The sequence below is a fragment of the Nonomuraea sp. AD125B genome (assembly GCF_041402765.1).
In the GTDB taxonomy this organism is placed as follows: Bacteria; Actinomycetota; Actinomycetes; order Streptosporangiales; family Streptosporangiaceae; genus Nonomuraea; species Nonomuraea bangladeshensis.
Genome location: NZ_JBGLOU010000009.1, coordinates 340,386 through 395,318, shown reverse-complemented (window position 1 = coordinate 395,318; position 54,933 = coordinate 340,386). Strand labels below are relative to the sequence as shown.

Sequence of the window (54,933 nt, the reverse complement as noted above, 5' to 3'; positions counted from 1 at the left end):
GGGCATCCGGTGCTCATCGGCTCCCGCAGCGCCAGGCGCGCCCAGGAGGCGGCCGAGACCATCGGCGAGGGCGCGCGCGGCGCGGCCAACGCCGACGTCGCCAAGGAGGCCGACCTGGTGATCGTGGCCGTCCCGTACGAGGGCCACAAGGCGCTGCTGGAGTCGCTGCGCGCCGAGCTGGCCGGCAAGATCGTGGTGGACTGCGTGAACCCGCTCGGCTTCGACAAGCAGGGCGCCTACGCGCTGCCCGTAGAGGAGGGCAGCGCCGCGCAGCAGGCCGCGGCGGTGCTGCCGGACAGCCGGGTGGTGGCGGCCTTCCACCACGTCTCGGCGGTCGTGCTGCTGGACCCGGCGGTCGACAAGGTGGACCTGGACGTGCTGGTGCTGGGCGACGACCGTGAGGCGACCGAGACGGTGCAGGCGCTGGCCGCGGTGATCCCGGGGGTGCGCGGGGTGTACGGCGGGCGGCTGCGCAACGCCCACCAGGTCGAGGCGTTCACCGCCAACCTCATCTCGATCAACCGGCGTTACAAGGCACACGCGGGTCTGCGGATCACCGACATCTGATTCTCAGAGCCAGCCGGCGTCCTCGGCGACGCGGATCGCGTCGATCTTGTTGCGGGCGCCGGTCTTGGTGATCGCGGCCGTCAGGTAGTTGCGCACGGTGCCGGACGACAGGTGCAGGCGGGCGGCGATGTCCTCGGCGGACGCGCCCCGCGCCGCCTCCCTGAGCACGGTGGCCTCGCGCGGGGTGAGCGGGCTCTCGCCGTACTCCATCGCGGCCGAGACCAGCTCGGCGTCCAGCACCCGCAGGCCCGCGGCGGTCCGGCGGACGGCGTCGGCCAGCCGATCGCCGGGGGCGTCCTTGACGAGGAACGCCTCGATCCCGGCGGCCAGCGCGCGCCGCATCTGGCCGGGCCGGCCGAGCGCGGTGAGGATGAGGATCCGGCAGGACGGCAGGCGCTCGCGCAGCTCGGCGGCGGCGGTGATGCCGTCGAGCACGGGCAGGTCGATGTCCACGACGGCGACGTCGGGGCGGACCCGCAGCGCGGTGGGCACGATCTCGTCGCCGCGCGTCACCTCGGCCGCGACCTCGATGTCGGACTCCAGGCTCAGCAGGGCGGTGAGGGCGGACCTGATCATGTGCATGTCCTCGGCCAGCAGGATCCTGATCACGCGGGCACCTCCATGGCCAGCAGGAAGCCGCCGTCGCCGGTCGGGGCGGCGGCGCAGGAGCCGCCCGCCTGGGCGGCGCGCTCGGCCAGGCCGGTGAGGCCGCCGCCGGCCGGTCCGGGTTCGGCCGGTCCAGGTTCGGGCGGTACGCCGTCGTTGGCGATCTCCAGCCGGGCCCTGCCGTCGCCGGTCGAGGTGGTGATCGTGCAGACGGTGGCCCTGCTGTGCCGCAGGACGTTGGTGACCGCCTCGCGTACGCCCCAGGCCAGGGCCTCCTCGGAGGGGCGCGGCAGCGTCACGGCGGCCAGGTGCGCCTGACAGCTCACGCCGGACGACTCCAGCAGCGCCGCCGCCCGGTCCACCTCGCCGGCGAGCGACATGGCCCGGTAGCCGCGGGCGACTCGGCGTACGTCCTGGGCGGCCTCCCTGGCGACCCGTACGAGGTCGCCCATCTCGGTGCGGGCCGAGCCGGGGTCGCGCTCCAGCAGGCGGGTGGCGAGGTCGCCCTTGAGCGCGATCGCGGTGAGGCTGCGCCCGAGGCCGTCGTGCAGGTCGCGGGAGATGCGCAGCCGCTCCTTGAGCACGGCGGCGTCGGCCAGCTCCTCCCGCGCCCGCGCCAGCTCCTCCGCGGTCCGGGCGAGGCGGACCAGCGCGTACGTCATCGCCCCCGTCGTCGGCACGCTCACCACGTAGAAGGCGGTGACGACGGCGAAGTCGAGGCCGCCCCACAGGATGAACCCCTCGTACGCCATCGCCGCCCCCACCAGCGCGCACCCCCACCCCAGCGGCAGGAACACCAGCAGCGTCCCCGCCAGCATCGGCGTGGCGACGGCCGAGGCGCCGCCCGGCAGCAGGAAGTCCGGCAGGTACGTGGCCACCGCCTGCAGCACGACCAGCAGCGGGAAGCGGGCGGAGCGCTCGCCGCGCAGCGCCGCCCGCATGTTGAGGTGGTGGGTGCCGACGACGGCGAGCATGATGAGGGCGGACACCACGCCGAAGCCCGCTCCCCACCGGAAGTACATCAGCGCGATGACGGTGTAGGCGACGGACACGGCCGTGATGAGCACGATCGCGAGCCGCCTGGCGGGGACGGAGGGCGCCGGGGTGGAGAGCACAGCCGATTATGTCCTTTTTGTGGTGGTGTCAGGACCGTCGGGGTTCCCAGCGGAACCACAGCCGCAGCGCCACGAGCCCTGCCGCCGCCCATCCCGCCAGCACCAGCACCGCCCGGAGCGGCTCGCCGGTGCGCACGGCGTCCACGACGACCGAGGTCGGCAGCAGGTCCAGCGCGGGCCGCAGCCACGACGGCAGCGGGATCGGCCCCATCGCGCCCGCCGACACGCCGGCGACGAGGAAGACCGGCATCGTGTACGCCGCCGCGAGCTCCGTCCGCGGCACCGCCGCCGTGTACGCCGCCCCGAGCAGCGCCATCACGGCCGAGCCCGCCGCCACGACCAGCGCGACCACCAGGGCGTTCGGCGGCGGCGCGACCCCGGCGGCCAGGAACACGGCCACCGCGCACCCCACGATCACCAGGAACGTCTGGGCGGCGTTGGAGCTGATCTGCCCGGCCAGGATCTGCCCGTCGGTCAGCTCGGTCGCCCGCAGCCGCTTGAGCACGAGCTGGTCGCGGCGGCCGGTCAGCGCGACCGTGATGTTCATGAACGCGGTGATCGACAGCACGATGGCCAGCGTGGCGGGGAACATCTCGGCCGCGGCGGCCGGGCCGTCGGGCCGTACGTGCCGCATGAGCAGCGGCATCCCGATCGACAGCCCCACGGGCGTCACCACGGAGGCGAACAGCATGGCCTTGTCCCGCCAGAACAGGCGGGCGCCGAGCCGGTAGGTGGCGGCGAAGCTCATCGGGCGCCTCCCGCGAGCGCGGCGTCGCCGCCGAGGTCGAGGAAGAGGTCCTCCAGCGTGGCCTGGCGCACCTCCAGGCCCGCCAGCCGCAGCCCCCGCCCGGCGGCCCAGGTCAGCAGCGTCTGCGCGGCCAGGTCGGGATCGTCGGCGCGGCACACCGCCCGCCCGTCCTCGACCACGGCGGGCAGCGGCAGCTCGCCGGGGTCCACGTGCGCGGGCATCGCGAACGACACCCGCCCGGCCCGCCCGGCCAGCGTCTCGGCCATGCCGCCCGCGGCCACGACGCGGCCCGCGTCCATGATCGCCATGCTGCCCGCGAGGCGCTGCGCCTCCTCCAGGTAGTGGGTGGTCAGCAGGATCGTGACGCCCTCCGCGGCCAGGCCGCGGACGACGTCCCAGGTGGCCGCCCGCGCCTCCGGGTCCATGCCGGTGGTCGGCTCGTCGAGGAACAGCACCCGGGGCCGGCCCAGCAGGGCCAGCGCCAGGTCCAGCCGGCGCCGCTCGCCGCCGGAGAGCTGCCGCACCCGTACGTCCGCGCGCCCGGACAGCCCGGCCGGCTCCAGGACCTCGGCGCGCGGGCGGGGCGCGGCCACGAAGCCCCGCCAGATGTCCACGGTCGCGGCCACGGTCAGGTCGGGGAAGAACCCGGCCTCCTGGAGCATGATCCCCGTGCTGCGGCGCAGGGCCGCGCGATCGGTGTGCGGGTCGAGGCCGAGCACCCGCACCTCGCCCGCGTCGGCCCGCTGGAACCCGGCCAGCACCTCGACCGTCGTCGTCTTGCCCGCGCCGTTCCTGCCGAGCAGCGCGAAGATCTCCCCCTCCGCCACCTCGAACGAGATTCCGCGCACCGCCTCGAACCCCTGATGGCTCTTCCTGAGCCCGCTCACCTGGATCGTCGTCATGGCTCCGACTATCGCCCGGCGGGCACTCAGGACGGCAGTGAAGAATTCACGACTTGCGCGACAACTTCAGCAGCGCGTCCGTGACGGCCTCGGGCTCGACGAGCTGGTGCAGGTGCAGGCCGGGCAGCCGGGTCACCGGCCAGCCGCGCCGGCCGGCCTCCTCGGCCACCCCGTCGTACGGCGGCCCGAACCACAGGCAGGAGCACCTGACCGCGTCCCACCCGGCGGGCACCGGCACGGACTGCGTGTAGTAGTCGAGCGGCAGCCGCGGCTGCTCGGCCGTCACCCGCACCCGCACGGCGGGATCGGGCAGCATGGCCACCACGTCCTCCTCGTCCCACCAGTCGGTCCAGCGCGGCAGCACGCCGTCGGGGCCGGCCAGGCCGCGCAGGAACGGCAGGAACTCCTCCTCCGCGATCCGTACGAGGCCGGCGGGCGGCGGGATGTGGGCGTCGGCGAACACGCAGGCCACCACGCGCTCGCCCAGCCCTTCCTTGATCGCCGGCAGGAAGAAGCCGGCGTTGCTGTGCACCACGAGCACGAGCGGCCCGCCGGGCCCGGCGTCCCTGACCACGGCGTCCCTCACGGCGGCCACGACGCGCGGCCAGTAGGGCGGGCCGCCCGCCGAGATGCCGGTCAGGTCGGGAACCACGACGGCGTGGCCGCGCCGCTCCAGCGACTCCGCCACCGGCGCCCAGGTCGAGGGGCCGACCGAGGGGCTGTGCACAAGTACGAAGGTCGTCTCCACGCCCCCCACACTCTCAGACGATCAGGGTGTGCCGTGCCGCCGCGCGGCCCGTGCCGTCGAAGGCCGCCCAGGCCAGAGCCAGGTTGTTCACCGCTCGCGAAAGCTCGTCCGGGGGCAGCAGGAAGTGCAGCCGCATGCGGTCGGCGTGCCCCCCGAGCGGGTCGAACGAGCGGCCGGGCGGCACCGCCACCCCGTGCCTGAGCGCCACCTGGGCGAAGGCGTCCACCTCGCCGCGCGGGACGCGGACCCAGATCGTCTGGCCGCCCCCGGCCGGCTCGAACGTCCACGACGGCAGCCGCGCGCGCAGCTCGGCGCACAGGTGGTCGTGGCGGGCGGCCAGGGCGCGCACCCGCGGGGCGCGTACCTCGTCCAGGCGGCGCAGCAGCGCGGCGGCGGCGAGCTGGCTGACCACCTCGCCCCCGAGGTCGTGCACCGCCCGCAGCCGCGACAGCCGCGACACCAGCGGGGCGGCGGCCCGGATCCAGCCGACCCGCAGCCCGCCCCAGACCAGCTTGCTCATCGAGCCGACGCTGATCACCTGCTCGCCCCGCCCGAACGCGGCGAGCGGCGGCGGCGCCGGTCCCGAGAAGCACAGCTCGGCGCAGACCTCGTCGTCCACGAGCGGCACGTCGTGCTCGGCGGCCAGCGCGGCGAGCCGCCGCCGCTCGGACACCGGCATGATCGCGCCGTCCGGGTTGCGGGCGGTCGGGACGAAGTAGGCGAGGGCGGGCCGCTCCCGCAGCGCCGCGCCCAGCCCCTCCGGCGTCACCGGCCGGACCACGGCCGCCGCGTGCCGGAACGCCTCCAGCGCCCCCGGGTACGTCGGCGACTCGGTCAGCACGGTGTCGCCGGGCGCCACGAGGAGACCGGCGAGCAGCGTGAGCGCCTGCTGGGCCCCCGTCGTCACCATGATCTCCGCGGGCTCGGTCGGCAGCCCGCGCCCGGTGTAGTACGCCGCCAGCGCGGCCCGGAGCGCCGGGTGGCCCGCCGGCTGGTAGCCCAGGTCGCGCAGGCCGGACAGGGAGCGGGCGGCCTCCTCGTACGCCTCGCGCAGCGCCTCCGGCGGGTCGTCGGGCGCGGCGCAGGTGAGCAGCGCGACCCCGTCCGGCGGATGCAGCAGGTGCAGCAGCAGCGGGTTGGCGGGCACGCCGTCGACGGTCCTGCTGGCCGGCAGGTCGAGCGCGGCCACCCGGGTGCCGCTGCCCCGGCGGCGCGTCACCCGGCCCTCCTGCTGGAGCAGGTCGTACGCGGCGACCACGGTGCCCCGGCCCACCGCCAGCCGCCGGGCCAGCACCCGGTCGGGCGGCAACGGATCTCCGGGCGGCAGCACGCCGTCGTCGATCAGCGCCCGGAGGCGGGCGGCCAGCAGCAGGTAGAGCGGGCCGCGCCCGGACGCCCAGCGGCCCAGCAGATCGACGAGGTCGTCCAGATTGGCCCCCTTCATGAGCCAATTCTGCCGGATTGGCTCTCAACCGAGGCCGCCGCGCGGGAGATGCTGGTCGCATGACCGATTACCGCCCAGAGACCAGAACCGTGCACATCCCCCAGGCGCCGGTGGACGGCAGCCGCCCGATGACCGTGCCGATCTACCAGACCTCCGGGTTCTCCTTCTCCGACCCGGCCGTCATGGCCGAGGCGATGGGGAACCCGTCCGGGCCGTTCGTCTACTCGCGTTACACCAACCCCACCGTCCGCTCGCTGGAACTGGCCGTCTCCGGTCTTGAGGGTGGCGCGGGCGCGATCGCCACCGGCTCCGGCATGGGCGCGATCAACACCGTCCTGCTCGGCCTGCTCAGGCCGGGTGACCATCTCATCGCCCAGCAGGCGCTGTACGGCGGCACCTCGGCGATGCTGGCCGAGCTCGCGGGCAGGTTCGGGATCGAGGTCACGTACGTGCCGGAGAACGACCCCGCCGCCCTGCGCGCCGCCCGGCGGCCCGAGACGAAGGTCGTCTACCTGGAGACGATCAGCAACCCGACGGCGCTGATCGCCGACCTGCCCGGCATGTGCGCGGCGGCCCGCGAGCTCGGGCTGCTGTCCGTGGTCGACAACACCTTCGCCACGCCGATGCTGTGCCGGCCGATCGAGCACGGGGCCGACGTCGTCGTGCACTCCACCACGAAGTACCTGTCCGGGCACACGGACGTGATCGGCGGCCTGGCGGTCTTCGCCGAGGCGGAGCTGTACGAGCGGGTCTGGCGCTTCGCGATCGAGCTGGGGGCGGCGGCCGACCCGTTCGCGGCCTGGCTGGTGGTGCGCGGGCTGCAGACGCTCGCCCTGCGGATGGAGCGGCACTGCGCCAACGCCGAGTACCTGGCCACGCGGCTCGCCGCGCATCCGGCGGTGTCGGCGGTGCACTGGCCGGGGTTGGCCTCGCATCCGTCGTACGAGCTGGGGCGCAAGCTGCTGCCCGGGTTCGGCGGGGTGTTCTCGTTCGAGCTGGCGGGCGGGCGCGCGGCGGGGGAGAGGTTCATGAAGGCGGTGCGGCTGGCGATGCTCGCCCCCTCGCTCGGCGGGGTCGAGACGCTGGTCATGCACCCCGCGACCACCTCGCACCGCTCGCTGACCGCCGAGGAGCTGGCGGCGAACGGCATCGGCGAGGGCACCGTGCGGATCGCGGTCGGCATCGAGCATCCCGAGGACCTCTGGGCCGACGTGTCGCAGGCGCTCGCGTAGCCTGCGAGACGTACAGTCCGCGCTGACACCGGGGAGAATGTCATGATCACCGATGGGACCGCCGTCACCCGTGAGGACGTCGCCGCCGCCGCCCGGCGGATCGCCGGGTTCGTGCTGCGCACGCCCGTGCTGGAGGTCTCGCCGGGGTTGTTCGTGAAGCTGGAGCTGCTGCAGCACTCCGGGTCGTTCAAGGTGCGCGGGGCGTTCAACCGGATCCTGTCGGCGGGCCCGCTGCCGGACAGCGGCGTGATCGCGGCCAGCGGCGGCAACCACGGGCTCGCCGTGGCGTACGCGGCGCGGACGCTCGGCGTGCGGGCCGAGATCTTCGTGCCCGAGGTGACCAGCCCCGTCAAGGTGGCGGGGCTGGCGGCGCTGGGCGCGCACGTCACCCAGACCGGGGCGATCTACGCCGAGGCGGCGGAGGCGGCGGCCAAGCGCGCCGCCGAGACGGGCGCGCTCTCCGTCCACGCCTACGACCAGCCCGAGGTGATCGCCGGGCAGGGCACGACCGGGCTGGAGATCATGGAGCAGACCGGCGGCGTGGACAGCGTGCTGGTGGCCGTCGGCGGGGGCGGCTTCGCGGCCGGCATCACCCTCGGCACCGGCGACGCCGGCGGTGCGGGGCCGCGGATCGTGGCCGTCGAGCCCGAGCTGATCCCCACGCTGAACGCGGCGCTGGCGGCGGGCGAGCCGGTGCCGGTCGGGGTGAGCGGGGTGGGCGCGGACGCCCTCGGCGCCAGCAGGATCGGCGGGCTGGCCTTCGGCGTCCTGTCCGGGCCGCGCGTGCGGAGCGTGCTGGTGCCGGACGAGGCGATCGTGGCGGCGCGGCGCACCCTGTGGGAGCGGCACCGGGTGGTGGCCGAGCACGCGGGGGCGGCGGCGTACGCGGCGCTGCTGTCGGGGGCGTACCGGCCGGAGGAGGGGGAGCGGGTGGCGGTCGTCGTGTGCGGCTCCAACACCGACCCGGCCGGCCTCTGACCTGCTTCGGGGTGCGCCGCCCCCGGCGGCGCACCCGGGAGGTCAGCTGCCCGGGAGGTCAGCTGTAGGTGTGCTCCGGGGCGGGGAACGCGCCGGAGGTGACGTCGGCGGCGAAGGCGCGGGCCGCGCGGTCCAGGTCGCCGGCGAGGTCGGCGTAGCGCTTGACGAACTTCGCCGGCCGCGGCGTCAGCCCCATCAGGTCCTGCCACACCAGCACCTGCGCGTCCGTGTGCGCCCCCGCCCCGATCCCGATCGTCGGGATCGCGAGCGACGTCGTCACCCGGTGCGCCAGCTCGGCCGGCACGCACTCCAGCACGACGGAGAACGCCCCGGCCCGCTCCAGGTCCTTGGCGTCGGCCATGAGCTCGTCGCCCGACTGGCCCCGCCCCTGCACGCGGTAGCCGCCGAGCACGTTGACCGACTGCGGGGTCAGCCCGAGGTGCGCCATCACCGGCACTCCGGCCGAGACCAGCGCCTCGACCTGCGGCAGGATGCGCCGGCCGCCCTCCAGCTTGACCGCGTGCGCGCCCGCCTCCTTCATGAAGCGGGCGGCCGACTCCAGGGCCTGCGCCGGCGAGGCCTGGTAGGACCCGAACGGCAGGTCGGCGACGACCAGCGCCCGCGACGAGCCGCGTACGACGGCCGCGGTGAGCGGCAGCAGGTCGTCGACCGTGACCGGCAGCGTGGAGTCGTAGCCGTAGACGACCATGGCGGCCGAGTCGCCCACGAGCAGCACGGGGATGCCGGCCGCGTCGAACACCCGCGCCGTCATGGCGTCGTAGGCGGTGACCATGGGCCACCGCTCTCCGCGCTCCTTGGCGGCGGCGAGGTCGCGGACGGTGACGCGGCGGCCGGCGGCGCCGCCGTACAGCGTCGTCGTGGGGGTGGGGGTGGTGGAAGAGGACATGGATCAACCCTCCTGAGCCGTCTCGAGGCGCCCCAGTGGCGTCCCCGGACCTCTTCCGATGATGGCACGCGAGGTCAAGGGGACAAAAAGGCCGCGAGGGCAGAGCCGCGCGGAAAACCCAGTGGCGAAAGTGTCGGTGCCTGTTGCCACAATCTATGCGGAGGTAACGAACACCATGGCTCTCGACCCTTACCGACGGCTGCTCAAAATCCCGGGCGTCCCCACCCTGCTGCTGGTGGGGCTGCTCGCCCGGGTGCCGGCCACGGCCACGGGCATGGCGCTGACCCTGCACGTGGCCGAGGTGCTGCACCTCGGCTACGCCAAGGCCGGGCTGGTCACGATGGCGAGCACGATCGGCATGGCCATCGGCTCGCCGCTGTCGGGAAGGCTCGTCGACCGGCACGGGCTGCGTCCCGTGCTCGCCGTCACCACCGCGGTGCAGGCGGCGTTCTGGTCCTGCGCGTGGGCGCTGCCGTTCCCCGCGCTCGCCGCCGCGGCGGCGCTGGCGGGGCTGCTGGCGCTGCCGGTGTTCAGCGTGACCCGGCAGTGCCTGGCCGCCATGGTGCCCGCGCCGCAGCGGCGCACCGGGTTCACGCTCGACTCGATGCTGGTCGAGCTGTCCTACATGACCGGTCCCGCGCTGGCCGTGGCGGGCCTGACCGCGCTGGGCAGCCCGGTGACGATGACGGTCATCGGGGTCGGCATGACGCTCGCGGGCCTCGGCCTGCTCACGCTCAACCCGCCCACCCGCTCCGAGGCCGAGAAGGAGCACGAGGCGCTGGGCGGCAAGGTGGCGCGGCGCGAGTGGCTGACGCCCGCGTTCGGCGGGCTGATGGCCACGGTGGCGGCGGCCACGTTCGTGCTCACCGCGACCGAGCTGTCCATGGTCGCCACCATGACCGACGCGGGCGACACCGAGTGGGTGGGCCTCGCCGTCGGCATCTGGTGCGTCTACTCGCTGGTCGGCGGCTTCGTGTACGGCGGGCTGTCGCGCGGCTTCTCGCCGTTCGCGCTGATCGCGGGCATGGGCCTGCTGACGGTGCCCGTCGGGCTGGCGGGCGGCGACTGGCGCTGGCTGATCCTGGCGCTGCTGCCGGCCGGGCTGCTGTGCGCGCCGGCGCTGTCGTCCACGGTCGACGTCGTCAGCGGCCGGGTGCCCGCGGCGGCCAGGGGCGAGGCGATGGGCCTCCACGGCACCGCGCTGCTCATCGGCGGCGCGGCCTCCGCGCCGATCGCGGGGGCGGTCATCGACGGCGTGGGATCGTCGTGGGCGTTCACGGTGGCGGGGCTGGCCGGCGTGGCCATCGTGCTGGCCGCGCTGCCGCTGTGGCGCCGCCGGCCCCCCGCGTCGCCGGACGCGACGGACACCGTCCTGGCGCCGCCGGACGCGACGGACACCGTCCCGGCGCCGCCGGAGGAGCCGGCCGCCGCTCCGGCGGCCGCGGAGGTCGTGGGGGTTCCTGCGGCCCCGTCGACCCTGGCTCCGGCTGCGGTCGCCGCGGCGGCTCCGGAGGTGCCGGCTCCTTGAGCTGATCGCGCGGCGCCGGGCCACGGGGGCACCGGTGCCGCGCGTTCGTACGTGACGCGCCGGTGACAGGAGGGGGCCGGCCGTTCACACGGAATTTACGAAACGGGACCGTTGCGTATCGGAATGTCTTGCGATACGTTTGCGTAGCGAAACTCAATCGTATCGAAATTAAGGACGTTCCATGGACCCGAACTCGGGCCACCCACGCCGATGGGCCATCCTCGGCGTGCTGGTGTTCAGCCTCTTGGCGGTCGTGCTCGACAACACGATCCTCAACGTGGCGATGAAGACCATCGCCGATCCCACGGCCGGCTTGGGCGCGACGCAGAGCGAGCTGGAATGGGCGATCAATTCCTACACCCTGGTGTTCGCCGGCTTGTTGTTCACCTTCGGTGTGATCGGTGACCGCACGGGCCGCAAGCGCATGCTGGTCGTCGGCATGGTGCTGTTCGGCCTGGCCTCGCTGGCCAGCGCCTACGCCCAGGACCCGATGCAGCTCATCCTGGCCAGGGCGGCGATGGGCATCGGCGGCGCGGCGATCATGCCGGCCACCCTGGCGATCATCTCCAACGTCTTCCCGCCCGCCGAGCGCGGCCGCGCGATCGGCGTGTGGGCGGGCGGCGTGGGCCTCGCCGTGGCGATCGGCCCCATCACCGGCGGCCTGCTGATCCAGCACTTCTGGTGGGGCTCGGTCTTCCTCGTCAACGTGCCGATCGTCGTCATCGGGATGATCCTCATCGCCACGATCGTGCCCGAGTCGAAGGACCCGAAGCCGTCCAAGCTCGACCCGGTCGGCGTGATCCTGTCCATCATCGGCCTGGTCTCCCTCGTCTACGGCATCATCCGCGGCGGCTACCTCGGCACCGTGGCCAGCGCCGAGGTGCTGGTGCCCACCCTCGCCGGGGTGGCGGTGCTGGGCGTGTTCGTCTGGTGGGAGCGACGCATCGACCACCCGGTCTTCGACGTGCGCAGCTTCGCCGACCCCAAGTTCGGCTCGGCCATCGGCATGATGGGCATCGTGTTCTTCGCGATGATGGGCGGGATGTTCTTCCTGACCTTCTACCTGCAGATCGTGCTGGGCTACTCGGCGCTGCAGGCGGGAGCGCTGATGATCCCGTTCGCCGCCGCGCAGCTCATCTTCGCGCCGCTCAGCCAGCGGGTGAACGAGCGCGTCGGCGCCAAGCTGGCCGCCACGGTCAGCATGATCGTGATAGCGCTGGTGCTGACCAGCTACGCGTTCATGACCGAGAACACCCCGATCCTGCTCATCGAGGTCGTCTTCTTCGTCCAGGGCGCCGCGATGGCCAACATCATGCCGCCCGCCACGACCGCGATCATGGAGGCGCTGCCCCGGGAGAAGGCCGGCGTCGGCTCGGCCATGAGCAACACCGTCCGCCAGGTGGCCGGCGCGCTCGGCGTGGCCGTGCTCGGCTCGGTGTTGTCGTCGACCTATCGTGGGCAGATGGAGCCGGTGCTCGCCGGTCTGCCGGCCGGCGTCCAGCACGCCGCCGGTGAGTCCATCATGGCCACCATGGGCGTGGCCGAGGCGCTCGGCGAGCGCGGCCAGGCGCTGGTCAAGCCGGCGTTCGCGGCGTTCATCGACGGCATGCACGTCACGGCGCTCGTCTCGGCCGCGATCGCGCTGCTCGGCGTCGTCGTGGTGGCGCGGTGGATGCCGGGCAAGCCGAAGCCGGTCCAGCAGGTGGAGCAGAAGGAACCAGCGGTAGTGTGAGGCCGCGATGACCATCCAGGGAACAGGGACCGCCCGTCCGGCCGGGCGCCCGCGCAGCGAGAAGGCCGAAAAAGCGATCATCGAGGCGACCCTCGACCTGATCGCCGAGGGCATGGGCGTCTCCGAGCTGTCCATCGAAGCGATCGCGTCGAGGGCGGGCGTCGGCAAGACCACGATCTACCGGCGCTGGTCCAACAAGGAGGACCTGGTCGTCGACGCCCTGGCCACCCTCAAGGCGCCGCTGCCGCCGCTCGCCGGCGTCTCCGTGCACGAGGACCTCATCACCCTGCTCGACGCCATGCGCGCCGACTCCGGCAACCGGCGCGGCCGGTGCGTGATGAACATCGCGATGAGCGAGGCCGACCGGCACCCGCGGCTGACGGAGCGCTTCGTCGAGCGCGCCGTCGAGCCGCGGCGCCGCGCCCTCCGGGAGGTGCTCGAACGCGGCGTCGCCACGGGCGAGCTGCGGCCTGACCTCGACGTCACCCTGGCCATGGCCATCCTGTCCGGCACCATGATGTGGCAGTCGAAGTGGGGCCCCGGCGACCTGCCGGAGGACCTCGCCGAGCGGGTCGTCGACATGGTCCTCGCGGGCATGGCCCCACCGGCCGCGTGAGAGCGCCCCGGCTTGACTGTGCCCGCGCGGTGTGACGGCGGCGTCCCGGGGCTCTGGCCGGCCGTGCCCGTCGCGTACGAGCGTCGCGGCGATCCCGCCTCACCGGGCCAGAGTGTCCCGGAGGGGCGGGTGGGTCACGATGAGGTGCGGCGGCGGAAGAGCAGGGCTGCGGCGGGCAGGCTGAGTGCCACCAGGCCCGCCAGCCAGGCCGCCGCCGCCACCCCCGACGACCCCATCGGCACCCCGTCAAGGAGCAGCGAGCGCAGGGTCGCGACGGCCGGCGTCAGCGGCTGGTTGGCGGCGAAGTCGCGCAGCACGCCCGGCATGGTCTCCGCGGGGACGACCCCGTCCGACACGTACGGCAGGAACAGCACCACGAAGCTGAACGCCCCCGCCGCCTGAGTCGAGCGCACCAGCAGGCCCCAGACGGCCGCCAGCGACGACATCGCCAGCACGTACCCTGCCAGCAGGGCCGCCACCAGCAGCCACTCCGTGAGCGTGGCGTGCGGCCGGAACCCGAGGAGCACCGCCGCCGCCAGGGCCAGGCCGCAGGCCACCACGTTGCGGAGCACCGAGGCGAGCACATGCCCCGCGGGCACCAGCCAGCCGCCGATCGGCAGCGTGCGGAAGCGGTCCATCATGCCTTCGGTCATGTCCTCGGCGATGGTGATGGCGGTCGTGGCGGCGCCGTACCCGCCGGACATGAGCAGCACCGCGGGGACCACGAAGTCGATGTACGCCAGGCCGCTGGAGCCGGTGCTGATCGCGCCGCCGAAGACGTACACGAAGACCACCATGATGATCACGGGCAGTGCGATGTTGACGATCAGGCCGTCGAGGACGCGAAGCTCGCGGCGCAGGTCGCGGACGACCAGGCGGTAGAGGTCGCCCGCCGCGGCCGCCCTGGGCGGGACGGCGCTCATGCCGCGGCCTCCGTCAGCTCGAAGAAGACGTCGTCGAGGGTGGGGCTGCGCAGCTCCACCCGTTCGACCTCGACGGCGGCGCGGTGGAGGGCGTCCAGCGCGCGCCGCAGGTCGCCGGGACCGTGCACGGCCAGCGTGATCTCCGACCGCCCGGCTTGCTGCCCGGCCCGCTGATCGTCCTGCTGCCCGGCTCGCTGGCCGTCCTGCCGGCGGTCCTGCTGCTCGTGCCCCTGCGCGGCCTGCCGGCCATCCTGGGGCGCGGTCGTCTGCTGCGCTGCTGCCGGTCGGGCGGCGGGGGTGAGGGCGGCGAGGGCCGCGCGGGCCCGTGGTACGTCCTCCGGGCCGCCGGCCAGGCTCAGCACCAGCCGCTCGGTCCCCACCTGGCGCTTCAGCTCGGCGGGGGGGCCGTCGGCCACCAGCCGCCCGCCGTGGATCACCGCGACCCGGTCGGCGAGCTGGTCGGCCTCCTCCAGGTACTGCGTGGTCAGCAGGATCGTCGTCCCCGAGGCGAGCAACTCGCGGATCACCGCCCACAGCTCGGCGCGGCTGCGCGGGTCGAGCCCGGTCGTGGGCTCGTCGAGGAACAGGATCCGCGGCTCGGCCACCATCCCGGCCGCGAGGTCGAGCCGCCGTCGCATGCCGCCCGAGTACGTCTCCACCCGCCGGTCCGCGGCCCCGGTCAGGTCGAAGCGCTCCAGCAGTTCACCGGCCCGCCGCCGCGCCGTACGGCGTCCCAGGTGGTGCAGCCCGGCGAACAGCTCCAGGTTCTCCCGGCCGGTCAGCAGGTCGTCCACCGTGGCCTGCTGAGCCGTCAGGCCGATCACCCGACGCACGGCCCGGCCCTCGCGCATGACGTCGTGGCCGCCGACGGTCGCGGTGCCGCCGTCGGGGGCGAGCAGCGTGGTCAGGATGCGGACGGTGGTCGTCTTGCCCGAGCCGTTGGGGCCGAGCAGGGCCAGCAGCGTGCCCGCAGGCACGGTCAGGTCGATCCCGTTGAGCACCCGGGTCTCCCCGAACGACTTCGTCAGCCCACGGGCGTGAATTGCTTCTGTTAATGGCCTACTGTGTATGGCGTTCATAGTTTCACGATAATGCAGAATCCTAGGAGCGGGTCAAGGAGGGGTGAACATGGGGGAGGAGCGGCGGTTGCCGCCGGTCGTCGCGCGCATGTGGGGGCGCGAGCCGGTGACCCGGCGCGGGCCGCGGCCCCGCCTGGACCTGGCGACGATCACCGCCGCCGCCGTCGAGCTCGCGGACGCGGAAGGGCTCGCGGGGGTGTCGATGGCGAGCGTCGCCTCGCGGGTGGGCGTGGCGGCGACGGCGCTGTATCGGTACGTCGGCAGCAAGGAGGAGCTGCTCACCGCCATGGCCGACGCCGCCGCTCCGCTGCCGCCGGAGCCGGAGGGGCGGCACTGGCGGGCGTACCTGGAGGTGTGGACCCGGGCCCAGCGCGACATCCTGCTCGACCATCCGTGGCTGCTGTCGGTGGCCCGCCTCGCCCCGCCGCTCGGCCCACGCCGGCTGCTGTGGCTGGACCGCGCCCTGGCCGCGCTCGGCGGCACCGGCCTCCACGACGGCGAGAAGGTGAACGTGGCCACCGCCCTCACCGGGTACGCGCTCACCGAGGCGGCGCTCGTCCACGGCATGGCCGGCGGAGACCCGCAGCTTGAGGAGGCCGGAGTCGCGGGCGCTGCCGACTACGGCGAGATGCTGGCCGAGGTGCTCGACCCGGACGCCTACCCGGCCCTGGCCGCCGCGGCGCGTTCGGGCGCGATGAGCGGCGGCGAGGGCTGGGTGGACGACGCCGACTTCGTCTTCGGGCTGAACCTGCTGCTGGACGGCGTCGAAACCCTCATCCGCCGCCGCGCCGGCACCGCCTCCTAGACCGCGCCGCCCACGCGCTGGAGGGTCGTGGTGAGGAGGGTGTCGAGTGCTTGCTGGGACGTCTGCAGGCGTTCGATGGTGTCGGCGATGCGCCGGCGTTCCCGCCGTAGGTGGCCGAGCATGCCGGGGCAGGCCGCGGCCACCATGCGGCCGCGCTCGTCGTCGTGTACGCAGCTCAGCAGCCGGGCGATGACCGCCGTGGGCAGTCCGGCGGCGAGCAGGGCCCGGATGTGCCGGACCGCGGCGACGTGCCCCTCGTCGTACTCCCGGTAGCCGTTGGGCAGCCGCACCGGCCGCAGCAGGCCCTGCTCCTCGTAGTAGCGGAGCAGCCGTCTGCTCACCCCGGTCGCGCGGGCGAGCTCGCCGATCCTCATGATCTCCCTTGACGTTCACATGGATGTGACGCCTTAGCGTCCCGACTGTTCAGTTGTAACGCACGGACAGGAGCGGATCATGCCTGGAGCGGTGATCATCGGAGCGGGGCCGGGGATCGGGAGGTCGGTGGCGCGGCGGTTCGCGGCCGAGGGGATGGCCGTGGCGCTCGTCTCGCGTACCGGAAGGACCTTGGATGTGGACGGGGCGCGCGGCTACCGCGCCGACTGCGCGGACGAGGGCGCGTTGCGGGCCGCACTGGACGCGGCCCGCGCGGAGCTCGGCGTTCCGGACGTCGTGGTCTACAACGCGGCGATCATCCGCCCGGACACGGTGGGTGAGGCCGCGATGCGCGCCCACCTGGACGCCTGGGCGGTCAACGTGGTCGGCGCTCTCGTCGCCGCCGCGCACCTGGTGCCCGCGATGGCCGGGCGCGGCGGCGGGACGTTCCTCGTCACCGGCGGCATGCCGGAGCCCAAGCGGCAGTACGTGAGCCTGTCGCTCGGCAAGAGCGGCGTGCGGACGCTGGTGGCGCTGCTGGACCAGGAGTACGGCCCGTCGGGCGTGCACGTGGCCTCGGTCACCGTGGCGGGCCCGGTCGCCCCCGGCACCCCGTTCGACCCGGACGACATCGCCGAGCACTACTGGCGCCTGCACACCCAGCCCCGCGGCCGGTGGCAGCACGAAGTGCTCCACGCGGGCCGGTCCACGGCCTGACCCCCAGCGCCCGGGCCTCAGGGGGTAAGGGTGAAGGTGGTGGTCGCGGCGGTGCGGCCGTTGAGTATGACGTCGAGCTCTCGCGGACCGGGCGGCTCGTCGCGGGTGGTCACCGGGCGGAAGGAATGGGACTTGCGCACCACGAACGTGGCCCCCGGCGCGGCCGCCTCCCGCTGACCCAAATGGAACACCCGCCGCGAGCCCGGACGGCGGACGGCGTATTTGAGCAGCAGCGGCCCGGCCGCCCCCGAGGTGACCGTGACCGTGAAGGCCAGCTTGCCGCCCACGGCCACCGTGTCGGCCTCCAGGGACAGCGACTCCACCTCCCCGCTGCCGGGCACGGCCCCCACCAGGGCGAGCGCCTCGGGATGGCCGGAGCGCAGGAGGCCGCGCACCGCGTGCCGCAGCACCTTCTCGACGTGGGAGCCGCCGCCGGACCGCCAGCGGGCCAGCAGGGCCAGCGCCGCCTCCGGGTGGTCCTTGGCGAGGTCGTTGACGTGGTTGGCGACCGAGCGGCGGACGTATGCGCTGGGGTCGTCGCGCAGGCGGTCGAGCAGGGGCAGCGTGGGGCCGGGGGTCATGAGCCAGCCCACGCGGGTGGCCCAGGGCAGGCGCGGCCGGGTGCCCTCCGACGCCAGCCGGCGCAGGTGCTCGTCGGGGGACTCGGCCCAGGTGTGCATGATCTTGAGTGCGTCGTCGCGATGGCGTGCGAGGTAGGGGCGGACGGCGAACTCGCCGGTCGCGTGGGGCGTGAGCGTGGCCAGCGTCTCCATCGCCGGGTGCAGGTGGTCGAGGCCGTGGACCGCCGTGTGCTCGGTGGCGGGCCAGCCGCTCCACAGGTCGAGCCTCGCGTGCGCGGCGCTCTCCCGCACGACGGCGGCCGCCTGCGGGTAAGGCAGGGGCAGCGCCTCGTGCAGGGCGTCGGCCACGTGCCTGACGCGGTCCTTCAGCTCCAGCCCGGCGAGCCCGCCGAGGGCGCGCGCCACGAACCGGTCGCGGGGGAACGGCGGCCAGGCGGCGGCCAGCCCGTCGGCCAGCGTGGAGACGGACCGGAGGTTGATCATGTCCTTGAGAGGTTGCGCCACGGGGAGACTCTGCCAGCCGCCACCGACAGAAACCCGTCAGGTGACGGTGATGAGGCGGATGAGCTCCTCGCGGAAGCGGTCGTAGTCCTCGACGGCGCCGAGGAGGTCGCCGGAGTCGCGTTCCTTCTCGCGGGCCATGGCGAGGACCGCGTCCCCGGCCGGGGTGAGCTCCACGAGCATGCGGCGGCGGTCGCCGGGGTCGGCGCGCTTGACGACGTGGCCGGAGCGGCGCAGGTGCTCGATGGTGCGGCTCATGGTCTGGTCGGTGACGCGGCAGGCCGCCGCCAGCTCGCGCTGCGTCCGCGGCCCGGGAGTGAGGTGGTGCAGGGCGATCAGGCCGGCGTGGGAGAGCTGGTGGGCGGCGAGGAAGTCGTGGAAGCGCCGCTCGACCAGGCGCGCCGCCACCGACAGCAGCCGGCCCACGGGCCAGGAGCTGACGTCCGCGAGCATGTCGCCGGGGGCGTCCACGAGCGGGTCGCGCGCGTCGCCGCCGGTGTCCATGCGCGGGTCGCCAGGGGTGAGCTGTTCCTCCGCCACCCGTTCATTCTTCCAGACGGGCCGCCTCCCGGGGCCGGCCCAGCCGGGCCGCTCGCAGGCCGAGCCACAGCAGCACCGCCAGCACCCCCACGAGCAGGTACTCGATCGCCGGGATGCGCACCACGGCCGACACCCCGGCGAGGTCCCCGCGCAGGCCGTACACGACGAGGGCGCCGGCCGCGTACGCGATCCCGAGCGCCCACCGCGGCCCCCGCCCGAGCCCGAGCCCGTGCATCTGGGTGACGACGAACACGCCGAGGAAGCCGAACAGGAACATCGGCCACATCCCGTCCGGGCCGCTGTTCATGACGGCCACGAGCGTGCCGTGCGCCGCCACCGCCAGCTCCAGGGTGAGGGTCCACCAGCGGTTGGTGTGCGCCCGGGTGAGGAAGAGGCTGCCCTGCAGGAGCAGCAGGAACATGTACATGAACCCGATGAGGTGGCCGCTGGTGCTCTCCATCGGGTGGTACCAGAACGTGTAGACCGCCGCCCAGCTGAAGAGGTAGCCGTGGTAGCGGCGGGCGAAGGCGACGATCTCCTGCCTGATGGGCGCCGGCCGGCCGAGGAACAGGCCGCGCCGCCGGTTCTCCATGAGCAGCACCGCCACGAGCAGCAGGATCACCGACCCCTGCGAGCTGAAGATCGACACGTCCTGCGCCAGGCCGTCGTAGAAGAGCTGGGTCTGGAGCAGGTGGAGGACGACGAAGCCGGTGTTCACGGCCAGCGCGACGACGTTGAGCCGGTGCAGGCCGGAGGTGTAGCTGCGGACGCGGGTCTGGGCGCGGTGGATGAGCCACCAGAACGCGACCTGGTGCGCGGCGTAGCACAGCCAGGCCGAGGCGCGCGTCCAGACGGTGGGCTCGGGCAGCTTCCAGTAGTACCAGGAGGCGCCCTGGTCGGGGAGCAGGGCGATGCCCTGGAGCCGCTGCCCGAGCAGCCAGACCAGCCCGGTGAGCGCGGCGCTGGCGGCCACGCCGATGACCAGTACGGGCCCGGCCCGCAAATCCTTCAGCATGCTGAACATTATGCGAATCGTTCAGCATGCTGAACAAGACTCAGGCGGTGGTCTCCCTCCACCGGTTGGTGATCGGCAGGCGGCGGTCCCTGCCGAAGTTCTTCGGCGTGATCTTCGGCCCCGGCGGGTACTGGCGGCGCTTGTACTCGGCGAGGTCCACCAGCCGGATCACCCGCGTCACCAGCTCGGGGTCGTGCCCGGCGGCGATGAGCTCCTGCGAGCCCATGTCCTTCTCGACGTAGTCGTCGAGCAGCCGGTCCAGCACCTCGTACGGCGGCAGCGAGTCGGTGTCGCGCTGGTCCGGCCGCAGCTCCGCGCTCGGCTCCTTGACGATCGAGTTCTCCGGGATCGGCCGCTCGGCCTCCAGCAGGAAGCCGGGGCGGGTGTGGGCGTTGCGCCAGCGGGCCAGCTCCCACACCATCGTCTTCGGCACGTCCTTGATCGGCGCGAAGCCGCCCGCCGAGTCGCCGTAGAGGGTGGAGTAGCCGGTCGCGAGCTCGCTCTTGTTGCCGGTGGTGAGCACCAGGTGGCCGTTCTGGTTGGACAGCCCCATGAGGATCATGCCGCGCACCCGGGCCTGGAGGTTCTCGGCGGCCAGGCCCGACAGCTCGATCTCCTTCTCGAACGCGGTCACGATGTCGGCGATCGGCGCGATCCGCGCATGGAGACCCTGCCTCCGCACCAGCTCCTCGGCGTCCGCCACGGAGTGGTCGGAGGAGTAGCGCGAGGGCATAAGCACCACGTGCACCCGGTCGGGGCCGATGGCGTCGGCGGCGATCGTGGCGGTCAGCGCCGAGTCGATGCCGCCGGACAGGCCGAGGATGACCGAGCGGAAGCCGTTCTTGGCGACGTAGTCGCGCACCGCGAGCACCAGCGCCGAGTAGACCTCGGCGTGCGGGTCCAGCCGGTCGGCGACGGGCGCGGGCTCGGCCGGGCGGGGCGGGACGGGCTCGGCCGACAGCACCAGGCGGTCGACGGTGATCGTGGTGCCGTCGCCCGCGTCGTACGGGAACGAGCCCGTCTCCGCGTCCGAGACCGGCAGGTCGTCGAGGTCCACCACCAGCAGCTCCTCGCGGAACTGCCCGGCCCGCGCGACCAGCTCGCCCGAGCGGTCCACCACCAGCGAGTCGCCGTCGAAGACCAGCTCGTCCTGCCCGCCGACCTGGTTGGCGTAGGCCAGCGCGCAGCCGGCCTCGCGGGCCCGCCGCGCGCACAGCTCCAGGCGGACGTCGTCCTTCTCCTTCTCGTACGGCGAGGCGTTCGGCGCCACCAGCAGCCCCGCCCCCGCCTGCCCGACGACGGACACCGGGCCGCCGTCCTGCCAGAGGTCCTCGCACACGGCGACGGCGACGTCCACGCCGTGCAGCCGGAAGATCGGCAGCCGGTCGCCGCGCACGAAGTAGCGGTATTCGTCGAACACGCCGTAGTTCGGCAGGTGGTGCTTGGCGGTCCGGGCGACCACCTCGCCACGGAAGAGGACCGCGGCGGCGTCCAGCGGGGCGCCCTTCGGCTGGCCGACGCGGGGGGCGAGGCCGGCGCGGTCGACGTAGCCGGCCACCACGGGCAGCTCGCCGAGGCCCTCCTCCCGCAGCCTGCGCGCCACCTGCTCCAGGGTGCGGATGCTGGCGTCCACGAAGGACGTCCGCAGCACCAGGTCCTCGACGGGATAGCCGGTGAGGAACATCTCGGTGAAGACGACGAGGTGAGCGCCGCGCTCGGCGGCCTCGCGGGTCTGCTCGACCAGCCGGTCCGCGTTGGCGCTCAGGTCGCCTACGGTCGGGTTCGTCTGTGCCAGGGCGATGCGCAGTTGTGCCACGCGCCCCAGCCTAGTACCCCCCGATTTTTATCGTCAAAGCGACGAAAAGTGCGCTTTTTCGCCAGGAGTCACCAAACCCGACTCGTACGCCGTCATGACGAGCTGCGCCCGGTCGAACAGCCCCAGGTGTTCGAGCAGCGACTTGACCAGCGTCCCGACCTCCTCCTCCGGCAGCGACAGCGTCTGCCCGATCTGCCGGTTCGTCAGCCCGCGCGCGACGAGTTTCAGCACGTCGAGCCGGGCGTCGGAGAGGCCGGCCAGCGCCGGGGGAGAGGACGGGTCGGTGCGCCCGGCGAACGCCGAGATCAGCCGGGTGGTCATCGCCGGGTCGATGAGCGCGTCCCCGGCCGCCGCCGCCCTGATCGCCGCCAGGAACTGCTCGGGGGGCGCCGTCTTCAGCAGGAAGCCGCTCACGCCCGCCCGCAGCGCCGCGTACAGGTTCTCGTCGCTGCCGAACGTGGTCATCATGACGACCTTGGGCGGGTCTTCCCCCGCCAGGATGCGGCGGGCGGCGGCCAGGCCGTCCAGGTGCGGCATCTGGATGTCGAGCAGCACGACGTCCGGCCGGGTGGCGCGCACGCCCGCGATGGCCTCCTCACCGTTGGCCGCCTCGCCGGCCAGGCGGACGCCGGGATCGCTGGCGATCATGGCCTTCACGCCGGCCCGTACCAGCGCCTGGTCGTCGGCGACGAGCACGCGCAGCACACCGCCGGACGCGGCGGAGGTCGTGGCGGCGGGGGCGTCGGCCGGAGCTTCGGCGGGCGGAGCGGCGGGAGAGGGCTCCTCCAGCCGCTGCGCCAGCATGTCCGCCTCCAGCCGCTTGAGCCCGGCCGTCAGGTCCAGGCCCAGCTCGTCGCGCCACACCGCGCGGGCCCGGCGCAGCGCGGCCAGCGCGTCGCCCTGGCGGCCCATCCGGTAGAGCGCCACGGCCAGCAGCCGCCAGGCCTCCTCGCGCAGCGGGTGCTCGGCCGCGTGCGCCTCCAGGTCGGCCACCAGGGACGTGGCCCGGCCGAGCGCCAGGCCGGCGTCGGCCCGCCGCTCCACGGCGATGAGGCGCAGCTCCTCCAGCCGGCTCGCCTCGGTCACGGCCCAGCTCAGGTCGGCGAACTCGGCCAGCGCCGGTCCCCGCCACAGCCCGAGCGCGGTCTCCATGTCGGCCCACACCTGGGCGGGCGGGCCGTCGGACTTCACCAGGCTCTCGAAGCGCCAGGCGTCCACCTGCCCGGTGCCGGCCCGCAGGGCGTACCCGGGCGGGGCCGAGACCAGCACCTCCGCCTCCTCGCGCGGCGCGCGGCCGGGCTCCAGGGCGCGGCGCAGGCGGGAGACGTAGCCCTGGATCGTGGACAGGGCCTGCGCGGGCGGGTTGCCCGGCCAGAGCTCGTCGATGAGGGTGTTCACGGGCACGGCGCGGCCACCGGCCACGAGCAGGCGCGCGAGCACCGCTCGCTGTCTCTGGCCGCCGAGGTCGAGAGGGGAACCGTCCGTCCAGGCTTGGAACGGTCCGAGAGCGGTGAAGGTCAGCATGTCAGGCGTAACTGTAGAGGGAGAACGTGTTCCGGCATATGGCGAATTGTCACAGTTCTGGTCGTGGTCGTCACGGGGATGCCTTTCCGTGTGGTGAAAATTATCGGCGGACTGCCAACAAAAGATCAAAATTTTCTCAACGAGAACCCGGAGCGGGGCTCAAGCGCGGCGGCGGATGGCCGGGCCGAGGGCCAGCATTCCGGCGGCCGAGGCCAGGCCGACCGCGCCGATCGTGAACCACAGCGCCCGCGGCCCCAGCTCCAGCAGCGGCCCGCCGAGCAGCGGGGCCAGCACCGCCGCCGCCGACCAGGCGAGCCCGAACAGCCCCGCGTACCGGCCGCGCAGTTCCTCCGGCGCCAGCGCGGCCACGATGGTGCCCGCGATGCCCGCCGTGACGATCTCGCCGGCCGTCCACACCGCGATGGTCGCCGTCAGTCCCAGGGTGCTCGTGACGAACGCGGTCAGCGCGAACCCGGCCCCCATCACGGCCAGGCCGAGGGCGAACGTACGGGCCGGGTCCCGGCGGCCGAGCCAGCCGGACACCAGCGGCTGCACGACCACGATCAGCACGCCGTTGAGCGCCATGGCCGTGCCGTACTGGGCCGTGGACAGCCCCGCCGCCTTCGTCATGGCCACCGGCAGCATCGTCATCGTCTGCGCGTACACCAGCGCGTTCCCCAGCACGACCAGCGTGAACGCGACCATCACCCGGTCACGCAGCACCGCGCCGAACCCGCCGGTCGCCTGCCGCGCCCCCTCGGGCCGCGTCTCCGGGACGGCCCGCCACACCAGCACCGCGAAGACCACGCAGGAGACCGCGTCGATCCAGAACAGCCAGAGGAACCCGAGCCCGGCGAGCCAGCCGCCCGCCGTCATGCCGACCGAGTAGCCGAGGTTGATCCCCCAGAACAGCAGCCCGTACGCCCGCGGCCGCTCCGCCGGCCCCACCAGGTCGGCGACCAGCGCGTTCGAGGCCGGCCTGTAGAGGTCGATGACCACCCCGAGCACCAGCATCGAGGCGAGCACGGCCGGCAGCGAGACGCTGTAGCCCAGCGCGAGCATCGCGGCGCCGCTGGCCAGCATGCCGCCCGACAGCGTCGCCCGCCGCCCGATCCGGTCCGTCAGCATCCCCGCGAGCGGCTGCGACAGCAGCGAGCCCACCCCGAAGACGCCCATCACCAGCCCCGCCGCGGTCACCGACAGACCGCGGGCCTGGGTGAGGTAGACGCCGGTGAAGGGCATGACCATGGTGCCCAGGCGGTTGACCAGGGTGCCGCCCCACAGGGCCCAGAACGGACGGGGCAGCCCGCCCACCTGGGCGCGCAGGAACGACGGGGGCTTCTCGACGGACGTGCTCGACATGCTCCAGAGACTGCGACCTCCGGGTTGGCCGGGGCGAACGATTTAGCCCACACTTAAACGATGTCCATCACGTGGGTGATGCGGCCCGAGGACGTGGCCCGCATCCGGTTCGCGTTCTCCCCGCTGTGGGAGCTCGTCGCCAGTCTGCGCACCCTGCGGCGGCCGGCCCGCCAGTCCCTGCACCTGCCGTGGATCAAGGCCGTGCGCCCCCGGCTGGCCGGGCTGGACCTCACCGAGCTGCTGGCGCTCGTGCCGCCGACCGGCTACCTGGCCGACTTCCTCACCCCGCCGCCCGACACGCCGCTGCCCGACTTCGCCGCCGAGCTGGAGCGGGTCAGGCGCACCGCGCCCGAGCGGGTCCTCGACGAGCTGGCGCACCTGCGCGAGGCCGGCCGGGCCGACCCCGCCGTGCTGGACCGCCTCGCCGCCGACCCGGAGGCCACGGTGACGCGGGCGGCCGACGCGCTGGAGGCGTACTGGGAGACGTGCTTCGCCGAGTTCTGGCCCCGCGTGTACGCCCTGCTCGAACGCGACGTGCTGCGCCGCTCCCGTCAGCTCGCCCAGGGCGGGGCGCGCGAGCTGTTCGCCGGGCTCGACCCGGCCGTCACCTGGACCGGGGAGCGGCTGCTGGTGGACCGGCCCTGGTGCGCCACCGGCGGGCTGCACGGCGACGGGCTGGTGCTCGTGCCCAGCGCGTTCCACTGGCCGTCGGTGGCCGTCATGTCGGCCCCGTACCAGTCGATGCTCGTCTATCCCGTGCTGGGCGTGGGCACCCTGTGGGAGCAGGGGCCGCCGCCCGCGCCCGGCGCGCTGGCCGCGCTCATCGGGCGCAGCCGGGCGCGGATCCTGCTCGCGCTGGCCGAGCCCGCCACCACCTCGGCGCTGGCCGGCCGCATGTCCCTCACGCCTGGCGCGGTCAGCCAGCACCTCGGCGTGCTCAGCGGCGGCGGGCTCGCCGTCGGGATGCGGGTCGGCAAACAGGTCGTCTACCGCCGCACCCTCGCCGGCGACATGCTGGCCGGTCAGGCGTAGCGGGCCGACTCCAGCAGCCAGTCCAGGTGGGCGCGCGGCGCGGCCAGGTAGGCGCAGGCCACCAGGCTGACGTCCCTGGCCGCCTTCGGCGCGAGGTCCTGCAGCGGCAGCCGCCTGGCGGCCGTGTGCATGTCCTCGCAGCGCCGTACGATCCGGTCGAGCACCCACGCGGTCGCCTCCCGCTCGCCCAGCCCGAGCTGGCGCATCGCGAGCACCACGAAGTTGTGCACGTCGCCGCGCTCCTTCGGCCGCGAGGCGACGTCGTTGCACCAGGCGGTGACGTCGCTGCAGGCGTCCACGAGCTGCCGCCACGGCTCCGAGTCGTGCAGCCAGTCCGGCACCTCCACCCGCAGGCACGGCTCGACCAGGTCGTACAGGTAGGGGCCGACCGTGCCCCTGCGCAGCGCCGGGTACTCCTCCAGGGTCGGCATGCGGCGCGCCGCCCGGTTGTCGGCCTCGGTGCGGCAGGCGTCGTGCTGACGCTGCAGCCCCACCGCGAACCTGGCCCGCCACCGGTCGCTCATCCGCGCGCTGGTCACCCGCCACAGGTCGGCGAAGGCCGCCTCCAGCGGATGCCGCGCCGAGCCCCTGAGCAGCCCCTGGAAGACCTCGACCGGGCACTCGCCCTCGTCCAGCTCGTCGTCGAGATGGAACAGCCAGGTCAGCCACTGCGCGAACAGCGCCGCCGCGGCCGCGTCGAACTCGGCGAACGCCCGCGCCGCCATCCGGTGGAAGCCGACGCCCGGATCGGCCCGCAGGCCCGTGCGCCGCGCCCAGTCGATGACCGCGGCCTCGATCGCGTACACGGAGGGGTGCATCCGGCACGGCTCGGCCATCGCGGGCACCCGCTCGGTCAGCGGCAGCAGCGCCAGCGCCGCCGAGCCGCCCCGGCGCGGCAGCGGCATCATCGAGGTCAGGACCGAGCGCAGCGCGGTGCGCACCGTGGCGAACACGTTGGTGCCCGTCTGCTCCGTGGCGCTCTCCGCCTGGTTCACGGTGTTGTTCACGGTGTTGTCCGCGGTGTTGTTCACAGCGGGCCGAACAGCCAGTTGCCCGCGGCGTTCGGGTCCGCGCTGCGGTAGAAGTCGGCGGCGGCCGCGACCAGGCCGGTCACGGTCAGCGTGCCCCGGCCCTCCCGGTCCAGCCGGTCGAAGGCGGCGTCCACGTCGTCGTAGGCGACGCCGAACGCGCTCAGCATCGTACGGAACTCCCCGATCGTGACGTCGCCGTCCCGGTCGCCGTCGCACAGCTCGGCCACCGCTTGCGTGGCCGGACGGAACACCGCGTCGTAGGAGTCGCCGGTCACGAACGCGGCCGTCATGGCCGTGCGGAAGTCCGGGCGGGCGATGCCCGAGTCGCCGTCGCGCTCCAGCGTCCGGGCCAGCGTGGCCCAGATGCCGTCGAAGCTCCCGACGAGGCTCGCCCCGGTGACCGAGGTGGGGGACTCCCCGAAGCCCACCAGGATGCGCGCCCCCAGGCCCAGCAGGTCCTCACGCTCGACGACCCCGTTACGGTTCGCGTCGATGTGGTCGAAGGCCCGATCGAGCTTGTGATTGAGCAGGTCGATAGCCACCTTGCCTCCCCCGAGACTGACTGCGTTGATCACAGTAAGACGGGGCGGGGGCTTTGTCAGCGAGGCTCGCACCGGCATTGTCGGCGGGACTGTCGGCGGGCCCGTCGGCGGGACCGTCCGGGGGCGTCCTCACCGCGACCTCCCGTAACCTGTGCGAAACACGGACACGGCATCCTGATAGGAGACCTGTACTGTCTGCATGAGGGGATGCCTTGGACCGCCAGCAGGAGTTCGTGCTCCGCACGCTCGAGGAACGCGACATCCGGTTCATCCGGCTCTGGTTCACCGATGTTCTCGGCTTCCTCAAGTCCGTCGCCATCGCCCCGGCCGAGCTGGAGGGCGCGTTCACGGAGGGCATGGGCTTCGACGGCTCGGCCATCGAGGGCTTCGCCCGCGTCTACGAGTCCGACATGCTCGCCAAGCCCGACCCGTCGACGTTCCAGATCCTGCCCTGGCGCAGCGAGACGCCGGGGGCCGCGCGCATCTTCTGCGACATCCTGATGCCCGACGGCTCGCCCTCGCACGCCGACCCGCGCTGGGTGCTCAAGCGCACCCTCGCCAAGTGCGCCGACATGGGCTTCACCTTCTACACCCACCCCGAGATCGAGTTCTTCCTGCTGAAGAACCGTCCCGAGGCCGGCACGCGGCCCGAGCCGATCGACTCCGGCGGCTACTTCGACCACACGCCGCACAGCTCAGGACACGACTTCCGGCGCCAGGCGATCATGATGCTGGAGTCGATGGGCATCTCGGTGGAGTTCAGCCACCATGAGGGCGCGCCCGGCCAGCAGGAGATCGACCTGCGCTACGCCGACGCGCTCACCACGGCCGACAACATCATGACCTTCCGCCTGGTCATGAAGGAGGTCGCGCTGGAGCAGGGCATCTGGGCCTCGTTCATGCCCAAGCCGTTCACCGAGCACCCCGGCTCCGGCATGCACACCCACATGTCGCTGTTCGAGGGCGACCGCAACGCCTTCTACGAGGCCGGCTCCGAATACCGCCTGTCCAAGGTCGGCCGGTCGTTCATCGCGGGCCTGCTGCGGCACGCCGCCGAGATCACCGCCATCACCAACCAATGGGTCAACTCCTACAAGCGGCTGTGGGGCGGCGCCGAGGCCATCGCGGGCCAGGGCGGCGAGGCCCCCTCCTACGTGTGCTGGGGCCACAACAACCGCTCGGCCCTGGTCCGGGTGCCGATGTACAAGCCGCACAAGGGTGGCTCCACCCGCATCGAGTTCCGCTCGCTCGACTCCGCCTGTAACCCCTACCTGGCCTTCGCGCTCATCCTGGCGGCCGGGCTCAAGGGCATCGAGGAGGGCTACGAGCTGCCGGCCGCGGCCGAGGACAACGTGTGGACCCTCACCAGCGCCGAGCGGCGCGCCCTCGGCATCCAGCCGCTGCCGGGCTCGCTCAACGACGCGATCGAGGTCATGGAGCGCAGCGAGCTGGTGGCCGAGACGCTCGGCGAGCACGTCTTCGACTTCTTCCTGCGCAACAAGCGGGCCGAGTGGCGCGAATACCGCCGCCACGTCACCGAGTTCGAGCTCGGCCGCTACCTGCCGATCCTCTGAGCCCGCCGGTCCCGCGGCCGGGGCCGTCCGGTCCCGGCCGCGTGGGGACGGGACCGGACGGGCGCCTTACTTGTTGACGTGGCGGTTCAGGTAGAGCGCCGCCTTCTTCATGGCGGCCGCGCTCTTGCCCGCGCGGTGCCGCTCGGCGGTGGCCACGGCCTGCTTCAGCGTCGTCCTGCCGTGCACCTTGGCGGAGGAGTCGTACACGCCGTGCGCGTAGTTGAGCCAGGCGGCCAGCAGCTCACGGTCGAGCAGCGCCTTGGCGGCCTTGCTCTTGGTGTTCAGCACCTTGTACGCCTTGCCCAGCGTGCCCGCGCCGGTCAGCTCGGGGAAGACCTTGCTGCCGTTCTGGGCCAGCGTGAGGTAGCAGCGCAGCGTGGCGTCGCTCAGCGAGCCCTTGCCGCGCAGCATCTCCACGGCCCACGCCTTGGCGCTCAGCGGCTTGCCGCCCCTGCCGCGCGAGCAGGTGTCGGGCACGGGCTGCGGGTCGCCGTAGATGCCGGGGTCGACGTTGCTGTGGCCGTCCTCGGGCGAGGTCGTGGGCGTGGGGGCCGGCGTGTTGGTCGGCGTCGCCGACGGGCCCGGGGTCGGGGTGCCGGTGGGCGTCGGGGTGGGGGAGGGGGACGCCTTCGACGGCAGGGCCGCGGTCAGGTCGATCCGCTTGGTGGTCACGCCGCCGTACGTGATGGCCTTGCCGGTGTCCTGCAGCTTGGCGATCCGGCCCTCGCCGGGCAGCTGCGGGTACGCCTGCCGCACCAGCGCCAGCGCGCCGGCCACGTGCGGGGCGGCCATCGAGGTGCCGCTGAGCACCCGGTAGCCGCCGCCCGGCGCGGCGCTGTTGATCTGCACGCCGGGCGCGAACAGGTCGAGCAGCGCGCCCCGGTTGCTGAAGCCCGCCACGGCGTCCTTGTCGTCGGTGGCGCCGACGGCGACCGCGGCCGAGACGCAGGCCGGGCTGGACACGCCGTCGGTGAAGCCCTCGTTGCCCGCGGCGACCACGACGCTCACGCCGAACTGCTTGAGCCAGACGATCTCGTCCTTCAGCGCGCCGGCCGACGGGTCGGTGTCGCAGTGCCGGGTCTGCTTGGCGCCGCCGCCGAGGCTCATGTTGACCGCGACGACGTTCTTGCCGGCGTGCACGCTGTCGACGTACTGGAGCGCGGCCTTCTGCGCGGAGACGAAGGTGGCGAAGCACGGCGCGGCCCTGCCCAGCTGCTCCTGGCAGACCGGGCCGTCGAGCCGGGTGAAGACCTGGATCGGCAGGATACCCGCCTCGGGGGCGACGCCGTTCGACGGGGCGCCCGCCGCCTTCTTGCCGGCCGCGATGCCCGCCACGTGGGTGCCGTGGTAGCACTGGTTGACGCCGCTCACGACGCACGCGGCGGTCTCGGCGTCCGCCGCGCCCGCGCCGGTCTGCACCGACTGGCCGTTGGGGCAAAGCGGCCTGGCCCCGTAGTACGGGTCCGTGGACGTGGCGGAGAAGCACGCCTCACCGACGATGCGGCCGGCGAAGAACGGGTGGTCGCGGTCGATGCCGGTGTCGAGGACGGCGATGGTCGAGCCCTTGCCGGTCCAGCCGGCCGCGTTGGCCTTGTCGGCGCCGATGAGCTTGGTGCTGACGTCGAGCGTGGCGACGCTCAGGCGGTCCTCGTAGACGGCGGCGACGCGGTCGTCGGTCCTGACCTCCTCCAGCGTCGCCTTGTCCAGGTTGGCGACCAGGAAGTCGTCGGAGAGCTTCTTGTCGACGACCTGGGTGCCCTTGGACGCCTTCTCGGTGTCGGCGGCCACCGCGTCGACGCTCTGGCCCTTCTTCAGCTCGATGACGGCGCGTACCTTGTGCCCGCCGCGCACCTCGGCCGTGACGTTCTTGGCGACCTCGGGATCGCCCGCCGCGGCGTGGGCGGGGGCGGCGATCAGCGCGCCCGTGGTGGTGAAGGCGAGCACGGACGCGCCCGCCAGCAGAGACCGTAGTCTCACTGGACCTCCGGGGGGTTGAGGGGGTCCATCCGCCGGCGCTCATGCGGAGTGCGAGCAGCGCTCAGCGACTCCGCGGCTCCCCGTGGCCGACGTCGGAACGTTCCCCGTTGACGTTGAGGGGCCAGCGTAAGGAGTTACCGGAGGAATCGGTGGGAATGAGGTTATTCCGTTATGGGGAAACCTTCCCTTACCGGATCATGGTCGGGCCCGAACACGATGGCCTCCAGCAGGGCGGCCGCGTCCCTGTCGATGACGTGGGCGACGGCCGCGGGCGCCGGGTCGCCGCTCCTGACGCGCGCCATCAGCCCCTCCCACCTGCGCCGGTGCCGGGCGAACGTACGCGCGGCGACCACCCTGCCCCGCTCGTGCTGGCCCGCCAGCGCCGTCTCCGGCGGCGTGTCCAGCAGCAGCAGGTGCAGCCGCGCCCCGTGCCACCTGGCCAGCCGGTCGAAGCCCCGCAGCACCGACGGCGCGCAGCCCCGGTTGTGCGCCACGACCGCGCGCCCGGAGGACAGGGCCCGGCTGATGCGGGCCAGGTGCGTGGCGAAGACGACGGCCCGGCGCACCGGCTGCGGCGCCCACCCGAGCCGGCCCGCCCAGTGCTGCTTGGACTGGTAGGAGTCGATCACCACGACCGCTCCGCGGGCGACGGGGGCGCTCTCCGCGCCGTGCAGCCCGTACAGGCGGCGCAGCAGGGTCGTCTTGCCCGCACCCGGCAGCCCGGTCAGGATGACCAGGGAGCCGGGCGGATAACGCACCGCGCCGGCGCAGGCCGGATCGTCCAGCACGCTCCACCGTCTCCTTCTCCCCGTGCGCCCCCGGTGTCTCCTCGCGGGGGCGGGTGTCTCCCAGACTGGCCGAGGAAGCGGCCCGGCGCGAATCCGTACGGAACCCGAAGGCCGCTCGTATCGGCCGAATGGTGTGCGGGACGCCGGAAACCCGAGCTAAAGTGCTGTCCAACGCCTTGATCGGTCTCACTCCGGAAGAGCTCGCGGAGTGAGGCCGATTTTCGTTGCTTCTGACCCCCGAGTCACCTCCGCGGCATGTGCGGTGCCTAGCGTCCGACCCAGGGTGGGAAGTATCGGACCCCTTCGAGGCGTTACGCGGTGTATGGATCGGGACGTTACGACCCCCCTGCCCTCGGGTAAAGCGGGAGTCCAGTAAAATCGGCCCGTTCTTTTTGATATTTCAGGACTTCGCGCCCTTGTGGCGACATAGGAGGTGTGGCATGACGACGGCTGCCCTGCAGACCGTGTTGACCGTTCCGCAGCGCTTCCGCGGCCCGGAAGGAGTCGCCAACGGCGGCTGGATCGCGGGGACGATGGCGGAGGCGCTCAACGGTGGCCGATCAGCCGTCGAGGTCACGCTCCATGCCCCCACCCCGCTGGAGACCGAGCTGCGGCTGGAGCACGTCGCCAACAGCGTCTCCCTCTCCCGCGGCGACGACCTGCTCGTCGAGGCCATCCCGGTGGCCGAGGACCTGAAGGGGCCGGGCTTCGTGCCGTTCAACGACGCCGCCCGCGCCGAGGCCGGCTTCGCCGGGCTCAAGGCGCACCCCTTCGCCGAGTGCTTCGCCTGCGGCCTGCGTGAGCCGGGCGACGGCCTGCGCATCTTCCCCGGCCCGGTGCCCGGATCCGACCTGGTCGCGGCCGGCTGGCGGGTGCCGTTCACGGTCGCGGGCGAGGACGGCGTGCCGGCCTCGATCATCGGCGCGGTGCTCGACTGCATCACCGGCTGGGCCCACTTCGGCCCCGGCGAGAGCGCGCTGCTCGGCCGCCTCGCCGTGCAGATCCACGGCCAGGTGCACCCCGGCGGGCGCTACTCCGTGGTCGCCCGCCCGACCGGCCGCGACGGCCGCAAGATGTACGGCGAGAGCGGCATCTACGAAGTGGACGGCACGCTGGTGGCCGCCGGCCGGGCCACCTGGATCGCTCCACGCTGACCCCTGCGCGAGAACGTCCCGCCCACCCCGCTCCCCGCGGGGTGGGCGCTTTCGTCTCCGTCGGTCACGGGGCCGTGAGCCGGTCCACGACGGTCGCGACGCAGCGGTCGTCGAACACGATCGTGTAGTGGTTGCAGTCGGGGACGACCTCGTCGCGCAGTCCGGGCAGCCGGGCGGTCCAGGGGGCGGCCAGGTCGTCGGGGAGCATCGGCACGTCCTGGTTCAGCAGTCCGCGCGGCGCCCGCAGCAGGGTCATCGGCGCCTTGACCGCCTCCAGCGCGGCCGAGAGCGCGGCCTGCTCGGTGTGCAGCCAGCGGCCGTCCTCACGCACCGCCTCGGGCACCGCGCGCGAGCGCAGCGCGCCCTCGGGGCCGGTCAGGTCGTAGCGCACGTACTCCTCGACGTCGTCGCTCCAGTGGCCGGCGAAGGCCGGATGGTTCCTGAAGAACTCGACGTACGCCTCCGCCGACGGGTACGTCTGCCGCAGCCGGTCGAGCGCGGGCCCCAGGGCCGCCGCCAGCGCCGCGTCCGGGTCCACGCCCTCGGGCAGCGGCGGGAACGGCAGGCCGCCGTCCACCAGCACCACGCGGGCGAAGTCGCGCCGCGCGGCGGCGAGGACGGCCACGTACGCGCCCATGGAGTGGCCGGTCAGCACCGTGCCGCCGTCCGCGCCCACGTGCTCGGCGACGCGCAGGACGTCCTCGGCGTGGCGGGGCAGCCCGTACGGGCCGGGCAGGCCCGCGCTGTGGCCGCGGCCGCGCAGGTCCACGGCGACGAGCGTCCAGTCGTCCGGCAGGCGGCGGGCGACCGCCCCCCAGGACATGAGGGAGGCGGTGATGCCGTGGACGGCGATGATCAGGCGGGGGCCGGAGCCGGCGCGGGCGATGCGCAGGCCGTCCACGTCGTCGAATGCGAAGGTCATGCCCGGATCTTAGGTACCGCCGCTGAGGCTGGCCAATGGGGAAGTTTCTCCCATAATTACCGTTATGCGAATCACGGTCATCGAGCACGAGCGGGAAGCCGGGCTCGGCTATCTCGCCGGGTGGCTCGGCATCGCCTGCGACGTCGTCCGGCCCTACCTGGGGGACGAGGTGCCGGCGCGGGCCGCGGACGGGCTCGTCGTGCTCGGCGGCGCGGCGGCGGCCTGGGAGGACGAGCGCAGCCCCTGGCTGCCCGCCACCCGCGACCTGCTGCGCCGCGCCGTGGACGAGGGCACGCCCACGCTCGGCGTCTGCCTCGGCGCCCAGCTCCTCACCCTGGCCTGCGGCGGCGCGGTGGAGCGGGGCGGGAACGGCCTGGAGGTGGGGCTGTGCGAGGTCTCCGCCCTGCCCGCCGCGCGCGAGGACCGGCTGTTCGCCGGCGTCGGCACGGTGCCCGCCGTCCAGTACCACCAGGACGCGATGACCCGGCTGCCCGAGGGCGCGGTGCCGCTGATGACCGGCTCGCAGTACCCGAACCAGGGCTACCGCCTGGGGGAGGCGGCCTGGGCGGTGCAGTTCCATCCCGAGGCCACCCCGGAGATCTTCGCCTCCTGGACGTACGAGTCCGGCCTGGACGCCGCCGAGGACCTGAACCGTGAGGTCAAGGCGGCGGAGCCGGACCTCGTCGCAGCCTGGCGGCCCGTGGCGCACGCCTTCGCGGCCGTGGTCAGAGAGGGCGCCGTCAGAGAGGGCGCCGTCAGAGAGGGCGCCGTCAGAGAGGGCGCCGTCAGAGAGGGCGTCGTCAGGGAAGGCGCCGCCGGAGCGGGCGGCGCCTGAGCGGCCCGCTCTCCTCCGGGCGGCGGGCGCGCGTGAGCAGGTGCGCCAGGCCGTGCACGGCCCCCAGCGCCAGGGGAAGCGCCGCGAGCCCCGCCACGCCCGCCCGCCCGCCCGCGTCCATGGGCACCCCGGCGGCCCTGAGCCGCCGCCACGCCCACCACGCGTACGGGATCACCACCACGGGCGCGGTCGCCACCCCCGGCGTGTAGCCACGGACGAGCGCCGACTGCGCCAGGTGCACCACCCCGTGCACCCCGAACCCGGCCAGCACCGTCTGGAAGGCCGGGCTGCGCCCGCCCGTCGCCGCCCCGCGGGCCGCCGCAGCCGCCACGATCCCGCCCATGAGGCCGATGGCCACGTTGACGTGCGCCTGCGACATCTCCAGCCGCTCCCACGGAACGTCGGGAAACCGCTCCTCCAGCCAGGGCCGGGCCTCGCGCAGCCAGCCCGCCATCGTGACCAGCTCCTCGGCGTCGTGGACGGCCCACGCCGCCAGCAGCCCCCATGCCACGCCCGCCGTCACCGCCGGGCTCGCGTCGCCCTCCGTCATACCGGCCTCCTCTCGAACACAACGCAACGTTGCGTTGTCATACTAGGGCGATCAGCGCGACTCCTGCAAAATGGAGAGGTGCCCAGGATCGAATCCACCGCCGCGCGACTCGCCAAGCTCGGTTTCGCCGACGGCGCCCGGGCCGCCCAGCTCGTCCGCCAGGCCGACCCCCGTCTCGACGACCTGCTGGAGTCGCTGGTCGACGTCGCCGACCCCGACCTCGCCCTCGGCTCCCTGACCCGGCTCGCCGAACGCGACCCCGCCGTCCTCGACGCGCTCCGCGCCGACGACGGGCTCAGGACCAGGCTGCTCGCCGTGCTCGGCGTCAGCGACGCCCTGGGGGAGCACCTCGTACGCCACCCCGGCGACATCGCCCGCCTGGCCCGGCCGGACCAGGACGACCCCAGGGACGAGCTGCTGCGCGCGGTCGGAGCCGACCCCGCCGCGCCCGAGCCGGCGGCGACCGGCGAGGACGTCCTGACGGCGCTCCGCGTGGCCTACCGGGGCCGGCTCATGCACCTGGCCGCCCGCGACCTCACCGGGCAGGCCACGCCGCAGGAGGTCATGGCCGAGCTGTCCGACCTGGCCGGGGCCGCGCTGGAGGCCGCGCTCGCCGTCGCCCGCACCGAGGTCGACGCCTCGGGGGTGAGCCTCGCGGTCATCGGCATGGGCAAGTGCGGCGCCCGCGAGCTCAACTACATCAGCGACGTGGACGTGATCTTCGTCGCCGAGCCGCGCGAGGGCGCCGACGAGACCAAGGCCCTGCGCGCCGCCACCCGCCTGGCCCAGGCCATGATGCGGGCCTGCACCGCAACCACCCCCGAGGGCGCGCTGTGGGAGGTGGACGCGGGCCTGCGCCCCGAGGGCCGCTCGGGGCCGCTGGTGCGCACGCTCGCCAGCCACCTCGCCTACTACCAGCGGTGGGCCAAGACGTGGGAGTTCCAGGCGCTGCTCAAGGCCCGTCCGGTGGCGGGCGACCTCACGCTGGGGGAGTCCTACGTCCAGGCCGTCAACGACCTGGTGTGGGCAGCCGCCACCCGCGAGCACTTCGTCGAGGACGTGCAGGCCATGCGCCGCCGGGTCGAGGCGCACGTCCGCGCCGAGGGCGAGCGCCAGCTCAAGCTGGGCCCCGGCGGGCTGCGCGACATCGAGTTCGCGGTGCAGCTCCTGCAGCTCGTGCACGGGCGGCTCGACCCGCTGCTGCGCCGCCGGGCCACGCTGCCCGCGCTGGCCGCCCTGGCCCGCAGCGGCTACGTCGGCCGCGACGACGCCCGCGGCCTGGCCGAGGCGTACGCGTTCCTGCGCCGGGTCGAGCACCTGCTGCAGCTCCACCGGCTGCGCCGCACCCACATCGTGCCCACCGCGGAGGCCGACCTGCGCAGGCTCGGCCGCGCGCTCGGCATGCACGCCGACCCGGTGGGGGAGTTCACCGCCCGGTGGCGGCGGCACGCCAGGGAGGCGCGGCGGCTGCACGAGAAGTTGTTCTACCGGCCGCTGCTGCAGGCCGTCTCGCGGCTGCAGGAGTCGGAGGCGCGGCTGTCCACGGCCGCCGCCGCCGACCGGCTGGAGGCGCTCGGCTACCTCGACCCCAACGGCGCGCTGCGCCACATCGCCGCGCTCACCTCGGGCGTGTCGCGCCGGGCCGCGATCCAGCGCACGCTGCTGCCGGTCATGCTCGGCTGGTTCGCCGACACACCTGACCCCGACGCGGCCCTGCTCGGCTTCCGCCAGGTCAGCGACAAGCTCGGCGCCACCCCGTGGTACCTCCGGCTGCTGCGCGACGAGACCGCCGTGGCCGCGCGGATGGCCAAGGTGCTCGGCACCAGCCGCTACGCCACCGGCCTGCTCATGCACGCCCCCGAGGCGGTCGCCCTGCTCGGCTCGGACGAGGAGCTCGCCGTACGCTCCCCTGAGTCGCTGGCCGGCGAGGCCGCGGCGGCGAGCTCCCGCTACGTCGCCGACGGCGACCCGGAGACCGCGGTGGCGGCCGTGCGGGCGCTGCGCCGCAGGGAGCTGTTCCGCACCGCCGTGGCCGACCTGTCCGGCCTCATCGACATCGAGGCCGTGGGCTGCGCGCTGTCGGCGCTCAACGACGTCACCCTCCAGGCCGCGCTCGACGCCGCGCTCCGCAAGGCCGGCGACGTCACGTCGTTCGTGATCATCGCCATGGGCCGGCTCGGCGGCCTGGAGTGCTCCTACGCCAGCGACGCCGACGTCATGTTCGTCCACCGGCCGCGTCCGGGGGTGGACGAGCGCGAGGCCACCGACGCCGCCTTCGCCGTCGCCAACGAGCTGCGCAGGCTGCTGTCGCTGCCCGCGCCCGACCCGCCCCTGCTCATCGACCCCGACCTGCGTCCGGAGGGCCGCCAGGGGCCGCTGGTGCGCACGCTCGCCTCCTACCGGGCCTACTACGGTCGCTGGTCGTCGCCGTGGGAGTCGCAGGCGCTGCTGCGGGCCAGGTTCTCGGCCGGCGACGCGGAGCTGGGGGCGGCGTTCACCGCCATGGCGGACGAGCTGCGCTACCCGCAGGGCGGGCTGCCCGACGACGCCGTACGCGAGATCCGGCGGCTCAAGGCCCGCATGGAGGCCGAGCGGCTGCCGCGCGGCGCCGACCCGGCCCTGCACACCAAGCTCGGGCCGGGCGGGCTCTCCGACGTGGAGTGGGTGGCCCAGCTCCTGCAGCTCCGGCACGCGGGAACGCTCCCGTCGCTGCGCACCACCCGCACGCTCGACGCACTGCGCGCCGCCGTCGCCGAGGAGCTGCTGGCCCCCGCCGACGAGGCCGTGCTGGCCGAGTCGTGGCGTTTCGTCTCCCGCGTACGCGACGCGCTCATGCTGGTCAAGGGCCGGCCCGGTGACAGCGTGCCGCGCGACGCGGGCGAGCGCCGGCTCATCGCCCAGACCCTCGGCTATCCGCCCGACGGCTCGGAGGACTTCCTCGACGACTACCGCCGGGTCACCCGCCGCGCCCGCAAGGTGGTGGAACGGGTCTTCTACGGGGGTTGATGGCCGCCGTACCCCGGGTGTATCAAGGCGCGATGTTATCCGTCTACGTGGATCTCGCCCTCGGCCTGGCCGTGACGTTCCTGCTGCTGTCGCTGCTGGTGAGCGGCATCAACGAGGGGGTCGTGCGGCTGCTGTCCATCCGCAGCAAGTTCCTGTGGGCCTACCTCAGGGACACGCTGGACGGCGCCGACCTGAACGGATCCTGGCTGCCCGCCCGCGTACGCGACGTCTTCACCCGGCTGCCGTTCCTGCGTGACCCGCGTCCCCGTTACAGCGACCTGCCCGCCCCGTCCGAGGCCGGCGCGGTGCCCGAGCCGCGGGCCAAGGCCGACGACGCCATGATCAAGCTGCTCTACGAGCGGGTACGCGAGATCGACCACGCCAAGCGCGGGCGCACCAGCATCGCCGACATCCCGCCCGGCCGCTTCTCGGTCGCGGTCATGGAGCTGGCGACGAGCGAGGACGGCGACGTGGAGCGCTTCCTCGCCAAGCTCAAGGCCGCCGACAGCCCCCTGTACGGCCACCTGAAGGGCATCTGGGAGACCGCCCAGCGCGACCTCGACCGCTTCCGCCAGGGCGTCGAGACCTGGTTCGACGGCGAGATGCAGCGGCTGTCGCTGCTCTACAAGCGCTACGTCAAGTGGGTGCTCGCCGCGCTGAGCCTGCTGGTGACGCTGGTATTCACGATGGACGGGCTGGAGTACGCCAAGACGCTGCTGCGCGACAACGCCTTCCGCGCCTCGGTGACCGCCGTGTCCGAGGCCGGGCCCGACGCGTACAGCGAGCTGAAGGCCCGGTGCGCGGGCGCGGACCCCGTGCACTGCGTCACCGAGACGATGAGCCAGCCCGCCCTGGTGCGGATGCTCGGCCAGGCCCTGGTGAGCGTGTCGATCCCGGAGGAGGGCGAGCCGAGCGTCGACTGGAACGGCTCCACCTGGTGGGACCGCCTGATGACGCCCAGCCACTGGCCGGGCTTCCTGCTGACGTACGTGGCGCTGCTGTTCGGGGCGCCGTTCTGGTGGGACGTCCTGCGCCGCCTGACAGGGATCCGGTCCCGGCGCTGACGCCGTAGTGTTGGTCGGATGGAGACAGAACGGCTGATCATGCGCAGATGGCGCGAGGAGGACCGCGAGCCCTTCGCGGCCATGAACGCCGACCCCGAGGTCATGGAGCATTTCCCCGCTCTGCTCACGCGCGAGCAGAGCGACACCATGGTGGACCGCATCGAGCGGCAGTTCGACGAGCGCGGCTACGGCCTGTGGGCGCTGGAGGTCATCGGCACCGGTGAGTTCATCGGTTTCACCGGGCTGATCTGGCAGACGTTCGACGCGCCCTTCCTGCCCGCCGCCGAGATCGGCTGGCGGCTGGCCCGCCCGGCCTGGGGTCACGGGTACGCCACCGAGGCCGCCAGGCGGGTGGTCACGTACGCGTTCGAGGAGGCCGGCCTGACGGACATCATCTCCATGACGGCCACCACCAACCTGCGTTCGCAGGCCGTCATGCAGCGCCTCGGCATGACCAGGGACCCGGCCGAGGACTTCGACTTCCCGTCCGTGCCGGAGGGCAGCCCTCTGCGCCGGACCGTCCTCTACCGGCTCAGGGCCGGCAACCCCTGAAGATGATCTCCAGCGTGCGGTCCTGCAGCTCCGGCGTCCAGCCGGACAGCAGGGCCGCCTGCGAGGCGGCCGCCAGCAGGGCGGTCACCTCCTCCAGCCGTACGTCCTCGCGGACCGCGCCCACCTCCTGAGCGCGGCGCAGCAGCGTCCCCAGGGGCTCGTCCAGCGCCCGGAGCGCGCCGCCGAGCCGCAGGCCCGCCCCGCCGCCCGTGAGCAGCTCCGCCACGGTCCTGCGGGCCGCCGCCGCCTCCACGACGCGCGTGAAGAACGCGAACAGCGCCGTCTTCGGATCGCCGCCCCCCGCCAGCTCGCCCGCCTCGGACACCAGCCGGGCGAGCAGCGCCTTGAAGATCGCGGCGAGCAGGTCGTCCTTGGTCGGGAAGTGCCGGAACACCGTGCCGATCGCCACCCCGGCGCGGGCCGCCACCTCCTCCGTGGACGCCGACGCGCCGCGCTCGGCGAAGACCTCCTCGGCGGCGGCCAGGATGCGCTCGCGGTTGCGCCGGGCGTCGGCACGCAACTGGGCCACCGGCGTCCTCCCTCTCCTCGTTGACAAGCTGAGTGGGCACTCATTATGTTCGCTGAACGTGAGTGCGTACTCATCTTAATCCCGAGGAGGGCGCCATGAGCGCACGCGAGGTGTTCGACCGGCTGCGGGGCTACCTGAGCGGCGAGCACGACGACGAGGAGGTCTGGGCCGAGGACGTCGTCGTGGAGACCCCGTTCGCCGCCCCCGGACGGCCCCGCAGGATCGAGGGGCGGGCCGCGTTCCTCGGCCTGGCCCGGCCGGGACGGGCCGCGCTGCCCTTCCGGCTGGAGATGAGCGAGGTCACCGTGCACGAGACCGCCGATCCCGGCGTCGTCATCGTCGAGTACGAGCTCGGCGCCGCCCTCCCGGGCACCGGCGAGCGGCGCTCGGCCCCCTTCATCGGCGTGCTCAGGGCGCGCGACGGGCAGGTCGCGCACTGGCGGGAATACCAGGACACGCTCCGGGTCGCCGCCGCCACCGGCCGCCTCCCGGACCTCCTGGCCGCCCTCGCGCAGGACGCCCCGGAGGCTCAGGACGCCATGGCGTAGAGCACGTCGCGCAGGGTGGGCTCCCGCCCGCGCCGCCACACCAGCCGCAGCGCCAGCGTGAACGGCGGACCGGCGTCGGCGGCGGGCGGGCCCAGGGGGACCAGCGTGCCGGCGGCCAGGTCGGCGTCCACGGCGAAGTCCGGCAGCAGCGCGCTGCCGAGCCCCTGCCTGGCCCACTCGCGGGCGGTCGCGATGCTGGTCAGCTCCCTGCGCGGCCCGGCGTCCGGCAGCCGGTCGGCGGCCAGCCTGATCGAGCAGCCGCGCGGGCTGACCAGCAGGGGCTCGGTGTCACCGCCCGGCGCCGCGACCAGCGACAGCCGCACCTCGCCCACGTCCAGGAAGTCGAGCCCGTCCGGCGGGTCGAAGCCGAGCCCGCCCACCCGCGGTCCGGTGTCCAGCAGCAGCGCCGCGTCCAGCCGCCCGCCGGCCACCTCGGCCAGCAGGTCGCGCCGGGTCAGGGCGCGTACGTCCACGTCCAGGTCGGGACGGCGCTCGGCCAGCCGGCGGATCACCGCGGGCAGCCGGGCCGCGGCCACCATCTCCAGCGCGCCCACCCGTATCCGGCGCCGTTCGGCGGTCACCGCCAGGCGCACCTCCTCGGCGTGATCCAGCAGCCCCCGCGCCCGTTCCAGCAGCACCGCGCCCGGCTCGGTCAGCCGCATCCCCCGGGGCGTCCGCTCGAAGAGCGTCACGCCGAGGCTCTGCTCCAGCCGGCGCACCTGCTCCGACACCGAGGCCGGGGCCAGGCCGAGCGCGTGGGCGGCCTCGGTGACCGTTCCGGCCCCCGCCACCGCCACGAATCCCCGCAACTGCCGCAAATCCATGCCGGCCAGCATACGGTTTCCCCGAACGCTCCCTCAGGCCGTCCCTGTTGAGCGGGACGGGCGGATTTCCGCAGGCTGGGCGGCATGCGTCTGTTCGGTTTCTCCCTCGCCTACTTCCTGGTGATACTCGACACCACCGTGCTCACCGTCGCCCTGCCCGACCTCCGGGACTCGCTCGGCGGCGCGCCGGCCGGCCAGCAGTGGGCCGTGAACGCCTACACCGTCGCCTTCGCCGCCGCCCTCCTCGCCGGCGGCGCCGTCGCCGACCGCTACGGCGCGGCCCGCGTGTTCAAGCTGGGCGTGGCGGCGTTCGGCGGGCTCTCGCTGCTGTGCGCCGCCGCGCCGCACCTCGGCGTGCTGATCGGGACGCGGGCGCTGCTGGGCGTGGCCGCCGCGCTCTGCACCGGCGGCTCGCTCGGGCTGCTGGCCGAGCTGTACCCCTCGCCCGCCGCCCGCGCCCGCGCGACCGGCGTGTGGGCCGCGCTCACCGGCACCGCGCTCGCCGCCGGGCCGCTGCTCGGCGGACTGCTCGTGGACCTGTACGGCTGGCGCGCCGTCTTCCTCGTCAACGTGCCGCCCGCCGTCGTCAGCCTGCTGGTCATGCGCCCGGTGACCTCCCCTCGCGGCGTACGCGGGATCGACTGGCGGGTGCAGATCCTCGCGGGCGCGTTCCTCGGACTGCTGGCCGAGGCCCTGATCGACGCCTCGCCCGTCGCGGCAGGGTCGGCCGTGGCCGCGCTGGCGGCCCTGGTGGTCACCGAACGCCGCAGCCACGCGCCGGCCCTGCCCGGCGGCCTGCTCGCCGCCACCTGGCCCGAGCTGCTGGCGGGCGTGGCCGCGAACTTCGCCTTCTCCGGCGCCCTGTTCGTCCTCACCCTGCTGTTCCAGGACGTCCGCCACCTCACCCCGATGGCCGCCGGCCTGGCCTTCCTGCCGCTCACGCTCCCCATGACCGTGAACCCGCTGCTCACCGGCCGCCTCGTCGCCCGCCACGGGCCGCGCCCGCCCATCCTCGGCGGCCTCGCCCTCGTCGCGGCCGGGCTGGGCGGGCTGGCGCTCACCGAGGCGGTCGCGCCGTGGCTGGTGGTGATGGGGTTCGGGCTGTCGTTCGTGCTGCCCGCGCTCATGGCCGGGATGGTCGGCCGGGCCCCGGCGGGCACGGCCGGCACGGCGGGCGGCGTGCTCAACGCCTTCCGCCAGGCCGGGGCCACGCTCGGCGTCGCCGTCATGGGCGTGGTCGGCCGCCCGCTGCTGGTCGCCGCCGTACTCACCGCGCTCACCTGCGCCTGCTACGGCCTGGCTACCGCCCGGGCCCGCCGGGTCCGGGTATCGTGATCGGTTGTGCGTTTCCAGCATTCCGCCGCCCTGTGGCGCGACTTCCCCGAGCTGGTGCCCGGTGTCCTCGTCGCGCGCGGCCTCAACGCCGGCGTCTCCGTGGACGACCGGCTGGTCCCGTACGCCGAGGCCGCCGCCAAACGCCTGGCCACCGCCACCGAGAGCGAGCTCCCGGAGATCCAGGCCTGGCGGCGGGCGTTCACCCGAATGGGGCTCAAGCCCACCCAGTACAGATGCGCCTCGGAGTCGCTGCTGCGCCGCTTCCGCAAGGAGGGCGCCCTGCCCCGGCTGCACCCCCTCATCGACCTGTGCAACGCGGTGTCCATCGCCTACGCGATCCCGGTCGCCGTCTTCGACCTCTCCCGCGTCGCGGGAGACCTGGAGGTGCGGTACGCGACCGGCGAGGAGACCTACCTCACCTTCTCCGGCGACGACGAGCACCCGGCGCCCGGCGAGGTCGTCTTCGCCGACGCCGAGGGCCGCGCCCACGCGCGCCGCTGGACGAACCGGCAGAGCGGGCTGTCCGCCGTAAGCCCGGACACCGCCGACGTCCTCATCGTCGCCGAGGCCCTGCACGAGACGGCCCGCGCCGACGTCGAGGCCCTGATGGACGCGCTCGCGGCCGAACTGACCGCCCTCTGGTCCGTCGCCGCCCCGCACCCGGCGATCCTCACCCCGTCCGGCCCCCGCTTCGACACCGCCGTCTGACGGGATCAGCAGTACTCATCGGTCACCCGCCGCCGGAACTCCTCCTCCGTCAGCACCTCCCCGTCGAAATGGCTCACCCGGCCGCCGCCGACGACCTCGCTCAGAAGGAACCCGCGCCCGGCCGGGTGACCGCTCGACAGCTTCACGCTGACGCCGATGTGCGGCGGCACCGCCTCCCGCAGCGGCGTCTCCTGACGGCCGAACCCGCTCGCGTCCCCGAGAATGATCGTCCCGTACTGCTCCGCCGTCCGCACGGGCAGGGAGGCCTGCCACACCAGGCGCCAGGTCTGGTGCTCCTGCACCTTGACGGCGGAGACCCCCTCGCCGTCGCACAGAGGCACCACGATCTTGAGATGCCCATCGTCCGTACGCTCCAGGCCGACCGGCCGAGGCATAGGGTCACCGAGGACGGGCACCACGCACCCCGCCACCGTCACCGCCACCAACCCGAGGCAGAGGACGTACCCCCGCCGGACGCGCTCGCCCATCGATGCTCCGTCCGTCCAGATGATCGTGATCCCTTGGACGACGAACGAGCGCCTTTGGTTGGACGACGGCGCGGGTAAGGAGAACATCTCCGTGGCGAGGTGTCGACAGGCCGGCCGGACGGCTATTGGCTATAGCCATGGCTAGCCCTCATAGCACCTCGCCCCCCAACGCCCGCCGGCTCGCACGGCGCCAGGCGACGATCGACGAGGCGCTGGACATCGCGGTCTCGATCATGGAATCGGCCGGCGTCGCAGGGGTGTCGATGTCGGAGATCGCGCGGCGTCTGGGCATGCGCCAGCCCTCCCTCTACAAGTACTTCTCCTCGCTGCACGCCGTGTACGACGCCCTGTTCGCCCGGGGGATCGCGCGCAGCGAGGCGGCCGTCCGGGCCGCCGTCGAGCCGCTGCCCCCCGGAGTGCCCCGGATCAGGGCGTCGGCCCGGGCGCTCGTGCGCTGGGCGGTGGAGAACCCCGCACTGGCCCAGCTGCTGTTCTGGCGGCCCGTGCCCGGATTCACCCCCACCCCGGAGACGTTCGCCGCGAGCGCCCGGCAGATGGAGGCGGCGCGCGCCGAGTTCGCCGCGGCCGTACGCCTGGGCCACCTGACCGCGGAGGCGGTCTCGCCCGAGGCGCTGCGGCTCTACACCGTCGTGCTGAGCGGCCTGATCTCCCAGCAGCTGGCCAACGAGCCCGCGGCCGGCTACGAGACCGGCCTGTTCACCGGCCTCACCGAGACCGCGCTCGACCTGTTCTTCGCCCGATACACGACGATCGGAGGCACTGATGCAGACACTCGACCATGACCAGGTGAGCCTGTATGTCGAGGCTCCGCCCGAGGCGGTGTACGACCTGGTCAGCGATGTGACGAGAACGCCCGAGTTCAGCCCGGAGATCCTGCGCTGCACGTGGCTGGACGGGGCGACGGGTCCGGCCGTGGGCGCCCGGTTCGAAGCGGTCAACAAGGTCCGCAGGGGCCCGGCGTGGAAGAACCGCCCGGTCGTCGTCGAGGCGCGGCCGGGACGGGAGTTCGCCTTCTCCCGCACCGAGAAGTTCGCCGGCACGCTCGTCTGGCGCTACCGGCTCGAACCTGACGGCCCAGGCACCAGGCTGGAGGAGTCCTACGACGTCACCGAACCGCTCACCCGCCTCGGGTGGTTCATCATCGGCACGCTGTTCGGCTGCCACGACCGCCGCGCCGAGCTGCGGGAGGGCATGCGACGGACCCTGGAGCGGATCCGCGAGACGGCCGAGGCAGGGGTGAGGCGGCGGGACCCTTCGCCCACGCCGCCCGACCTCGGCTGACAGAGGACACCGCGCGGTGAACACGCACGTCACCGCGCGGTCGCCGGTCACACGTCGTAGTAGAGCTCGAACTCGTGCGGGTGCGGCCGGAGGCGGATCGGGTCGACCTCGTTCTCCCGCTTGTACGACAGCCACGTCTCGATCAGGTCAGGCGTGAAGACGCCGCCTTCGAGCAGGTAGTCGTGGTCCTCCTCCAGCGCGTTGAGCACGTCGCTGAGCGAGCCGGGCACCTGCGGGATGTTGCGGGCCTCCTCGGGCGGGAGCTCGTAGAGGTCCTTGTCGACGGGCTCCGGCGGCTCGATCTTGTTGCGGATGCCGTCGATGCCGGCCATGAGCATCGCCGCGAAGGCGAAGTACGGGTTGCATGACGGGTCGGGCACCCGGAACTCGATGCGCTTGGCCTTCGGGTTGGAGCCCGTGATCGGGATGCGGACGCAGGCCGACCGGTTGCGCTGCGAGTAGACCAGGTTGACCGGCGCCTCGTAGCCCGGCACCAGGCGGTGGTAGGAGTTGACCGTCGGGTTGGTGAAGGCCAGCAGCGACGGCGCGTGCTTGAGCAGGCCGCCGATGTAGTAGCGGGCCGTGTCGGACAGGCCCGCGTAGCCGACCTCGTCGTAGAACAGCGGCGAGCCGTCCTTCCACAGCGACTGGTGGCAGTGCATGCCGGAGCCGTTGTCGCCGAAGATCGGCTTGGGCATGAACGTGACCGTGTGGCCGAACTCCATCGCCGTGCTCTTGATGATGTACTTGTACAGCATCAGGTTGTCGGCGGTCTTGAGCAGCGTCCCGAACTTGAAGTCGATCTCCGCCTGGCCGGCCGTGCCCACCTCGTGGTGCTGCATCTCGACGTCGATGCCGCACTCGATGAGGTTGCGGACCATCTCCGAACGCAGGTCGGTGAAGTGGTCCATCGGCGGCACCGGGAAGTAGCCGCCCTTGTAGCGCGGCTTGTAGCCGAGGTTGCCGCCCTCGGTGGCCTTGCCGGTGTTCCAGGCGCCCTCGATGGAGTCGATGTAGTAGTAGCCGGCGTTCTGGCGGGTCTCGAACCGGACGTCGTCGAAGATGTAGAACTCGGCCTCAGGGCCGAAGTAGACCGTGTCGGCGATGCCGGTGCCCTTGAGGTATTCCTCCGCCTTGCGGGCGACGTTGCGCGGGTCGCGGCTGTAGGCCTCGCCGGTCAGCGGGTCGTGCACGAAGAAATTGATGTTGAGCGTCTTGTGCTGCCTGAACGGGTCCACGACGGCGCTGGACGGGTCGGGCAGCAGCAGCATGTCCGACTCGTGGATCTGCTGGAAACCACGGATCGACGAACCGTCGAACATGAGCCCGTCAGTGAAGACGCTCGCGCCGAAGTTCTCTACCGGGAAGGTGAAGTGGTGCGTCGTCCCCGGCAGGTCGGTGAACCTGACATCGACGAACTGCACCCCTTCGTCACTGATGAACTTCAGGACGTCGTCGGCGGAGTTGAACACTCTCGAACCTCCCTGGGGACTGGCCATCATTGCGACGCTAGGGCTAAGGCGTTTCCACATGGTGTCCCGATTGTTTCGCACATGTTACGCAGCGTCAGGTGTGCTTGCTCCTCCGGCAAGTCCCGTGCTTGCGGGGCTCGTCGAGGTCGTAGGGGTCGAGGATCGGGCCGGTGCCCTTGCTGTCCGTGCCGGGCGTGTCGTCGTAGACCGGATGGATGTAGCCGTCGTCGAAGCCGCAGCGGGCGGGCGTGGCAGCGGCGCTCCAGCCCCTGGGCGCGACGACCAGCCGCCCGCCGTCGCGGTACATGAGCACGCTCCCGGTCGGGTGGGTGGCGAGCCTGATCGTGGTGTCGGGCCGGCCCGGGCGGCGCACCGCGTAGATGATCAGGTGGTTGAGCTTCGCCTCCACGCCGCGCCTGCCGTCCCGCCGGAACGCGTCGAGCGTGATCCGCCCCTTCACCTTGATCACCTCGGTGGCGAGCTCGGCGGTGCCCTTGGCGAGGCTGGTCACGTACACCCGGGTCGTGCGGCGGTCGTCCAGGCCGTCCTCGAACCGGCGGCGCTGCCGCGGCTCCAGCAGCTTGGCGAAGGCGTCGGGCGCGCCTCCCAGCAGCGTCTTCTCGTCGAGGTACGCCGCCGCCAGCAGCTCGCGCGTCCGCTTCAGCCCCTTGGCCACGTCCTTCTCGGAGAGCCCGCCCATGGCCTTGGCCTCGGGCAGCACGAAGCCTTTGACGCCCTCGGCGTAGTGCTCGGCGGGCGAGCCGGCGAACGGGTCACGCGAGGGGTCCGGGGTGGCGGCCGTCTCCTCGATCCCTCCGGTGGCCTCTCCGCTCGCGGTGGGCGGGCTGGTGGCGACCCCCTCGTACGCGGCGTCGCCGAGCATCAGCAGGCCGGGCCGGTACGTCACGACCAGCCCCACGGCCGCGACCACCGCCGACAGGACCACCAGCGCCCGCCCCCACCGCCGTGGCCGCGCGGGGGGACCGAAGCTCTCCGAGCCGGATGATCCGGCACGCCGGCCCCGTTCCTGGCGCGGCGGGCGGCGGTTCCTGGCCTCCTTGGCGGCCCTGGTCGCCTCGGCGCGCATGCGGCGCCGCTCGGCGTCGTCGATCTGCCCGACCAGCTCCTCGAACCGCCGGTCAAGGTCATCCCCGTGTGGCATGGCGTACATGGTGGCGGGCGGATGACGCGGTTGGGTCACGACGCCGACCGGCCACCCGGGCGGATACCGTTGGAGGCATGAGCAGCAAGCAGCCCCGGTGGACGCAGACGTGGCTCGGCGGGGTCAGGGCCGCCGGCATCGACCTCGGATATCCGGGGGAGCGCCTGGGGCTGCCCGAGGAGGGCAGCGGATCGGTCACCGGCTGGGGCCGCCGCATCGGCGCGCTGGTCATCGACTGGATGATCTGCACGTGGGTGGTCGTGCAACTGCTGCTGCGGATGAACCCGGCGGAGTCGCCGTGGGCGCCGGTGGCGGTGTTCGCCGTCCAGTATCTGCTGCTCGTCGGGTTCATGGGGCAGACGTTCGGGCACCGGCTCATGGGCATCAGGGTCGCCGCCATGGACGGCGGCGACCCCCGCCTGCTGCCCGTGCTGGTGCGCACCGTGCTGCTGTGCCTGGCCGTGCCCGCGCTGATCTGGGACCGCGACCACCGCGGCCTGCACGACCGCGTGTCCAACACGATGGTCGTGCGCATGTGACGCCCAAGGAGTAGCTCAGGGGCGGGTGCAGCTGAAGATGGCCGTGCCGGGCAGGTGCCGGCCGCGCAGCGGGCTCCAGCCGCCCCACACCCGTTCGTGGCCCTCGGGCCACTCCGGCTCCAGCAGCCCGGTGATCGTCAGCCCCGAGGCCACCAGCAGGCCGACCCAGTCGCCCAGCGTGCGGTGGTGCTCGACGTAGGTGGGCGTGCCGTGCTCGTCCCGCTCGACGTAGGGGGAGCGGTCGAAGTAGGAGCGGTCGGACGTCAGCCCGCGCGGCCCCGGGTCGTCGGGGAACGCCCACCGCACCGGATGGCTCACCGAGAACACGAACCGCCCGCCCGGCCGCAGCACCCTGCGCACCTCACGGAAGACGGCCCCCGCGTCGGCCACGAACGGCAGCGCCCCGAACGCCGAGCACGCCACGTCGAAGGACGCCCCGGCGAACGGCATCGCCTCGGCGTCGGCCTGCACCGCCGGGACCCGCACCCCCGTGTCGAGGTCGATCCGCCGGGAGTGCTGGAGCTGCCGGTGCGAGACGTCGAACGCGGCCACCTCGGCCCCCTGGGCGGCCAGCCAGCGCGCACACTGGGCGGCCCCGCAGCCGATCTCCAGGACGCGCCGGCCGCGCACCTCGCCCAGCAGCCGCGCGTCGGCCTCGTCGAGCCCCTCGGGGCACCACACGAAACCCGAGTCGCGCAGGAACTCGCCGTGCTCGACCTGGTAGTCGTCGGCGTTGCCGTCCCACCACCAGCGGTTGGCCCGCGAAGAGGTGGACAGCACTAGCGCATCTTGGGGCCGCGCGGCATGCGGGCGCCCTTGGGCATCGGCCCCTTCGGCAGGGGCATGTTGCGCGGCAGCGAGCGCAGGCGGTCCTTCACCTCGTTGACGGCCGGCTTCTTCAGGTTGCGCGGCAGCTTCATCAGGTGGCGCTGCAGCTTGCCGAGCGGCACCTGCCCCTCGCCGTCACCGCACTGCACGTCGTAGATCTCGATGCCCAGCACCACCCGCGCGACCCGCTTCTTCTCGGCCGCGAGCATCTTCGCCACCCGGTTGCCTGGACCCTCCGACACCAGCACCACGCCGGGGTAGCCGACCACGAGGTGCACGAGGTCCTGGTCGCGGTTGACCGCGATTGCGGGGGTGACCTGCCAGTTGCCCCGCATGCCCTGCAGCACGGCCGCGGCGGCGCCGGTCTGGCCGTGCAGGATCGAGTATTGGGCCTTCTGCGCGAGCTGCCCGAACACCACCAGCCCGACCGTGATCGCGGCCAGCACGCCGATGAACAGCGAATACCACAGATAGTCCGTGACCAGGCCGATCACGACGATCACGGCAAGCGTGCCCACCGCGGAGAGGAAGACGATCGGCATCCCCTTGGGGTTGGCCTGCTTGATGATCTGCGCGATCATGCGGAGCTGCTTGATGCGCCCCGGCTTCTCTTGGTCCTCGGACTTTGCCATGCTCTGAAGGATACAAACCAACTGGTGGACAATGGAAAACGCGCCCGCCGATTTCGCGCTGAGCTACATCTCCCGCGCGGTCCGCACCGTGATCGACAGGCGCGGATCGGCGACGCTGCGGCCCGCCGTGACGACGTGCTCGCCCTCGACCGTACGCCAGCCGCCGTCCCACACCTGGAAGGCCCGCTCGTCGAGGAACACGGTGGACAGCACGGTCTGGCCCGGCTCGGCCTCCACCACGTCGAAACCGGCCAGCCGGACGTCCCCGGGCTCCCCGGACAGGTGGGCGTAGACCTGCACGACCTCGCGCCCCGGTCGGTCCCCGGTGTTAGTGACCGCCACAGTGACCGTCATCGCCTCGGGCGGGCCCTCGGCGGCGATCTGGTCGTACGACCACGTGGTGTACCCGAGGCCGTGCCCGAACCAGAACGCCGGCTCGGTCCCCGCCTCCCGCCACGCCCGATAGCCGATGCGCGGGCCCTCGTCGTAGGCCACGACCCCGTCCATCGGCGTCACGGCGGACACCGGCGCGTCGGCGAGGCGGCGCGGCCAGGTCGTCGGCAGCCGCCCGCCCGGCTCGGCGTCCCCGAACAGCACCTCGGCGAGCGCCGTGCCCGCCTCCTGGCCGGGGAACCAGGTGAGCAGCACCGCCGCCGCCTCCTCCGCCCACGGCATCTCGACCGGCGAGCCCGCGTTGACCACGACCACCGTGCGCGGGTTGGCGGCGATCACCGCGCGGATCAGCTCGTCCTGGCGGCCGGGCAGCGCGAGACCCGTACGGTCGAAGCCCTCGCTCTCCACCTCCGGCGTGGTCCCCGCCACCACCACGGCCACGTCGCAGGCGGCGGCCACCCGCACGGCCTCGGCCAGCAGCTCGTCCGCGCCGGGACCGGGGGCGGCGTGGCCCAGCGTGAACGCCACGAACACGAGGCCGCCGATCGTGCCGGCGGGGGAGGTCAGGGTCACCTCGTACGGGCGGCCCGCCGTCATGGGCACCCCCACCCGCCGCTCGGGCGGCGACAGGAACGCCGTCGCCGGATCGCCGGCGGCCTCGACGGTCTCGTCGAGCACGGTTTCACCGTCCACGGTCATCGTGAACGCGCCCACGCCCGCGACCGAGAGCCGGTGCTCGCCGGAGATGTCCGGCGTGTACGTCGTCACCAGCCGCACCGCGCGCAGCCGTCCGCCGTCCACGTCGGGCGGGAGCTGCCCGATCCAGCGGGCCTCGGCGGTGGGCAGTGGATGCTCGGCCAGCACGCCCCCGTCACCGTCCAGGAACAGGGCCCGCGCGGGGGAGGGGATGGGCGCCAGGCGGATGCGCGGGTCGGCGCCGACGGCGTGGCGCACCTCGGCACGGGCGCGCAGGCCCGCCAGCGGGGAGACCACCCGGTCGGGGTAGACCTGGGCGCTGCCGCCGCCCATGACCCTGGCCTCGCCCGCGGCGGCGCCGATGACGGCGAGCGTCGGCGTGCCGCGCAGCGGCAGCAGCCCGTCGTTGGTCAGCAACGTGAACCCGCGGGCCGCCACCTCCCGGGCCAGCGCCACCCCGTCGATCTCAGCAGGGTCCGTCCCCGTCACGGGTTCAGAAGGACGGAGGGCGCCGACGCGGTGGGCGAGGCGGAGGATCCGCCGCACCCGGTCGTCGATCGCCGCCTCCGGCACGCGCCCCGCGCGCACCGCCTCCTCCAGCTTCTCGCCCCACGGCCCGTACGGCCCCGGCATGGCCACGTCGGTCCCGCCCAGCGCGGCGGCCTCAGTGGACCGCACCGCCGTCCAGTCGGAGACCACGAACCCGTCGAACCCCCACTCGCCCTTCAGCACCCCGAGCACCAGGTCGGCGTGCTCGGTCATGGTGGTGCCGTTGACCCCGTTGTACGCGGTCATGAGCCCCCACGCCCCGGCCCGCACCACCCGCTCGAACGGCCGCAGGTACACCTCGCGCAGCGCCTTCTCCCCGACCCGCACGTCGGCCGTGAAGCGGTCGGTCTCGAAGTCGTTGGCCACGAAGTGCTTGGGCGTGGTCGCGACCCCGCCCTCCTGCACGCCCTCGACGTACGCCGCCCCGATCTCGCCCGTCAGGTACGGATCCTCGGAGTAGCACTCGAAGTGCCGGCCCCCGAGCGGCGTACGGTGCAGGTTGAGCGTGGGCGCGAGCAGCACGTGCACGCCCTTGCGCCGGGCCTCCTGGGCGAGCAGCCGCCCGGCCCGCCGCACCAGGCCGAGGTCCCAGGTGGCGGCGAGCGCGGTGGGGCTGGGCAGCGCGATCGACGGGTCGCCCGGGCTCCACCGCTCGCCGCGGACGCCGATGGGGCCGTCGCTCATGACGAGCCGGTCCAGGCCGATCTCGGGGAGCGGAGGGAGCGACCACATGTCGGCTCCGGTGAGCAGGCGTACCTTGGCGGCGAGGTCGAGCCGGGCGATGAGCGCGTCGAAGTCCACGCCGCCAGTGTCCACCAGAAAACCGACCACTTACTAGGTTTGCTACCTCGCTGTTACAAAAACGCTCATCTGCGGACGAAGAACTCCAGCAGCTCCGGCGCCAGCGCCTCCACCGTCACCGCGTGCGTCTGCTCCTCCAGCACCCGGTGCGCGGCCCCCGGCAGCGCCGCGGCCACGGCCGCGCCCGCCCGGCGCATCCAGGGCGGGCTGTCCTCTCCGTTGAGCACGAGCGCCGGCCGGTCGATCCCGGCCAGCCGCGCGGCCGGCAGCGCGTTGCCCGGCCCCATGACGGCCGCCTCGTACGCCAGCGTGTGCGCCGCGGCCTCGGCCGCCGCCCAGAACGGCTCCGCCCGCATCCCGGCCACGGCCTCGGCGGGCACCTCGGCCGCCTCCACCATGAACCGCTCCACGGCCGTGTCCCGCCGCCCGGCCGCGACCAGCGCGGCGAGCTGCTCGGCGAAGTCGTCGGGCAGCGGCGGCGCGGAGTCGTCCACGTGGTAGGGCGGCTCCCACAGCGCGAGCTCGGTCACGCCCGGCAGCCGCGTGGCCGCCTCCAGCGCGAGCGCCGCCCCCGACGACCCGCCGAACACCTTGGCGCTCCCACCGGCCACCGAGATCACCGCGGCCAGGTCCTCGACCTCCCGCTCGACCGCGTACGGGGCGGTGTCCCCGCTGCCGCCCCGTCCTCTGCGGTCGTAGCTGAACACCGTGAACCACGGCGCCAGGGCCTCGGCCAGGCCCGCCATGGTCGGGTGCGCGCGCTCCATCATGGCCCCGGCCACCAGCACCACCGCCGGGCCCGAGCCGTAGCGGTCGTAGGCGATGCGGGTGCCGTCCGCGGAGACGGCCGTGCCGCTCAGGACGCCGGCTGCACCAAGCACAGCGCCTCCCAGTGGTGGCCGTCGAGGTCGGCGAAACCGCGCTGGTAACGCACGCCGTCCTCCTGCTTGACGCCCGCCGGGGTCGCGCCCGCGGCCAGCGCCCCGTCCACCAGCGCGTCCACCTGCTCGGGGTTCTCCATGCCGAGCACGAGGATCGCCTCGGTGGCCTTGTCCGCGTCGGAGATCTCCTTGGCGACGTACGAGGAGAACACCGGCTCGGTCAGCAGCATCACCTGCGTCTCCTGGTTGATGATCACCGACGCCATGCCCTCGGCCATGCCGAAGAGGGTGAAGCCGAGACCGGTGAAGAACTCCTTCGACCGGTCCAGGTCCTTGACGGGCAGGTTCACGAAGAGCTGCATTTCCGTATCCCTATCTGCGGTGTCTGTCTGACACGTCAGATTCTGCCGGGATCATGAGCGCCGGTCTTGTCGTCGCGTGCCCGTCCGGTTGACGTTCAGCGCACTTCCGAGGCGCGGCGGTACTCCGCGGGAGACATCCCGTACGCGCGCCGGAACAGCCGGCTGAAGTGCGCCGCGTCCGGCAGCCCGTAGCGGGCGGCGATCGCGCTCACCGGCTCCGTGCCGCCCCTGGTCAGCTCCGCGCGGCAGCGCTCCAGCCGCCGCTGCCTGATCCAGGCGGCGACCGTCGTCTGCTCCGGCTCGAACAGCCGGTGCAGGTAGCGGAGCGAGATGTGGCAGGCGGCGGCGATCGTGGCCGGGTCGAGCTCGGCGTCGCCGAGGTGCTCCTCGATGAAGGCGTGCACGCGCAGCAGGAGCGTACGCTGCCGGGAGTCCTCGGGCAGGGCGCGGGTCAGCTCCAGCCGCTCGGCGACCGCGGCGCCGACCAAATCCATCACCACGGCCGACAGCCGCGCGGCGCTGGCCGGCGTGTAGGTGGCGTGGTCGGCGGCCACCCGCCGCAGCAGCGGCACGGCCAGCGCGCCCGCGCCCGACTCCGTGCCGATCGGGGCCGCGGCCAGCTTGGCGACGGCGTCCACCGGCAGGGCGAGCAGGTCGCGCGGGAGACTGAACACCGCGAGGCGCACCGCGCTGTCGTAGGCCAGCTCGTAGGGCCTGGTGAAGTCGTAGATGGCGAACTCGCCGCGGCTGAGCTGGGTGGCCCGGTCGGCCTGCGCCAGCCGCGGGCTGCCGGACAGCGCCAGCACCACCCGGTAGATCTCCGGGTTGCCCTGGCCGATCTGGCCCGCCGTGCGGTGCACGCTGTGCGGCGTAGAGGTGCGCACCATGCCCACCCCCACCGGGCCGAGCCGGCCGACCTCGATCTCGCCCCGCAGCGGGGCGTCGGGATCGATGCGCAGGTCGAGCGGGCCGAGCGTGTCGCACACGACGCTCCGCCACACCTCGTGGCGGCGCGCGGCCGGTAACTCGCTGGTGCGGACCAGCACCCCCATGATTGATCACCCCGTCGTCGGTGGTGCCGTCATGGTAAACGAGGAAGGGCCCGGAGCCGCGCTCCGAGCCCTCGCCCCCTGCCGTCTCAGGCGCTCTGGCGTGCCGCGATGGCCTGCTGGTAGAGCCTGCCCGCCCGGTAGGACGAGCGGACCAGCGGCCCGGACAGCACCCCGGCGAAACCGATCGCCTCGGCCTCGGCCTGCAGCTCGACGAACTCCTCCGGCTTGACCCAGCGCTCCACCGGGTGGTGACGCGGCGTCGGACGGAGGTATTGAGTGATCGTCAGCAGGTCGGTGCCGGCCGCGTGCAGGTCGCGCATGGCCTCGACGACCTCCTCGCGGGTCTCGCCCATGCCCAGGATGAGGTTGGACTTGGTGACCAGGCCGGCCTCGCGGGCCATCGTGATCACCTTGAGCGAACGCTCGTAGCGGAAGGCGGGACGGATG

General features: G+C 73.4%; 55 protein-coding genes (2 of these 55 running past the window's edge). 21 read left to right on the top strand and 34 right to left on the bottom strand.

Annotated elements, in window-relative coordinates:
• On the top strand, nt 1-567 hold the 3' portion of the coding sequence (gene npdG / locus ACBR40_RS25535) for an NADPH-dependent F420 reductase (RefSeq protein ID WP_371250363.1). The gene continues 93 nt to the left of window position 1, outside the view; 567 of the gene's 660 nt are visible here — the last part of the coding sequence; its start codon lies off the left edge, out of view; its stop codon occupies nt 565-567.
• Between the two features lie 3 nt (nt 568-570).
• On the opposite strand, the gene ACBR40_RS25530 is transcribed toward npdG, so the two are convergent.
• Genes ACBR40_RS25530 through ACBR40_RS25505 form a run of 6 tightly spaced genes read right to left on the bottom strand, consistent with a single transcriptional unit; the run spans nt 571 to nt 6,130 of the window.
• Nucleotides 571-1,176, bottom strand: a complete 606-nt coding sequence (locus ACBR40_RS25530; protein ID WP_344214454.1) for a response regulator transcription factor — start codon at nt 1,174-1,176, stop codon at nt 571-573.
• Nucleotides 1,173-2,288: a histidine kinase gene (locus ACBR40_RS25525; protein WP_344214456.1), complete on the bottom strand. Its 1,116-nt coding sequence runs from the start codon at nt 2,286-2,288 to the stop codon at nt 1,173-1,175. The genes ACBR40_RS25530 and ACBR40_RS25525 overlap by 4 nt, the downstream gene beginning before the upstream one ends.
• Before the next feature lie 28 nt (nt 2,289-2,316).
• Nucleotides 2,317-3,036: an ABC transporter permease gene (locus tag ACBR40_RS25520; RefSeq protein WP_344214458.1), complete on the bottom strand. Its 720-nt coding sequence runs from the start codon at nt 3,034-3,036 to the stop codon at nt 2,317-2,319.
• Nucleotides 3,033-3,938, bottom strand: coding sequence for an ABC transporter ATP-binding protein (locus ACBR40_RS25515; RefSeq protein ID WP_344214460.1), 906 nt, complete (start codon nt 3,936-3,938; stop codon nt 3,033-3,035). The genes ACBR40_RS25520 and ACBR40_RS25515 overlap by 4 nt, the downstream gene beginning before the upstream one ends.
• A 46-nt stretch (nt 3,939-3,984) precedes the next feature.
• A complete protein-coding gene (locus tag ACBR40_RS25510; protein ID WP_344214462.1) occupies nt 3,985-4,686 on the bottom strand; it encodes an alpha/beta hydrolase in 702 nt (233 codons plus the stop codon).
• A 13-nt stretch (nt 4,687-4,699) separates the two neighbouring features.
• Nucleotides 4,700-6,130, bottom strand: coding sequence for a PLP-dependent aminotransferase family protein (locus ACBR40_RS25505; RefSeq protein WP_371250362.1), 1,431 nt, complete (start codon nt 6,128-6,130; stop codon nt 4,700-4,702).
• A 59-nt stretch (nt 6,131-6,189) separates the two neighbouring features.
• Here ACBR40_RS25505 and ACBR40_RS25500 point away from each other — a divergent pair, with 59 nt between their 5' ends.
• Both ACBR40_RS25500 and ACBR40_RS25495 read left to right on the top strand, forming a co-directional pair.
• A complete protein-coding gene (locus tag ACBR40_RS25500) occupies nt 6,190-7,362 on the top strand; it encodes an aminotransferase class I/II-fold pyridoxal phosphate-dependent enzyme (RefSeq protein WP_344214466.1) in 1,173 nt (390 codons plus the stop codon).
• A gap of 42 nt (nt 7,363-7,404) precedes the next feature.
• Nucleotides 7,405-8,340, top strand: coding sequence for a serine/threonine dehydratase (locus ACBR40_RS25495; RefSeq protein WP_371250361.1), 936 nt, complete (start codon nt 7,405-7,407; stop codon nt 8,338-8,340).
• A 58-nt stretch (nt 8,341-8,398) separates the two neighbouring features.
• On the opposite strand, the gene panB is transcribed toward ACBR40_RS25495, so the two are convergent.
• Nucleotides 8,399-9,247, bottom strand: a complete 849-nt coding sequence (gene panB, locus ACBR40_RS25490; protein ID WP_344214470.1) for a 3-methyl-2-oxobutanoate hydroxymethyltransferase — start codon at nt 9,245-9,247, stop codon at nt 8,399-8,401.
• Nucleotides 9,248-9,422: 175 nt separating this feature from the next.
• Here panB and ACBR40_RS25485 point away from each other — a divergent pair, with 175 nt between their 5' ends.
• From ACBR40_RS25485 to ACBR40_RS25475, 3 genes are all read left to right on the top strand, one after another.
• Nucleotides 9,423-10,775 carry an MFS transporter gene (locus ACBR40_RS25485; protein ID WP_371250360.1) on the top strand — a complete coding sequence of 451 codons (1,353 nt, stop codon included), beginning with the start codon at nt 9,423-9,425 and terminating at the stop codon, nt 10,773-10,775.
• A gap of 181 nt (nt 10,776-10,956) precedes the next feature.
• The gene (locus ACBR40_RS25480) at nt 10,957-12,507 is read left to right on the top strand and encodes an MFS transporter (RefSeq protein WP_344214474.1); all 1,551 of its coding nucleotides are present in this window, start codon (nt 10,957-10,959) and stop codon (nt 12,505-12,507) included.
• A gap of 7 nt (nt 12,508-12,514) precedes the next feature.
• On the top strand, nt 12,515-13,123 hold the full coding sequence (locus ACBR40_RS25475; RefSeq protein ID WP_344214476.1) for a TetR/AcrR family transcriptional regulator: 609 nt from the start codon (nt 12,515-12,517) through the stop codon (nt 13,121-13,123).
• Nucleotides 13,124-13,257: 134 nt separating this feature from the next.
• Here ACBR40_RS25475 and ACBR40_RS25470 read toward each other — a convergent pair whose 3' ends face one another.
• On the bottom strand, nt 13,258-14,046 hold the full coding sequence (locus tag ACBR40_RS25470; protein WP_344214478.1) for an ABC transporter permease: 789 nt from the start codon (nt 14,044-14,046) through the stop codon (nt 13,258-13,260).
• The gene (locus tag ACBR40_RS25465; RefSeq protein WP_371250359.1) at nt 14,043-15,125 is read right to left on the bottom strand and encodes an ABC transporter ATP-binding protein; all 1,083 of its coding nucleotides are present in this window, start codon (nt 15,123-15,125) and stop codon (nt 14,043-14,045) included. The genes ACBR40_RS25470 and ACBR40_RS25465 overlap by 4 nt, the downstream gene beginning before the upstream one ends.
• Before the next feature lie 49 nt (nt 15,126-15,174).
• Between ACBR40_RS25465 and ACBR40_RS25460 the strand changes: the two genes are divergently transcribed.
• The gene (locus tag ACBR40_RS25460; RefSeq protein WP_371250358.1) at nt 15,175-15,930 is read left to right on the top strand and encodes a TetR/AcrR family transcriptional regulator; all 756 of its coding nucleotides are present in this window, start codon (nt 15,175-15,177) and stop codon (nt 15,928-15,930) included.
• Here the strand turns inward: ACBR40_RS25460 and ACBR40_RS25455 are convergent.
• Complete coding sequence (locus ACBR40_RS25455) at nt 15,927-16,304, bottom strand: MerR family transcriptional regulator (protein ID WP_344214484.1); 378 nt, start codon at nt 16,302-16,304, stop codon at nt 15,927-15,929. The genes ACBR40_RS25460 and ACBR40_RS25455 overlap by 4 nt on opposite strands.
• 79 nt (nt 16,305-16,383) lie before the next feature.
• Between ACBR40_RS25455 and ACBR40_RS25450 the strand changes: the two genes are divergently transcribed.
• Nucleotides 16,384-17,019 (top strand): SDR family NAD(P)-dependent oxidoreductase, encoded by a 636-nt coding sequence (locus ACBR40_RS25450; RefSeq protein ID WP_371250357.1) that lies wholly within the window; start codon nt 16,384-16,386, stop codon nt 17,017-17,019.
• 17 nt (nt 17,020-17,036) lie between these two features.
• Here ACBR40_RS25450 and ACBR40_RS25445 read toward each other — a convergent pair whose 3' ends face one another.
• From ACBR40_RS25445 to ACBR40_RS25420, 6 genes are all read right to left on the bottom strand, one after another.
• Nucleotides 17,037-18,104 (bottom strand): DNA alkylation repair protein, encoded by a 1,068-nt coding sequence (locus ACBR40_RS25445; protein WP_371250356.1) that lies wholly within the window; start codon nt 18,102-18,104, stop codon nt 17,037-17,039.
• A gap of 36 nt (nt 18,105-18,140) precedes the next feature.
• Complete coding sequence (locus ACBR40_RS25440; protein WP_344214490.1) at nt 18,141-18,641, bottom strand: MarR family winged helix-turn-helix transcriptional regulator; 501 nt, start codon at nt 18,639-18,641, stop codon at nt 18,141-18,143.
• Nucleotides 18,642-18,645: 4 nt separating this feature from the next.
• Complete coding sequence (locus ACBR40_RS25435; RefSeq protein WP_371250355.1) at nt 18,646-19,656, bottom strand: hypothetical protein; 1,011 nt, start codon at nt 19,654-19,656, stop codon at nt 18,646-18,648.
• Nucleotides 19,657-19,696: 40 nt separating this feature from the next.
• Nucleotides 19,697-21,472 carry an NAD+ synthase gene (locus ACBR40_RS25430; protein WP_371250354.1) on the bottom strand — a complete coding sequence of 592 codons (1,776 nt, stop codon included), beginning with the start codon at nt 21,470-21,472 and terminating at the stop codon, nt 19,697-19,699.
• Between the two features lie 33 nt (nt 21,473-21,505).
• Entirely contained in the window at nt 21,506-22,996 is a 1,491-nt protein-coding gene (locus tag ACBR40_RS25425; protein ID WP_371250353.1) for a BTAD domain-containing putative transcriptional regulator, read from the bottom strand.
• A 159-nt stretch (nt 22,997-23,155) separates the two neighbouring features.
• Nucleotides 23,156-24,358 carry an MFS transporter gene (locus tag ACBR40_RS25420; RefSeq protein ID WP_344214498.1) on the bottom strand — a complete coding sequence of 401 codons (1,203 nt, stop codon included), beginning with the start codon at nt 24,356-24,358 and terminating at the stop codon, nt 23,156-23,158.
• Nucleotides 24,359-24,418: 60 nt separating this feature from the next.
• On the opposite strand from ACBR40_RS25420, the gene ACBR40_RS25415 reads away from it, so the two are divergent.
• Nucleotides 24,419-25,390 carry a DUF5937 family protein gene (locus tag ACBR40_RS25415; RefSeq protein ID WP_344214500.1) on the top strand — a complete coding sequence of 324 codons (972 nt, stop codon included), beginning with the start codon at nt 24,419-24,421 and terminating at the stop codon, nt 25,388-25,390.
• Here the strand turns inward: ACBR40_RS25415 and ACBR40_RS25410 are convergent.
• On the bottom strand, nt 25,381-26,397 hold the full coding sequence (locus ACBR40_RS25410) for a terpene synthase family protein (RefSeq protein WP_371250352.1): 1,017 nt from the start codon (nt 26,395-26,397) through the stop codon (nt 25,381-25,383). The two genes, ACBR40_RS25415 and ACBR40_RS25410, sit on opposite strands and share 10 nt — an antisense overlap.
• 20 nt (nt 26,398-26,417) lie before the next feature.
• Nucleotides 26,418-26,963: a hypothetical protein gene (locus tag ACBR40_RS25405; protein WP_344214504.1), complete on the bottom strand. Its 546-nt coding sequence runs from the start codon at nt 26,961-26,963 to the stop codon at nt 26,418-26,420.
• Nucleotides 26,964-27,175: 212 nt separating this feature from the next.
• On the opposite strand from ACBR40_RS25405, the gene glnA (ACBR40_RS25400) reads away from it, so the two are divergent.
• Nucleotides 27,176-28,537, top strand: coding sequence for a type I glutamate--ammonia ligase (glnA, locus tag ACBR40_RS25400; protein WP_364445794.1), 1,362 nt, complete (start codon nt 27,176-27,178; stop codon nt 28,535-28,537).
• Between the two features lie 66 nt (nt 28,538-28,603).
• On the opposite strand, the gene ACBR40_RS25395 is transcribed toward glnA (ACBR40_RS25400), so the two are convergent.
• Together ACBR40_RS25395 and ACBR40_RS25390 are read right to left on the bottom strand one after the other, a co-directional pair.
• On the bottom strand, nt 28,604-30,514 hold the full coding sequence (locus tag ACBR40_RS25395; protein WP_371250351.1) for a S8 family serine peptidase: 1,911 nt from the start codon (nt 30,512-30,514) through the stop codon (nt 28,604-28,606).
• A gap of 161 nt (nt 30,515-30,675) precedes the next feature.
• Nucleotides 30,676-31,302: an AAA family ATPase gene (locus tag ACBR40_RS25390; RefSeq protein ID WP_344214510.1), complete on the bottom strand. Its 627-nt coding sequence runs from the start codon at nt 31,300-31,302 to the stop codon at nt 30,676-30,678.
• Between the two features lie 440 nt (nt 31,303-31,742).
• Between ACBR40_RS25390 and ACBR40_RS25385 the strand changes: the two genes are divergently transcribed.
• On the top strand, nt 31,743-32,456 hold the full coding sequence (locus tag ACBR40_RS25385; protein ID WP_344214512.1) for a hotdog fold domain-containing protein: 714 nt from the start codon (nt 31,743-31,745) through the stop codon (nt 32,454-32,456).
• A gap of 64 nt (nt 32,457-32,520) precedes the next feature.
• Here ACBR40_RS25385 and ACBR40_RS25380 read toward each other — a convergent pair whose 3' ends face one another.
• A complete protein-coding gene (locus tag ACBR40_RS25380) occupies nt 32,521-33,378 on the bottom strand; it encodes an alpha/beta hydrolase (protein ID WP_344214514.1) in 858 nt (285 codons plus the stop codon).
• 64 nt (nt 33,379-33,442) lie between these two features.
• Here ACBR40_RS25380 and ACBR40_RS25375 point away from each other — a divergent pair, with 64 nt between their 5' ends.
• Nucleotides 33,443-34,213 carry a type 1 glutamine amidotransferase gene (locus tag ACBR40_RS25375; protein ID WP_371250350.1) on the top strand — a complete coding sequence of 257 codons (771 nt, stop codon included), beginning with the start codon at nt 33,443-33,445 and terminating at the stop codon, nt 34,211-34,213.
• Here ACBR40_RS25375 and ACBR40_RS25370 read toward each other — a convergent pair.
• On the bottom strand, nt 34,179-34,763 hold the full coding sequence (locus ACBR40_RS25370; RefSeq protein ID WP_371250349.1) for an HXXEE domain-containing protein: 585 nt from the start codon (nt 34,761-34,763) through the stop codon (nt 34,179-34,181). The genes ACBR40_RS25375 and ACBR40_RS25370 overlap by 35 nt on opposite strands.
• 78 nt (nt 34,764-34,841) lie before the next feature.
• Here ACBR40_RS25370 and ACBR40_RS25365 point away from each other — a divergent pair, with 78 nt between their 5' ends.
• From ACBR40_RS25365 to ACBR40_RS25355, 3 genes are read left to right on the top strand one after another with little or no spacing between them, the layout of a single operon-like run.
• Entirely contained in the window at nt 34,842-37,769 is a 2,928-nt protein-coding gene (locus tag ACBR40_RS25365) for a bifunctional [glutamine synthetase] adenylyltransferase/[glutamine synthetase]-adenylyl-L-tyrosine phosphorylase (protein WP_371250348.1), read from the top strand.
• A 32-nt stretch (nt 37,770-37,801) separates the two neighbouring features.
• Nucleotides 37,802-38,833, top strand: coding sequence for a hypothetical protein (locus ACBR40_RS25360; RefSeq protein WP_371250347.1), 1,032 nt, complete (start codon nt 37,802-37,804; stop codon nt 38,831-38,833).
• A gap of 18 nt (nt 38,834-38,851) precedes the next feature.
• Entirely contained in the window at nt 38,852-39,385 is a 534-nt protein-coding gene (locus tag ACBR40_RS25355; RefSeq protein WP_344214524.1) for a GNAT family N-acetyltransferase, read from the top strand.
• Here ACBR40_RS25355 and ACBR40_RS25350 read toward each other — a convergent pair.
• Nucleotides 39,366-39,914 (bottom strand): TetR/AcrR family transcriptional regulator, encoded by a 549-nt coding sequence (locus tag ACBR40_RS25350; protein WP_371250346.1) that lies wholly within the window; start codon nt 39,912-39,914, stop codon nt 39,366-39,368. The two genes, ACBR40_RS25355 and ACBR40_RS25350, sit on opposite strands and share 20 nt — an antisense overlap.
• 95 nt (nt 39,915-40,009) lie before the next feature.
• Here ACBR40_RS25350 and ACBR40_RS25345 point away from each other — a divergent pair, with 95 nt between their 5' ends.
• On the top strand, nt 40,010-40,462 hold the full coding sequence (locus ACBR40_RS25345) for a nuclear transport factor 2 family protein (protein ID WP_371250345.1): 453 nt from the start codon (nt 40,010-40,012) through the stop codon (nt 40,460-40,462).
• Here the strand turns inward: ACBR40_RS25345 and ACBR40_RS25340 are convergent.
• Nucleotides 40,444-41,286, bottom strand: a complete 843-nt coding sequence (locus tag ACBR40_RS25340; protein WP_371250344.1) for a LysR family transcriptional regulator — start codon at nt 41,284-41,286, stop codon at nt 40,444-40,446. The genes ACBR40_RS25345 and ACBR40_RS25340 overlap by 19 nt on opposite strands.
• Before the next feature lie 84 nt (nt 41,287-41,370).
• On the opposite strand from ACBR40_RS25340, the gene ACBR40_RS25335 reads away from it, so the two are divergent.
• Both ACBR40_RS25335 and ACBR40_RS25330 read left to right on the top strand, forming a co-directional pair.
• A complete protein-coding gene (locus ACBR40_RS25335; RefSeq protein ID WP_371250343.1) occupies nt 41,371-42,621 on the top strand; it encodes an MFS transporter in 1,251 nt (416 codons plus the stop codon).
• Nucleotides 42,622-42,627: 6 nt separating this feature from the next.
• Nucleotides 42,628-43,329: a B3/4 domain-containing protein gene (locus ACBR40_RS25330; protein ID WP_371250342.1), complete on the top strand. Its 702-nt coding sequence runs from the start codon at nt 42,628-42,630 to the stop codon at nt 43,327-43,329.
• 5 nt (nt 43,330-43,334) lie between these two features.
• On the opposite strand, the gene ACBR40_RS25325 is transcribed toward ACBR40_RS25330, so the two are convergent.
• Nucleotides 43,335-43,817, bottom strand: a complete 483-nt coding sequence (locus ACBR40_RS25325) for a hypothetical protein (RefSeq protein WP_371250341.1) — start codon at nt 43,815-43,817, stop codon at nt 43,335-43,337.
• 137 nt (nt 43,818-43,954) lie between these two features.
• Here ACBR40_RS25325 and ACBR40_RS25320 point away from each other — a divergent pair, with 137 nt between their 5' ends.
• Together ACBR40_RS25320 and ACBR40_RS25315 are read left to right on the top strand one after the other, a co-directional pair.
• A complete protein-coding gene (locus tag ACBR40_RS25320) occupies nt 43,955-44,620 on the top strand; it encodes a TetR/AcrR family transcriptional regulator (protein WP_371250340.1) in 666 nt (221 codons plus the stop codon).
• Nucleotides 44,601-45,119, top strand: a complete 519-nt coding sequence (locus tag ACBR40_RS25315; RefSeq protein WP_371250339.1) for an SRPBCC family protein — start codon at nt 44,601-44,603, stop codon at nt 45,117-45,119. The genes ACBR40_RS25320 and ACBR40_RS25315 overlap by 20 nt, the downstream gene beginning before the upstream one ends.
• Nucleotides 45,120-45,166: 47 nt before the next feature.
• On the opposite strand, the gene glnA (ACBR40_RS25310) is transcribed toward ACBR40_RS25315, so the two are convergent.
• Both glnA (ACBR40_RS25310) and ACBR40_RS25305 read right to left on the bottom strand, forming a co-directional pair.
• Nucleotides 45,167-46,591, bottom strand: coding sequence for a type I glutamate--ammonia ligase (glnA, locus tag ACBR40_RS25310; protein WP_329580929.1), 1,425 nt, complete (start codon nt 46,589-46,591; stop codon nt 45,167-45,169).
• Nucleotides 46,592-46,685: 94 nt separating this feature from the next.
• Complete coding sequence (locus ACBR40_RS25305; protein ID WP_371250338.1) at nt 46,686-47,753, bottom strand: hypothetical protein; 1,068 nt, start codon at nt 47,751-47,753, stop codon at nt 46,686-46,688.
• Between the two features lie 77 nt (nt 47,754-47,830).
• Between ACBR40_RS25305 and ACBR40_RS25300 the strand changes: the two genes are divergently transcribed.
• Nucleotides 47,831-48,292 carry an RDD family protein gene (locus ACBR40_RS25300; protein WP_344214545.1) on the top strand — a complete coding sequence of 154 codons (462 nt, stop codon included), beginning with the start codon at nt 47,831-47,833 and terminating at the stop codon, nt 48,290-48,292.
• Between the two features lie 15 nt (nt 48,293-48,307).
• On the opposite strand, the gene ACBR40_RS25295 is transcribed toward ACBR40_RS25300, so the two are convergent.
• The 7 genes from ACBR40_RS25295 to lipA form a co-directional block, all read right to left on the bottom strand.
• The gene (locus ACBR40_RS25295; protein WP_344214547.1) at nt 48,308-49,072 is read right to left on the bottom strand and encodes a class I SAM-dependent methyltransferase; all 765 of its coding nucleotides are present in this window, start codon (nt 49,070-49,072) and stop codon (nt 48,308-48,310) included.
• Entirely contained in the window at nt 49,072-49,752 is a 681-nt protein-coding gene (locus tag ACBR40_RS25290) for a DUF4191 domain-containing protein (protein WP_344214549.1), read from the bottom strand. Before ACBR40_RS25290 ends, ACBR40_RS25295 begins: the two co-directional genes overlap by 1 nt.
• Nucleotides 49,753-49,815: 63 nt before the next feature.
• On the bottom strand, nt 49,816-52,191 hold the full coding sequence (locus tag ACBR40_RS25285) for a beta-glucosidase (protein WP_371250337.1): 2,376 nt from the start codon (nt 52,189-52,191) through the stop codon (nt 49,816-49,818).
• A 65-nt stretch (nt 52,192-52,256) separates the two neighbouring features.
• Nucleotides 52,257-53,072, bottom strand: a complete 816-nt coding sequence (locus ACBR40_RS25280) for an alpha/beta fold hydrolase (RefSeq protein WP_371250336.1) — start codon at nt 53,070-53,072, stop codon at nt 52,257-52,259.
• The gene (locus ACBR40_RS25275; RefSeq protein WP_091076441.1) at nt 53,048-53,434 is read right to left on the bottom strand and encodes a VOC family protein; all 387 of its coding nucleotides are present in this window, start codon (nt 53,432-53,434) and stop codon (nt 53,048-53,050) included. Before ACBR40_RS25275 ends, ACBR40_RS25280 begins: the two co-directional genes overlap by 25 nt.
• A gap of 95 nt (nt 53,435-53,529) precedes the next feature.
• On the bottom strand, nt 53,530-54,486 hold the full coding sequence (locus ACBR40_RS25270) for a helix-turn-helix domain-containing protein (protein ID WP_344214557.1): 957 nt from the start codon (nt 54,484-54,486) through the stop codon (nt 53,530-53,532).
• Between the two features lie 86 nt (nt 54,487-54,572).
• Nucleotides 54,573-54,933, bottom strand: the 3' end of a protein-coding gene (gene lipA, locus ACBR40_RS25265; protein WP_371250335.1) for a lipoyl synthase. 569 nt of this gene lie beyond the right edge of the window; the window shows 361 of its 930 coding nt (coding positions 570-930); the start codon falls outside the window, past its right edge; the stop codon is at nt 54,573-54,575.

Bases quoted from the DNA above. Each gene is read 5' to 3' on its own strand.
- ACBR40_RS25520 (WP_344214458.1), bottom strand. From the start codon at position 3,036: ATGAGCTTCGCCGCCACCTACCGGCTCGGCGCCCGCCTGTTCTGGCGG.
- ACBR40_RS25515 (WP_344214460.1), bottom strand. From the start codon at position 3,938: ATGACGACGATCCAGGTGAGCGGGCTCAGGAAGAGCCATCAGGGGTTC.
- ACBR40_RS25505 (WP_371250362.1), bottom strand. From the start codon at position 6,130: ATGAAGGGGGCCAATCTGGACGACCTCGTCGATCTGCTGGGCCGCTGG.
- ACBR40_RS25500 (WP_344214466.1), top strand. From the start codon at position 6,190: ATGACCGATTACCGCCCAGAGACCAGAACCGTGCACATCCCCCAGGCG.
- ACBR40_RS25495 (WP_371250361.1), top strand. From the start codon at position 7,405: ATGATCACCGATGGGACCGCCGTCACCCGTGAGGACGTCGCCGCCGCC.
- panB (WP_344214470.1), bottom strand. From the start codon at position 9,247: ATGTCCTCTTCCACCACCCCCACCCCCACGACGACGCTGTACGGCGGC.
- ACBR40_RS25485 (WP_371250360.1), top strand. From the start codon at position 9,423: ATGGCTCTCGACCCTTACCGACGGCTGCTCAAAATCCCGGGCGTCCCC.
- ACBR40_RS25480 (WP_344214474.1), top strand. From the start codon at position 10,957: ATGGACCCGAACTCGGGCCACCCACGCCGATGGGCCATCCTCGGCGTG.
- ACBR40_RS25475 (WP_344214476.1), top strand. From the start codon at position 12,515: ATGACCATCCAGGGAACAGGGACCGCCCGTCCGGCCGGGCGCCCGCGC.
- ACBR40_RS25470 (WP_344214478.1), bottom strand. From the start codon at position 14,046: ATGAGCGCCGTCCCGCCCAGGGCGGCCGCGGCGGGCGACCTCTACCGC.
- ACBR40_RS25465 (WP_371250359.1), bottom strand. From the start codon at position 15,125: ATGAACGCCATACACAGTAGGCCATTAACAGAAGCAATTCACGCCCGT.
- ACBR40_RS25460 (WP_371250358.1), top strand. From the start codon at position 15,175: ATGGGGGAGGAGCGGCGGTTGCCGCCGGTCGTCGCGCGCATGTGGGGG.
- ACBR40_RS25455 (WP_344214484.1), bottom strand. From the start codon at position 16,304: ATGAGGATCGGCGAGCTCGCCCGCGCGACCGGGGTGAGCAGACGGCTG.
- ACBR40_RS25450 (WP_371250357.1), top strand. From the start codon at position 16,384: ATGCCTGGAGCGGTGATCATCGGAGCGGGGCCGGGGATCGGGAGGTCG.
- ACBR40_RS25435 (WP_371250355.1), bottom strand. From the start codon at position 19,656: ATGCTGAAGGATTTGCGGGCCGGGCCCGTACTGGTCATCGGCGTGGCC.
- ACBR40_RS25425 (WP_371250353.1), bottom strand. From the start codon at position 22,996: ATGCTGACCTTCACCGCTCTCGGACCGTTCCAAGCCTGGACGGACGGT.
- ACBR40_RS25420 (WP_344214498.1), bottom strand. From the start codon at position 24,358: ATGTCGAGCACGTCCGTCGAGAAGCCCCCGTCGTTCCTGCGCGCCCAG.
- ACBR40_RS25415 (WP_344214500.1), top strand. From the start codon at position 24,419: ATGTCCATCACGTGGGTGATGCGGCCCGAGGACGTGGCCCGCATCCGG.
- ACBR40_RS25385 (WP_344214512.1), top strand. From the start codon at position 31,743: ATGACGACGGCTGCCCTGCAGACCGTGTTGACCGTTCCGCAGCGCTTC.
- ACBR40_RS25380 (WP_344214514.1), bottom strand. From the start codon at position 33,378: ATGACCTTCGCATTCGACGACGTGGACGGCCTGCGCATCGCCCGCGCC.
- ACBR40_RS25375 (WP_371250350.1), top strand. From the start codon at position 33,443: ATGCGAATCACGGTCATCGAGCACGAGCGGGAAGCCGGGCTCGGCTAT.
- ACBR40_RS25370 (WP_371250349.1), bottom strand. From the start codon at position 34,763: ATGACGGAGGGCGACGCGAGCCCGGCGGTGACGGCGGGCGTGGCATGG.
- ACBR40_RS25360 (WP_371250347.1), top strand. From the start codon at position 37,802: ATGTTATCCGTCTACGTGGATCTCGCCCTCGGCCTGGCCGTGACGTTC.
- ACBR40_RS25355 (WP_344214524.1), top strand. From the start codon at position 38,852: ATGGAGACAGAACGGCTGATCATGCGCAGATGGCGCGAGGAGGACCGC.
- ACBR40_RS25345 (WP_371250345.1), top strand. From the start codon at position 40,010: ATGAGCGCACGCGAGGTGTTCGACCGGCTGCGGGGCTACCTGAGCGGC.
- ACBR40_RS25340 (WP_371250344.1), bottom strand. From the start codon at position 41,286: ATGGATTTGCGGCAGTTGCGGGGATTCGTGGCGGTGGCGGGGGCCGGA.
- ACBR40_RS25335 (WP_371250343.1), top strand. From the start codon at position 41,371: ATGCGTCTGTTCGGTTTCTCCCTCGCCTACTTCCTGGTGATACTCGAC.
- ACBR40_RS25325 (WP_371250341.1), bottom strand. From the start codon at position 43,817: ATGGGCGAGCGCGTCCGGCGGGGGTACGTCCTCTGCCTCGGGTTGGTG.
- ACBR40_RS25320 (WP_371250340.1), top strand. From the start codon at position 43,955: ATGGCTAGCCCTCATAGCACCTCGCCCCCCAACGCCCGCCGGCTCGCA.
- ACBR40_RS25315 (WP_371250339.1), top strand. From the start codon at position 44,601: ATGCAGACACTCGACCATGACCAGGTGAGCCTGTATGTCGAGGCTCCG.
- ACBR40_RS25305 (WP_371250338.1), bottom strand. From the start codon at position 47,753: ATGCCACACGGGGATGACCTTGACCGGCGGTTCGAGGAGCTGGTCGGG.
- ACBR40_RS25300 (WP_344214545.1), top strand. From the start codon at position 47,831: ATGAGCAGCAAGCAGCCCCGGTGGACGCAGACGTGGCTCGGCGGGGTC.
- ACBR40_RS25290 (WP_344214549.1), bottom strand. From the start codon at position 49,752: ATGGCAAAGTCCGAGGACCAAGAGAAGCCGGGGCGCATCAAGCAGCTC.
- ACBR40_RS25275 (WP_091076441.1), bottom strand. From the start codon at position 53,434: ATGCAGCTCTTCGTGAACCTGCCCGTCAAGGACCTGGACCGGTCGAAG.
- ACBR40_RS25270 (WP_344214557.1), bottom strand. From the start codon at position 54,486: ATGGGGGTGCTGGTCCGCACCAGCGAGTTACCGGCCGCGCGCCGCCAC.